We start from the raw sequence: 44,459 nt of genomic DNA, 5'->3' as shown, positions 1-44,459 counted from the left end.
CGCAGTCCCGTCGACTACGAACGGCAGCACGCCAGAAGCGTCACTAACCTGGAACTAGTCGCATAGCAGGCGAGTGTCTACGAAATAGGGCAAAGCCCGACCTTCGTCCGCCTCTACCTGGACGAGCACCAGTCCCTTAACCAGATCGCCGCCCTCACAGGGTTCTCCCGCAGCGTGCTCACCGGCCTCGCGCGCGAGTACGGCATCCCGCTCCGCGACGGCCCAAAGGACTACAAGCTCCGAGGAACCATCGAACGGGACTGGCTGATCGAGCAGTACGTCAACCATCGCCGGACCCTTGCAGACCTCGCACGCGAGAAGGGCATGAGCACCGCGAACATGGCGCGCTGGGCCAAGACCCACGACGTCCCGCTGCGATCACGCGGAGGAGCCAGCCACAGCCAGGCACTTCGCGCTGCCGACCAGGTCCACCGAGCGCCGCACGTCCTCCGACCGGCACTCAGCGGTCAGGGAGCCAGCGAACGCCTGAGCCGCTTCGCGGCCGCATCCGCCTACCCCAGCCTGAGCGCGGCGGCGAGCGGCCTCGATCTCAACACGTTCACCCTCGTCGCGCAGATCAACCGAATCGAACGAGAGCTTGGCGGGCCGCTGCTGGTCAGAGCCGAACGCGGCCGGCCCATGACGCTGACCCCCCTGGGAAGGAGGGTGCTCAGGGCAATCCGGATCTTCCGATGCGACGCACAGTCATGAACCAAGACTGTCAGTCGTGGCTCTGCCGAGATGCCTCGTACGGGTGTGCTACGTGCCATCCTGGTCAATGGCGATGGGGCGCCGGTTATGTCCCGGCAGCCCCACTCGCCCATGAGGAGCCGATACGACTCCATATCGCCGGTGTACTCCGGCGCAGGCGGACCGCTGCAACGGCCACGCCCATCCCCTTGTGCTGAGCAACCGACAAGCCAGGGAAGCCAGTCGACGGATCCCACGATCCGGACCGAGGCCCCAGCGTAGCAAGACAAGGTGGGACACCTGTCGCCAACTCTGAATTAATTGATCAAGATCAAAATGGGTCCCACCTGCAGAAATAGAGGAACTCCGACTGGCCAGAGCCGGGTATCTCTGTGCGTAAAAGTGGGACGGATTGAATTAATTGAATTCTGGAACTTGCGATATGGGTCACCCGTTGAGAGCATCGTGAGTGTCCGTCAGGTCGCGGCCTGCAAGCCGCTGGACACGTGCTGAGTGATCGACAAGTGCAAAAGGGAAAGGGCGTTCCATTTGTCCAGGAGCATCTCGCGCCCGCGTTCGCGCGGCAGCGTCCCCATCGGGGTTGTTGGGGTCCTGATCGTGATCGTCTTGATCGCGATCTTGAACCTCGTTAGGCCGACCGCGCTGGAGGGGCCGTCCGCCTCGGCCGCCGCCACCGCGGTTGTTACCGCCGGGGTCGGCTACCTCGCTAAGCGGGCTCTGCGTAGCCGTGTCCGGTTGAACTGGCAGCTGCGCCGGATCTGAGCTGATGGCTGGCCGTAGAAAGGCCGTGGTCCAGACCGGGCCGGCGGAGGAACTCGCGCAGTTCCTCCGCCGGCTCCGTCGGCGACCTGACGGCACTGACATCACGTACATGGAGATGGCGGCGAAGCTCGGTGGCTTGCGCTACTGCTCGGCCGCCACGCTCTCTCGGGCTGACCGAGGAGATCACCTGCCACGGGTGGAAACCGTTGAGGGATACCTCACTGCGTGTGAGGCGAGCCCCTACAAGGTTGCGCACGCCCGCCGGCTTTTGCAGGCTGCTCGCCAGCGGCAGCGGACGCAGCAGACCCTTGCTAGCCAGGGCCAGGCGCCGCCCATAGCCTCAGTTTCCACCCCGCGTCGGCACCTGCCTGCTGTTGCTCCCCATCCCGATTACATGCAGACACGTGGCGAGTTCATGAGGGGCCTGCGTGCCTACTACCGAGAGGCTGGCCACCCGTCAGTGCGGGCGATCGCGAGTAACTCAGCCACCTGTCCGCTGCCTATCACCAAGAGCAAGGCTCACCGGATGCTCTCGCCTGAGGCTCGGTTTCCCGCTGATTGGGGCCAGGTACGAGCATTCCTTGTTGGGTGCAATCCTGGCAAAAGGTCCGATCTTGATACTTGGTACGCCGCGTGGCGGCGGATTGCCAGCCCTCGCGATGATTGGAGGTCGGACCGGGTTCTGAGTACTTCCCTGAGCAGCCGTGTGGCGGAGTCGACGTCTGACTCGGCGGCTGGTTTCGTGGCGCACTTGCTAGAGCGGCAACAGGCAGAGGAGAATCCTCGACCCGCGCCCCCGCTGGAGCCGGTTTCAACGGAGCGATCGGAATCACAGCCCGAGGCTCCGGCTACACAAACTATGGACGGAGCGGCGCGTAGCGAACGGAATCGGACGTTTTGGGACCGCTGGAGAAGGCAGGATAGTCAACCGGCGTCGACGGCTCTGCCCACGGCAGCGCTTGACCTCCTCAGGGATGCTCAGCGCACCCTAGCCCGGGCGCGTGGCATGTCTGATCCGCTTGATATCTACTCTGTAGGGCACCTCGCTGCACTGCGTGCCACGGCAGCCGTACTCGCGGTTCGGCCAGCCAACAGGGGACGTTCGCGGCCCGCCATCCGCAGCGCATGGGAGATCCTGCCGTCTGCGGCACCTGAGCTGACGGAGTGGGCGGCGTACTTTGCTGCACACAGTCGAAAAAGGGCTGCTGCTGAGGCTGGCATCCGTGGTTCTGTCACCCCGCGGGAAGCCGGTGACATGATTCGGAACGTAACGGTATTCGTACGCGTCGTCGAGCGGCTGCTGCGTACGAACCCAAAGGGTGACCAAGGCGCCGTATGACAGCTCGATCCTGCGTTGAGGCACGATGTTTGGGCGCGAGGACGAGGGTGATCAGTACGTCCTCGCACCGGGCTATGCTCCGGAGTCCGGCCGCTCGACCTCGTCCATCGCAACCACGTTGTTGGTGGCCACTTCCATCACCCACCCGAGCGGATCACGGTGTCGTACCGGACGGCACAATCGGCGTATGCCTGAGATCTTCATTGACCTGGGATCCGTCGATGCGCCGTCCGGCGTGCTGGTGCTCGGCATGGCCGGGTGGATCGACTACTGGCGGGAGCTCGGGCAGCCCTTGTCCGGGCGCGCCAGGGCGGCGGCGTCGTCGGGAGGAGGCCATCTTCGCGAGTGGTTGTGCGAGGCGGTCGCGGTCCCGGCCGTCGCCGATCGGCCGTTGAGGGTGAGGGCGAGCACCTCGCCGTCCCCGTTCGATGAGGGGCCGACAATCGCGACTCTGGAGATCAGCCTCGGTCACAAGTGGCCCGAGGCCGCGGACCGGTCGGCGCCGATTCCGCTTGGGGACCTGCCCGTCGACCGGTGCGGCATGGTCATTGGCGACGCTGCGGGGCTGGACGCCTGGACGGGGATGAACGACGAGCCGGCCGACGGGCTCGCCGATGTCACCTATTGGGGCCGGTACGCGGACGACGCACACGCCGAGTTCGGTGGCGAGCGGATCGCGCAGTACGGCGTCGACGGACCGCACGGGTGGCTCGACCTCCCGCTGGCCGAGGCAGCCGCGCGCGCGGCCGAACTCACCGCCTGGCGCGACCGCCTTCACGGCAAGGGCCTCATGGTCTCGATCGACAAGCACACCGACTTCTACCGCTTCCGGCGAGCCGGGTGGCACCATCCGCTCCGCGCTGGAGCGATCAAGGTCGGTGGCTGCCAGGTGCTCGGCATCGAATGGGACCAGGGCGACCACTCGATGAGGCACCGCGGTGAGCGGGACGCCGACCAGGTATATCCGGTCACGCTCGAAGCCGACGAGGCGGGCGAGATGGTGATGCGATGGACCATCCCGCCCTACAACTTCGACGACGAGGACGAGTAACGAGCTTGGCCTTGGGGATCCGCCACCGTGGTGAGACTGATCAACCCCAACAGCTGGTGAGACAGATCCGGGAACCGCAGGTCACAGCGGTGGTCTCTGACACGAGCCGCGAGATCCTACAGCCACGTCGGGCCGGGCCGGGCCCTGCGGTCGGCGGGGCCCGGCGGGGCCGGAAGGTCAGAACCAGTGCAGGCAGTGCGGGGGGCGCTCGGTGCGGAAGAGGGCGTCGGCGCGGGCGGCCGCGTCCGGGCGGTGGGCCCGGATGTGGCCGGCGCGCACGAGGGTGCTCGGGGCGGTGCCGCCGAGGTAGACCGCGCCCAGGTCGCGCACGTCCAGGGACAGGTCGGGCTCCCGGTCCGTCGGGACGCACTCGGCCTTGCCGTCCCGGACGGTCAGCAGGTGGCGGCCGTGCTCGCCGAGGAACGGGTCGTCGACGTCGAGGACGAGCTCGCCGTCGGTGAGCCAGCCGCGCGTGGTGAGGGCGCGTGGGACGTCCAGCAGCCGCACCCAGAGCCAGTCGCCGTGGTTGCTCAGTGAGCCGGCGTGGAAGTCCTCGAACTGCCAGCGCAGCGGGTGCTCGGGCGGGAAGTGCTTGAAGACGATCTGGGTGACCAGGTCGTGGCCGAGCGCGAACCGGGCCAGGGCGGTGTGGACCGTGTCGTCGACGGCGATGATCTCGTCGACCGTCAGGGTGTCGTCGGCGCGCGAGTAGCAGGCGTACCCGTCCGGGACGCCGTCCGCGTCCCGGTGGACGGCGATGTAGCGCGGCGCCGGGGCGACCGGGGGCTGCCCCGCACCCAGGGCCCACCAGCGGCGCGGCCGGGACAGCGCGCCGGGCTGGGCGCGGCGGTACCGGTCGTAGACCTCCTCCAGGATCTCGCCGCAGTCGGCACGCTTCAGCACCTCGACCGAGCCGGTCGCCCGGGCGTCGGCCGCTCCGTGCGCCCGGGGGAGGGCGAGGCCGGCCTGGTGGCGCTGCACCGTCAGCCGCTGGGTGTACGTCGCCGGTCCGTAGCCGAACCTGCCGTAGATCCCGGCCTCGGAGGCCAGCAGGACGGAGAGGAACTCGCCGCGGGCCCGCAGCTCGGTGAGCTGGTGCCGCTTCATCGCGCTGAGCACGCCCTGGCGCCGGTGCGAGGGCAGGACGCCGACGTTGCTCACCGCGGCGGCCGGGACGACGACCTCACCGGGCAGGGTGAGTTCGAGGGAGTGCGCGCTGGCGGTGCCGACGGGCCGTCCGTCCGCCGTGACGGCGAGCAGGCTGCGGTCCAGCTCGGTCGCCGCCCACCAGACCCCGCCGCCGTCCTCGTTCGGCGTCCCCGGGAAGAGCCCGAACGCGGCGTGGAGGGTGTCGACGAAGACATCCCGGTCCTGATCGGTCGTCGGACGGATTTCCATTGCTGCCGCAGCCTCCCCTGGATCACGGCACCACGGACCGCGGTGCCCCGCCACAGTGCAGTCGCGAACCGTGGCGGGGTCAACCGAATTACGGCCCGCCCTGCGCGGCCTGAGTGCTGGTCAGGCCGGGCCCCGGCCGCGGGTCAGACGGTGACGGTGGCGCGGAAGAGCGTGGTGCCGGTGCCGGAGAGGCGGGTCGGAGCGCCGGTGGCGGGGAGGAAGGCGGACTGGCCGCGGGCGAGGTCCAGGACGGTGCCGTCGGCGGCGGTCAGCCGGGCGGCGCCCTCCGTGCAGAGCAGGATCTGCGGAGTGCGGCCGTCGATCTCGCGCTCGACGCCGTCCAGCGCGAAGCGGGACAGCCGGAACTCGTCGATCGGGACGGGGTAGAGCTCCTCGCCCGGAGTGGCCTCGACCCGCACGGGGGCCACCAGCTCGGGGGAGCCGGCCTCGAAGACCACGACCTTCAGCAGCTCCGGCACGTCGATGTGCTTCGGGGTGAGGCCGGCCCGCAGCACGTTGTCGGAGTTGGCCTGCAGCTCGACGCAGACGCCGGACAGGTAGGCGTGCGGCACCCCGGCGCCCAGGTACAGCGCCTCGCCGGCCCGCAGCCGGAAGTGGTTGAGCAGCATGCCGGCGATCACGCCGCGGTCGTCCGGGAAGTCCTTGGCGATCCGGGCGTACGGGGCGTAGTACCAGTCCGGATCGCCGGTGTCGTGCTCCGCCAGCGCCGCGGCGGTCTCCCCGATGGTCTTCCGGGCGGTCTCGTCGTCCATGGTGAGGATGGCGGCCAGGGTGCCGCGCAGCGCCTCGGTCTCGTCCTCGACGCCCAGCAGGTCGATCAGCGGGTCCAGCTCGGGCAGCCCGAGCCGGGCCATCAGCTCGGCCGCCTCGGCGGGCCGGCGGAAGCCGCAGAGCCCCTCGAACTCGCCCAGCGCGCAGACCATCTCGGGCTTGTGGTTGGCGTCCCGGTAGCTGCGCTCGGGGGCGTCCAGCGGGATGCCGAGGGCGTTCTCGGCGGCGAAGCCGGCCCGGGCCTGGTCGAGCGTGGGGTGGGCCTGGATCGACAGCGGGATGCCCGCGGTGAGGACCTTGAACAGGAACGGCAGGGCCGGGCCGAACCTGGCCACCGACGGGGCGCCCAGTTCGCCCTCGGGGTCGGCCGCGATCAGGTCGTCCAGTCGGCGCGGGCCGTCCCCGCGGTCGGCGCGGGACGGGTCGCCCGGGTGGGCGCCCATCCACAGTTCGGCCTGCGGTTCACCGGTCGGCTGCTGTCCGAGCAGCTCGGGCAGGGCCGTGAGCGACCCCCAGGCGTACGGGCGGACGGTGTTGACGAGCCTGTCCATGCGCGCGGTCCTACTCCTTCGCTGACTGGGCGGGTGTGCCGGATCGCCGGGGGCGGGCCCGGCGGTGCTGGCGGTCCGGGCACAGGCAAGGGCATCGACCCTAGCCGAACGGCGTCACACACGGGGAAACGGTGGGCATCCGGTGGGAGTGCCATGGGCGGACCGGTGGTTCCCGGGCGCGGTAGTAGGATGCCAGGACGCAGAAGTGTCCGCCCTGTGCGCAGTTCTCCACCGTGGTCACCCCGTCGGAGGGCTGCCGGTGGAGCCGCGTTCCGAGTGCGGGCGACGGTGTTCTGAGATTCCCCGCCATCGGCCGAGAGGTGTACGTGACCGTGAACCAGCAGAGTTTTGCTGATCTCGGCAGGGTCCTCGTGATCATCCCGACCTACAACGAGGCGGAGAACGTCGAGCGGATCGTCGGCCGGGTCCGCGCCGCGGTGCCCGAGGCCCACGTGCTGGTCGCCGACGACAACAGCCCCGACGGCACCGGCGAGCTGGCCGACAAGCTGGCCGTCGAGGACCCGAACGTGCACGTCATGCACCGCAAGGGCAAGGAAGGCCTGGGCGCCGCCTACCTCGCGGGCTTCCGCTGGGGCATCGACAACGGCTACGACGTCCTGGTCGAGATGGACGCGGACGGCTCGCACCAGCCCGAGGAGCTGGACCGGCTGCTGGGCGCGCTGCGCGGCGCCGACCTGGTGCTGGGCTCGCGCTGGGTGCCCGGCGGCCGGGTCGTGAACTGGCCGAAGTCGCGACTGCTGCTCTCCCGCGGCGGCTCGACCTACTCCCGGCTGATGCTGGGCGTGCCGATCAGGGACGTCACCGGCGGCTACCGCGCGTTCCGCAAGGAGACCCTGCTCGGCCTGGGCATGGACGAGGTCGCCTCCGCCGGGTACTGCTTCCAGGTCGACCTGGCCTGGCGCACCGTGAAGGCGGGCTTCAAGGTCGCCGAGGTGCCGATCACCTTCGTCGAGCGCGAGCTGGGCGCCTCCAAGATGAGCCGCAACATCGTGGTCGAGGCGCTCTGGCGGGTCACCTCCTGGGGTCTGGCCGACCGGCTGGCCCGGCTGGCCCGGCTGCGCGGCGCGAAGCGCTGACAGCCTGCCGCCGAGCCGCGGTGTGACGTGAGTCCGAAGGCGCGCCCCGCCGGGCGCGCCTTCCGTGCGATCGGGCACCGCTGCTCCCATGCTGTAGGGCGCAGGAGATCCGATCGCCGACCAGAGGGAGCAGCCCGTGAAGTCGTCCCCGCCCGAGGAGAGCGCCGGCGCAGAGCGTGCGGACGCCGGAGCCGCCCCGTTCCCGGACGCCGAGCGCCCGGCCCGGCCGCTGGAGGTCGCCGTGTTCACCGGCCCCGAGTCGGCCGTCTTCGCCACCTCCGCGCTGATCCTGGGCGAGCGGACCGCCATCCTGGTCGACGCCCAGCTGACCCGCAGCGCCGGGCGGGAACTGGCCGAGTGGGTCGCGGGCAAGGGCCGCCGGCTGCTCGCCATCGTGGTCACCCACCATCACCCGGACCACTACTTCGGCGCCGAGGAGGTGCTGAAGCTCTTCCCGGACGCGCAGCTGCTGGCCGCGCCGGCGGTCATCGAGGGCATCGAGCGTACCGCCGCCGCCAAGGTCGCGCAGTGGAAGCCGGTGTACGGCGACGACATCCCGGACCACCCGCTGATCCCCGCCCCGCTGCTGCCCCAGCCGCTGATGCTGGACGGCCAGGTGATCCCCGTCCTGCTGCTCGGCCAGGGCGACTGCGAGAACTCCACGGTCGTCCACGTGCCGAGCATCCGCACCGTGATCGCCGGGGACTTCGCCTACAACGGCACCCACGTCTGGACCGCCGACACCACCCCGGCCCAGCGCGCCACCTGGGGGCACAACCTCGGCCGGATCGCCGACCTCGGCGTGGACCGGGTGATCGCCGGGCACCGGGCCCCCGACCACGGCGACGACGCCGCCCAGGTGCTCGCCTTCACCGGCGAGTACCTGCGGGACTTCGACCGGCTGCTGGCCGAGCACCCGGACGACCCGGAAGCCCTGGTCACGGCCGTGAACGAGCGGTACGGGGAGCTGACGCTGCCGGTCATCCTGGAGCTGGGCGCGGCGGCCAACACCGCCCGCGCGGCGGCCGACACCGCCCGGGCCACGGCGGAGGACGGGATCATCGACGCGGAGATCGTCGAGGACGACGACCCGGCCGAGTAAAGCTCGGCACGGCCGGGCGGATACTGGCCCCATGACGCCGTACGACGTGATCGTCCCGGCCGGCGGGGCCGCGCGGCGCCTCGGCGGGGCCGACAAACCCGGGCTGACCGTCGGCGAGACCACCCTGCTCGACCGGGTGCTCGCCGCCTGCACCGGAGCCCGCACCACCGTCGTGGTCGGCCCGGCCCGGCCGACCGGGCACACCGGCGTCCGCTGGACCAGGGAGCAGCCGCCCGGCGGCGGGCCGGTCGCCGCCGTCGCCGCCGGCCTCGACCTGGTCACCGCGGACACCGTGCTGCTGCTCGCCGCCGACCTGCCGTTCCTGGACCGGCGGACGGTGGAACGGCTGGCCGCCGCCCTGGACGACGCCGGGCCGGCCGTCGATGCCGCCGTACTGGTCGACGCCGGCGGGCGCGACCAGCCGCTCGCCGCCGCGTACCGCACCGCCCCGCTGCGCGCCGCGCTCGCCGTCCTCGGCGACCCGGCGAGCCAGCCGCTGCGCCGCCTGGTCGGCGGCCTGGCCCGGCTGCTGGTCGCCGACACCGACAACGTCGCGTACGACTGCGACACCTGGGAGGACCTGGAGCAGGCCAGGGAGCGCGACCGGGGTTGAACCTCACTGTGCCCGGCACCGGGCTGTGAGGGAAACGACGCGCCCCGCACACGGGGTGAACACCCCCGGGAAACCGCCGATCAGGCAGCATGGGCGCATGGAGCGCACGCTGGATGACTGGATCACCGAGGTCAAGGCCGACCTGGGCATCGACCTGGACGTGGACGTCCGAGGTCTGCTCGACATGGCCCGGGTGGTCGCGCACGGAGTGGCCCGGCCGGCCGCGCCGCTGACCGCCTTCCTGATCGGCTACGCGGCCGCCCAGCGGGGCGGCGGTGCGCAGGCCGTCGCCGAGGCCGCCCGACGGACCGAGGCACTCGCCGAGAGGTGGGGCGCCGGCGGGCCGGCCGCTGCGGACGCGCAGCAGCAGCCGGGCGAGCGGTGAGCGCGGTCGGGCAGACCACCGTGGCCGCCCCGCCGACCGGCCCCGGCTTGCTGAGCTGGCCCCGGGCCCGCGAGGCCGCGCGCCGGGCCGGGCTGCGCCCGCTGCCCGGGGTCGAGCTGCCGCCGGCCGAGGCACTGGGCCACACCCTCGCCGAGCCGCTCGGCGCGCTGACCGACCTGCCCGCCTTCGACACCTCCGCGATGGACGGCTGGGCGGTCGCCGGGCCCGGCCCGTGGCGGGTCAGCGGGCGGCTGCTGGCCGGACCGGCCGCGCCGGCGCCGCTGGCCGACGGCACCGCCGTGGAGATCGCCACCGGTGCCCAACTGCCGCCCGGTGCCACCGCCGTACTGCGCCGCGAGCACGGGCGGGCGGACGGCACGCTGCTGCACGACCGCGGACCGTGCCCGCTGACCACCGGCCAGGACGTCCGTCCACGCGGCCAGGAGTGCCGCCGGGGCGAGGAGTTGCTGCCGGCGGGCGTCCCGGTCGGGCCGGCCGTGCTCGGCCTGGCCGCCGCCTGCGGTCACGACCGGCTGCTGGTCCACCGCCGCCCGGTCGTCCAACTGCTCGTCCTGGGCGATGAGTTGCTGGCTGCCGGGATCCCCGGACCGGGCCTGGTGCGGGACGCGCTCGGGCCGCTGCTGCCGCCCTGGCTGCGGGCCGCCGGCGCCGAGGTCGCCGAAGTGCGGTACGTCCGCGACGACTTCGGGCTGCTCCGGGACGCGCTGCGACACTCCACCGCCGACGTCGTGGTCACCACCGGTGGAACGGCCGCCGGGCCGGTCGACTTCCTGCACCGGGCGCTCGCCGAGGCCGGTGCCCGGCTGGTCGTGGACGGCGTCGCCGTCCGGCCCGGGCACCCCATGCTGCTGGCCGAAATCCCCGGCGGGCGCCACCTGGTCGGCCTGCCGGGCAACCCGCTGGCCGCCGTCGCCGGGACGGTCACGCTCGCCCTGCCGCTGCTGCACGCCCGCAGCGGACGGACCGTCGGCGCCCCCGCCCTCGCACCCGCCGCGGCGGCACTGCCCGGGCACCCGGCGGACACCCGGCTGCAGCCCGTCCGGCGGACGGCCGCGGGCGTCGTCCCGCTCGCCTTCGACGGACCCGCGATGCTGCGCGGACTCGCCCGGGCCGAGGCGCTGGCCGTGGTCCCGCCCGGCGGGGTGGCACCGGGGGAGACGGTCGAGCTGCTGGAGCTGCCGTGACCGGGCAGCCGGGGGAGCGGTGGAGCGGTGGAGCATGAGTCGGCTGCGACGCACCGTCGCGCCGGGGACCGAGCCGTGGGCGGACGCCGGGATCGTGCTGCCCGCCCGCCGGGCCGAGCCCGCCGTGCGCCAGGTCGGCTCGCGGCTGCTGCTGGCGCTCGCCGTCCTGGCCGCCACCACGCTGATCGTCTACCTCGACCGGGACGGCTACAACGACAACGCCGGGGGTGGGCTCAGCCTCCTGGACGCGGCGTACTACGCCACCGTGACGCTCTCCACCACCGGGTACGGGGACATCACCCCGTACAGCGACAGCGCCCGGCTCGGCAACATCTTCCTGATCACCCCGCTGCGCGTGGTGTTCCTGATCATCACCGCCACCGTGGTCGCCGCCGTGCGGGAGGACGAGAACGCTCCGCTGCTGCGGCAGAGCGGCGCCGACGTCGTGGTCACCAGCTCCAGTTCGGCCGGGCGGCTGCTCGGGCTGTCGATGCTCAGCCCGCACGCGGGGGCGGTGATGGAGGACCTGCTGACCTACGGGAACGGGCTGGACGTGGTGGAACGCCCGGTCACCCGGGCCGAGGCCGGGCACAGCCCGCGCGCCTGCGAGGACCTGGTGGTCGCCGTGGTCCGGGGCCGACGGGTGCTCAACTACACCGAGCCGGAGGCCGCCGTGCTGCAGCTCACCGACCGGGTGATCGTCATCAAGTCGACCGGCTGACGCGGGCCCTGCCGCTCGAACCGCCCTGACGGGCAGTAGGTTCGGAGCCATGCATGCGATGACGATTCCCGTACCCGGCGGCCCCGAGGCACTGGTGTGGGCCGAGGTGCCCGACCCGGTGCCCGGCGAGGGCGAGGTCCTGGTGGAGGTGGCGGCCACCGCCGTCAACCGTGCCGACCTGCTCCAGCGGCAGGGCTTCTACAACCCGCCGCCCGGCTCCTCGCCGTACCCGGGGCTGGAGTGCGCCGGGCGGATCGTCGCCCTCGGGCCGGCCGTGTCCGGCTGGGCGGTCGGCGACGAGGTGTGCGCCCTGCTGGCCGGCGGCGGCTATGCGCAGCTGGTCGCGGTGCCGACCGGGCAGTTGCTGCCGGTGCCCAAGGGGCTGTCCTTCGAGCAGGCCGCGGCGCTGCCGGAGGTCGCCTGCACGGTGTGGTCCAACGTCTTCCTCACCGCGCACCTGCGGCCCGGCGAGACCGTGCTGCTGCACGGCGGCGCGAGCGGCATCGGGACCATGGCGATCCAGCTGGCCAAGGCCGTCGGGGCGCGGGTCGCGGTCACCGCGGGCAGTGCCGAGAAGCTCGCCAGGTGCACCGAGCTGGGCGCGGACATCACGATCGACTACCGGCAGCAGGACTTCGTCGAGGCGCTCAAGGAGGCCACCGGCGGGGCCGGGGCGGACGTGATCCTGGACATCATGGGCGCCAAGTACCTGCAGCGGAACGTGGACGCGCTGGCGGTCAACGGGCGGCTGGTGATCATCGGGCTGCAGGGCGGGGTGAAGGGCGAGCTCGACCTCAACGCGCTGCTGCGCAAGCGCGCCGCGGTGATCGCCACCAATCTGCGCGGGCGGCCGCTCGCGGAGAAGGCGGCGATCGTGGCGGCGGTGCGGGAGCACGTGTGGCCGCTGGTGGAGTCCGGGGTGGTGAAGCCGGTGGTGGACCGGGTGCTGCCGCTGACCGACGCGGGCGAGGGGCACCGGGTGCTGGAGGCCGGGGAGCAGGTCGGGAAGGTCGTGCTGACGGCCTGAGCCGGCGGCCTCGGCGGCCGCCTGTGACCGGTGTGGCGGTGTCCGAAATGACTGGATTGTCGGATCGTGCGAGGCTGATCCGGAGCTGTCCCGCCGCCGACCCCGCCCCCGGGCGAGGTCGGCCGTCGGAAGGACTCCGACCGTGGCCGCATCACCGCACGCACTCCTCGGACCGCTGCCCGCGGCGCCGCACCGCCGTTGCACCCGATGCCGCCCGGCCGGGGGCCGCGCCCAGCGGCTGTTCGCGGCGGCAGTGCTGGGGCTCACGCTCCCGCTGGCCGCCGCGACGGCGGCGGCGGCGCTGCCGGGGCCCTCGGCGGGGGTGTCTCCGCCGCCTTCCCCCGCGCCGACCGCGCCGACCGCGCCGTCCTCGGTCCCGTCGTCCGCTGCTCCGGCGGGGGCGGGCGCGTCCGCCACGCCGAGTGCCGGGGCGAGTGCGGAGGCGAGCGACGCGGCGGGTGTCGAGCCCGGGGCGGGGCCGACGGCCGCGACCTCCTCGGCCGTGCACGCACCCGCGGCCGCGCCGCCGCGGCACCCGGTGCCCCGCCCGTACGCGGACGGCGACTTCCCGCAGCCCCACCGGCACCGCCCGGCGTCGCTGCCGGAGCGCTCCGACGCCGCCGTGGAGCAGGCCCCCGACCAGGCCGTCGACCAGGCCCCCGAGCAGGCTCCTGACCAGCCTCCCGAGCAGGCCGCGGACCAGAGCGTCGAGGCCGACCAGCCGCAGGCCGACCCGTCCGCCCCGGATCCGGCGGCCGCCGGTGACGCCGTCGCCGTCGGCGTCGCCCCGGACGCCGTCGCAGCGGCCGCCGTGCCCCTGGTCCTCCCCGCCCGCTGGCAGGACGCCTCCACGACCCAGCTGCCGCTGGGCGTCGGCCTGGGGCTGATCGGCTGCGGCCTGGGGCTGGTGGGCCTGCGGCTGCGGAAGGGCTGAGCCGCGGACGGTGCCCGGTGGGGCGGGCGGGCACGGTGCGGGAGTGGAGGTTCGGTGCGGGTTGTGGGGCCGTACCGGCCGGGAGCGGTGCGGGCGACCGCCGGCGGGCGGGCGGTCCGCGGGGCGCGGGATCTGAGTACCCGTACGGATTCCCGCGCCGCGCGCGGAGGCGTACCTTCGTCACGGGTGGCGCAGGCCGGCGGGACGAACGGGGGCTTCCGCCCGACCAACCCCAGTGAGAGAGAATGTTGTTCATGACGAATCCGATGAACGAGCGCTCGTCGCAGGAGCCGTACCAGGCCGCCGGCGGGCAGTCGCACGACGGCCAGAAGGTGCTGATCGTCGGACCGGACGGGCTGCCCGTGGGCCAGGGCTTCGCCGGTCCGATGGGTGACGGGGACGACGAGGTCGACGCGCCGCGTGAGCTCCCGGTGACCGAGATGGTCGAGCAGCCCGCCAAGGTCATGCGCATCGGCAGCATGATCAAGCAGCTGCTGGAGGAGGTCCGGGCGGCGCCCCTCGACGAGGCGAGCCGGGTGCGGCTGAAGGACATCCACGCGAGCTCGATCAAGGAACTCGAACTCGGCCTGGCGCCGGAGCTGGTCGCCGAGCTGGAGCGGCTCTCGCTGCCGTTCACCGAGGACACCATTCCGACCGAGGCCGAGCTGCGGATCGCCCAGGCCCAGCTGGTCGGCTGGCTGGAGGGGCTGTTCCACGGCATCCAGACCGCGCTGTTCGCCCAGCAGATGGCGGCGCGGGCCCAGCTGGAGCAGATGCGGCGGGCGCTGCCGCCCGGCCTGCACGGCGGCGACCAGGACGAGGACGAGCCCGGCCAGGGCCGCGGAATCCGCTCCGGCCCGTACCTCTAGGGTCTGTCGAGGACCGGCCCTGAGCCGGCACCCGCCAGGCGGGGACGGGCGGGCGCCCGACCGGACGTACCACGACGATCCGCCCCCGGGCCGCGCCGCCGGGATCCGGTGCCGACGGCCCGGGCCCAGGATCGGCCCTGGGCCGATCACCGTCGGCGCGAGCCGATACCCTGACCCCTGTCGCAGGCCGGTCGAGCCGCCGCGACAGGGGTCCGCCAGGCCCGCGGGCCGGGCCCACCACGCACGGACGAGACCGAACGTCACGGTGGCGGCAGCACGGCCGCGCCGAGGGGGAGCAGAGGACCATGAGCGAGCACGGCAACGCGGCGGTCGAGGGCTTCTCCCTGGGCAACGGCCGCTATGTGCTGCAGCGGCTGCTGGGTGAGGGCGGCATGGCGTCCGTGCACCTCGCCTACGACAGCGTGCTGGACCGGCAGGTCGCGCTGAAGAGCATGCACAGCGAGCTGGGCCGGGACGACTCGTTCAAGGAGCGGTTCCGCCGCGAGGCCCAGGCGGTGGCCCGGCTGGAGCACCCGAACATCGTCACGGTGTACGACAGCGGCGAGGACATCGCGCCGGACGGCTCCAGCACGCCGTACATCGTCATGCAGCTGATCGACGGGCAGGGCCTGCGCGAGGCGATCAACGAGGCGATCGGCCAGTACGGCGCGATGCCGACCGAGGCGGCCCTGCGGGTCACCGTCGGCGTGCTGAACGCGCTGGAGGCCTCGCACGACATGGGCCTGGTGCACCGCGACATCAAGCCCGGCAACGTCATGTTCGACCGCAAGGGCAATGTCAAGGTCATGGACTTCGGCATCGCCCGCGCGCTGGAATCCGGCGTCACGTCGATGACGCAGACCGGCATGGTGGTCGGCACCCCGCAGTACCTCTCGCCCGAGCAGGCGCTCGGCAAGCCGGTGGACGCCCGCTCCGACCTCTACTCGGTCGGCGTGATGCTCTTCGAGATGCTCACCGGCCAGCTCGTCTTCGACGGCGACTCGGCGTTCTCGATCGCCTACAAGCACGTCCAGGAGGAGCCGCCGGCGCCCTCCACGGTCAACCGCTCGATCACCCCCGAGGTCGACGCCTTCGTCGCCCAGGCGCTGCGCAAGGACCCGGCGCACCGGTTCCAGAGCGCGGCGGCGATGCGGGACGAGGCGGAGCGGCTGATCGAGGCCGCCAAGGGCGGCGGCAACGGGCACAAGCTCCAGGCCAGCACCCCGCTGGTGATCAACGAGGGCCCGCGCTCGGTGCACGCCGCCCCGCCGGCTCAGCAGGCCCCGCACACGCCGCAGCCGCAGTACCTGCAGCAGGGCGGGCAGCCGCAGTACCAGACCCCGCCGCCGGCCTACCGGACGCCGCCGCCGGCCCCGCACACGCCGCAGCCGCAGTACCTGCAGCAGGGCGGGCAGCCGCAGTACCAGACCCCGCCGCCGGCCTACCAGACGCCGCGTCCGCAGGCCCCGCACACGCCGCACCCGCAGTTCCTCCAGCAAGGGGGGCCGCAGCAGCCGATGCCGCAGCCGATGCCGCCGTACCAGCAGCCGAAGGCGCCCAGCGGCGGCGGCTGTTCGACCGCGGTGGTCGTGGTCGGGATCATCATCGGCGTGCTGGTGCTGGCCGGAATCATCATCGCGATCGTGGTCAACAACGCGGACAAGAAGACCAGCGGCAAGTACAGCCACGCCGGCGGCGAGCGCCCCGCCGACGTGCTGGTACTGGACCTCCCGGCCGACCGGAACGGCCTGCTCTGACGGCTTCCGGCCGGTTCGCGGGTGCCACGGTCGCGTCCGGGAAGCGGTAGCGTTCGGGGATACGTAAGCGACAGGGCACCGCGATCCGAGCGAACGCCCGGGGCGAGGAGCGATGGCACAGACGCAGCAGCCGGACGACGACGCGGGTGCCCGAGCGGCCGGCCGGACCGGCGGAACGCCGAGGATCCCCGAGCCCGGCAGCCAGGCCGCGACCTCGGGGCTGCCGCCGTTCACCGGGGCCGGTGGCCCGCACACCCCCGGCCGCGGCACCGCCGCGCCGCTGAGCACCGTCGGCGACGGCCGCTACCGGCTGACCCACCGGCTCGGCCGCGGCGGCATGGCCGAGGTGTTCGCGGCCGAGGACGTGCGGCTGGGCCGCACCGTCGCGGTCAAGCTGCTGCGTGGCGAGCTGGCCCAGGACGACGTCGCCCGGCTGCGGTTCACCCGCGAGGCACACGCCGTCGCGGCCCTCAACCACCACTCGATCGTCTCGGTCTACGACACCGGCGAGGAGTACGTCGGGGACGAGTCCACGCCGTACATCGTGATGGAGCTGGTCGAGGGCCGGACCGTCCGCGAGCTGCTGGCGGACGAGGAGGCGCCGCCGGTCGACCAGGCGCTGATCATCATCGCCGGGGTGCTGGAGGCGCTCGCCTACAGTCACCGGAACGGCATCGTCCACCGCGACATCAAGCCCGCCAACGTGATCATCACGACCACCGGCGCGGTCAAGGTGATGGACTTCGGCATCGCCCGCGCGCTGACCGGCGGAGCCACCACGATGACCCAGACCGGCATGGTCATGGGCACCCCGCAGTACCTCTCGCCCGAGCAGGCGCTCGGCAAGCCGGTCGACCACCGCTCCGACCTGTACGCGGCCGGCTGCATGCTCTACGAACTGCTCACGCTGCGCCCGCCGTTCACCGGCGACACCCCGCTCTCGGTGGTCTACCAGCACGTCCAGGACCCGCCGGTGCCGCCCTCGCAGGCCAACAGCCGGGTGCCGGTCGGCCTCGACCCGCTGGTGCTGCGCTCGCTCGCCAAGAACCCGGACGACCGCTTCCAGGACGCCGACGAGTTCCGCGCCCACGTGCAGCACGCGCTGCGCGAGATGCACGGCGCGGGCGGGGCGGGCTGGGCCGGCGTCCCGGGCGACAGCGGCGCCACCCAGGTGCTCCGGCCGGACCAGACGGCGGCCACCGCCGCCTTCGGTGCCGTCGGGGCGAGCGACCAGACCTCCGTGCTGCCCTACTCGACGGGCGGCCCGCACACCCCCTTCACGCCCTACCCGGCGTCCGGCGGCCCGTACGGCGGTGGCGGCGACGGCGGTGACGGGGACGACCACGACCACGACCACGACCACGGCCGGCGGCGCGGGCCGTGGGCCTGGGTGGCCGGCGGGATCGCGGTGCTGGTCGCGGCCGGTGCCGGGATCGCGTTCGCGCTCAGCGGCGACGGCGGCAACAAGGACCACGTCGTGCCCCCGACGCCCGCCCCGGTGGTCAGCACGACCGAGACGACGGCGCCCTCGCAGAGCGGCCTGCCCAGCCCGCCGGCGACGGTCTCCGGCAGTAAGAAGCCGCAGCAGCCGACCGAAACCGGCAACAGCGGGAACAACAGCGGGAACACCGGCAACAACCTGTCGCCGTCGCCGAGTTCGAGCAAGCACACGCCGACCCCGACGCCGACGGCGAGCGCCACCCACACGCAGACGGGCAGCGCGTCGGCGACCCCGACGGGCGGGTCGACGGGCGGGTCGACGCCGACCTCGGGCGGCGGGGGCAGCACGCCCACCAACCCGCCGCCGAAGCCGGACCCGAAGCCGACGGGGACGCTGCCCGCCGGGACCTGACGCGGTCGGCCGGCGGCGCGGTCAGTTGGCGAAGGCGTCCAGGACCTGCTCGTACTCCTGGCACCACCACGCCAACTGGCCCGCCGAGGCGGGGTAGAGCGGGTCGGCCCGGTGGTCGGCCCGCTGGTAGCGCCACTGCAGCATCCAGAAGTCGTTCAGCCGCTCCCACCAGACCCGGTGGGCGGCGGCGGCCAGGTGCTCGGCGGTGGCTGCGCCGCAGGCCCGGTAGGCCTGGGAGTAGCGGCGCACCCGGACCAGGTCGAGGGTGCCGGACACCCGGTCGTTGAAGAGCAGCGTGGCGGCGCGGACGGCCTCCTCGGCGCGCGGCTGCGGGCCGAGCTTGTCCCAGTCCAGGACGGCCGCGACCCGGCCGTCCTCCGGGCCCTCGCCGTACAGCAGGTTGAGGCCGTGGAAGTCGCCGTGGGTCCAGCCGGTGGGCGGGGCGGCCTGCGGGGCGGGGCGGCGGTGGGCGTGGTCGGCGAGCAGTTCCAGCCGTTCCGTGAGCCGTTGCTCGACGAGTGCGTCGAGTTCGCCGTACGGGCGGTGCTCGCGGGCGCTGCGCCGCAGGTCGCGGGCGAGTCCGGCGCTGTCGGCGGGGTCGGCGCTGAGGTAGCCGGCGGGCTGTTCGAAGGGGGCGCAGACGTCGTCGAGCGCGCCGTGCAGTCGGCCGAGCAGCGCGCCGAGCGCCTCGCACTGCGACGGGTCGAGCTCGGTGCCGTGCCGGTGCCGGCCGTCGACCCAGGGGAAGAGGGCGAACATCCGGCCGCTCCAGGAGGCCACCGTGCCCGAGCGTCCGGCGCAGGCCAGCGGGGGTGCGACGGGCAGTCCGAGGGTGTTCAGCGCGGCCATCGCGCGGTGGTGGGCGAGGATCTTCGGACGGCTGGCGGTGGCGGTGTCGACGTAGCACTTCAGGAAGTACTCGCCGGCCTCGGTGGTGACCCGGTACCCCCGGTTCAGCAGGCCTTCGGCGACCGGTTCGGCGGTCAGCAGGCGCCCCACCCGGTAGCGGGCCAGGACCTCGGTGAGAGCGTTGTGCGGGACGGGCGGGCTGAGGGTCCCTATCGGTGGTGCGGAGAGGTCGGGGCGGGCCGGGGCGCAGGCGAGGGTCTGGCTGAAAGTCACAGCCAGAGGTTATGGCCCCCTGGCGGGGGTCCTTGACAAACCGTCAGGTCTGTGAAACTGCCCGGTCAGTACTGGTGATCGGCCTGGTGTCGCGCCACGAAGGCGGCCGCTTGGGTGCGTCGCTCCATGCCCATCTTGGCGAGCAGGCTGGAGACGTAGTTCTTCACCGTCTTCTCGGCCAGGTGCAACTCGTTGCCGATCTGGCGGTTGGTCATCCCCTCGCCGATCAGATCGAGGATCCGCCGCTCCTGCTTGGTGAGTTGGGACAGCCGCTCGTCCTCCTTCTCGCCGCCGTCGCGCAGCCGGGCGAGCACCCGGCTGGTGGCGACCGGGTCGAGCAGCGAGCGGCCGGCCGCGACGTCGCGGACGGCGGTGATCAGGTCGGTGCCGCGGATCGCCTTCAGGACGTAGCCGGAGGCGCCCGCCATGATCGAGTCGAACAGCGCCTCGTCGTCCGAGAACGAGGTCAGCATCAGGCACTTGATCTCCGGCAGCCGGGACCGGATCTCGCGGCAGACCTCGACCCCGTTGCCGTCCGGCAGTCGGACGTCGAGGACCGCGACGTCGGGGTGGACCGCCGGGATCCGGGTGAGCGCCTCGGCGGCGGTGCCGGCCTCGCCGACCACCTCGATGTCGTCCTCGACCGAGAGCAGGTCGTGCACGCCCCTCCGGACGACCTCGTGATCATCGAGCAGGAATACCCGGATTTGTCCGTTATCAGTCACGACCAAAGCCTCCCATATCACCGTAGGAAAGACCTATCGCGCGCATCGTCGTAAAGATGTGATCCGGCCAGGCCCCGCCCAAACCGATACCGGGAACCCCCTTACGTACGGGCGTCCGCCCGGATAGCGTGCGCTGGTGTCCTGAAGGCGCTCGAATTGAGAGCTGCGTCACGCCGTCCGTCACCCCCACCCTTCCGACGACGACCCGAACGCGGCACCCTCGGGGTTGTAGGCCCTGAACAAGTAGGACGTCCTAGCGCAAGCGCGCCAAGGGCGGACGCTGGGTAACGTTCTCGTGAGGGACGCCGTCGGAACAGGATCACCACCTGCCCCGCAGTAGGTGCGCACACCCACGCGCGCCCCGCGAGGCGGTGACCGGACCGGTCACCGGCGACCCCGGGCGGCCGGACAGACCGAGGAGTGAACGTGACCGTCAAAAGCACGGCGAGGGCTCGCAAGAAGGCGGCCCCCGCTGTCCCTGACACCCTCCGCGCCACGGGTACGGACGCCCAGCCGGAGCTCGTCCAGCTGCTCACGCCGGAAGGCGAGCGGGTCGAGCACCCGGACTACCCCCTCACCACCACTCCGGAGGAGCTGCGCTCCCTCTACCGCGACCTGGTGCTGGTGCGCCGGTTCGACGGCGAGGCCACCGCGCTGCAGCGCCAGGGCGAGCTGGGCCTGTGGGCCTCGCTGCTCGGCCAGGAAGCCGCCCAGGTCGGCTCCGGACGCGCCATGCGCACCGGCGACTACGCCTTCCCCACCTACCGCGAGCACGGCGTGGCCTGGTGCCGCGACGTCGACCCGCTCAACCTGCTCGGCATGTTCCGCGGCGTGAACCACGGCGGCTGGGACCCGAACGAGAAGAACTTCCACCTGTACACCATCGTGATCGGTGCGCAGACCCTGCACGCCACCGGGTACGCGATGGGCATCACCAAGGACGGCACCGACGACGCGGTGATCGCGTACTTCGGCGACGGCGCCTCCAGCCAGGGCGACGTCAACGAGGCCTTCACCTTCGCCTCCGTCTACAACGCGCCGGTGGTGTTCTTCTGCCAGAACAACCAGTGGGCGATCTCCGAGCCCACCACCACCCAGACCAAGATCCCGCTGTACCGCCGCGCCTCCGGCTTCGGCTTCCCCGGCGTGCGGGTCGACGGCAACGACGTGCTGGCCTGCCTCGCGGTCACCCGCTGGGCGCTCGATCACGCCCGCAGCGGCAACGGCCCGGTGCTGATCGAGGCGTTCACCTACCGGATGGGCGCCCACACCACCTCCGACGACCCCACCCGCTACCGGCACACCGAGGAGACCGAGGCCTGGAAGGCCAAGGACCCGATCTCCCGGCTCCGCGCCCACCTGGAGAAGGAGGGCCTGGCCGACGAGGAGTTCTTCGCCGCCGTCGACGCCGAGAGCGAGAAGCTGGGGCTGCGGGTGCGCGAGGGCGTGCGCAGCATGCCCGACCCGGACCCGACCCTGATCTTCGACCACGTGTACAGCGAGCCGCACGCGTTGGTCGATGAGGAACGGGCCGAGTACGTCGAGTACGCGGCGTCCTTCGAGGCGGGGGAGAAGCACTGATGGCCGGTCAGCTGAGCATCGCCAAGGCGCTGAACGGAGCGCTGCGCAAGGCGCTGGAGAACGACCCGAAGACCCTCCTCATGGGCGAGGACATCGGCAAGCTCGGTGGCGTCTTCCGGATCACCGACGGCCTGCAGAAGGACTTCGGCGAGGGCCGGGTGATCGACTCCCCGCTCGCCGAGTCCGGCATCGTCGGCACCGCGATCGGCCTGGCGCTGCGCGGCTACCGCCCGGTGGTGGAGATCCAGTTCGACGGCTTCGTCTACCCGGCCTTCGACCAGATCGTCTCCCAGCTGGCGAAGATGCACGCCCGCGCACTCGGCCACGTCAAGATGCCGGTCACCATCCGCATCCCGTACGCGGGCGGCATCGGCGCGGTCGAGCACCACAGCGAGTCGCACGAGGCGTACTTCGCGCACACCGCCGGTCTGCGCGTCGTCACCCCGTCCAGCGCGCACGACGCGCACTGGATGCTGCGGCAGGCGATCGAGTCGGACGACCCGGTCATCTTCCTGGAGCCCAAGCGCCGTTACTGGGACAAGGGCGAGGTCGGCGACACCGCCGACCTGGGCCTGCACGAGGCCCGCGTCGTCCGGCCCGGCACCGACGCGACGCTGATCGCGTACGGCCCGATGGTCAAGGTCTGCCTGGAGGCCGCCGCGGCCGCCGAGGAGGACGGCCGCCGGCTGGAGGTCGTCGACCTGCGCTCGCTCTCCCCGGTGGACTTCACCACCCTGGAGGAGTCGGTCAGGCGCACCGGGCGGGCCGTCGTGGTGCACGAGGCACCGGTCTTCCTGGGCATGGGCGCCGAACTGGCCGCCCGGCTCACGGAGAAGTGCTTCTACCACCTGGAGGCACCCGTCCTTCGGGTCGGCGGCTACTACGCGCCGTACCCGCCGTCCCGCGTCGAGGAGGCCTTCCTCCCCGACCTGGACCGCGTGCTCGACGCCGTCGACCGCGCGCTCGCGTACTGATCCCGGGGAGCGAAGATGACCACCGAAGTTCGCTCGCTCCGCGAGTTCAAGATGCCCGATGTGGGCGAGGGCCTCACCGAGGCCGAGATCCTCAGCTGGTACGTCAAGCCCGGTGACACCGTCACCGACGGGCAGGTCGTCTGCGAGGTGGAGACCGCCAAGGCGGCCGTGGAACTGCCCATCCCGTTCAACGGGGTGGTCGAGCAGCTGTACTTCCCCGAGGGCGCGACGGTCGACGTCGGCACCGTGATCATCTCCGTCGCGGTCGCCGGGGAGGCGGGGGCCGCGGCTCCCGCCGCCCCTGCTGCCCCGGCCCCTGCCGCGGCTCCGGCTGCGGCCGCGGAGGAGGAGGCCGTGCCGGAGCGCCGCGAGGTGCTGGTCGGGTACGGCCCGCGCACCGGCGTCACCCAGCGCCGGGCGCGGCGGACGACCACCAAGGTCGCCGCGACGACGCCGGCTCCGGCCGCGCCCGCCCCGGCGGCGGTCGCTCCGGTCGCTCCGGTGGTCCCGGCTGCTCCGGTGGCCGAAGTGCCTGCCGGGGAGCGGCCGTTGGCGAAGCCGCCGGTGCGCAAGCTGGCGAAGGACCTCGGCGTCGACCTGCGCACGGTGACCCCGACCGGCCGGGACGGCGTGATCACCCGCGAGGACGTGCACGCGTACGCCGCGGCCCAGGCCGCTCCGGTGGCCCCGGCGACTCCGGCGACTCCGGCGGCTCCGGCGGCTCCGGCGGCCCCGGTGGCCGGGACCGTCGCGGCCGAGCCGGTCGTGGCGCCGGTGCTCGTGCCCACCGCGGGCGACGTCCGGGTGCCGATCAAGGGCGTCCGCAAGGCGACCGCGCAGGCGATGGTGGCCTCGGCCTTCACCGCCCCGCACGTCACCGAGTTCGTCCAGGTCGACGTGACCCGCACGATGAAGTTCGTCCGCCGGCTCAAGGAGAGCGGCGAGCTGGGCCGGGACGTCCGGGTCAGCCCGCTGCTGATCGTCGCCAAGGCGCTGCTCACCGCGATCAAGCGGCACCCCGAGATCAACGCGCAGTGGGACGAGGCGGCCCAGGAGATCGTCATCAAGGGCCAGGTGAACCTCGGCATCGCCGCGGCCACCCCGCGCGGCCTGATCGTCCCGAACATCAAGGACGCCGGGTCCAAGACCCTGACGGGGCTGGCCACTTCGCTCGGCGAGCTGGTCGAGACCGCCCGCCAGGGCAAGACCTCGCCGGCCGACATGCAGGGCGGGACGGTCACCATCACCAACGTCGGCGTCTTCGGCGTCGACACCGGCACCCCGATCCTCAACCCGGGCGAGGCCGCCATCCTGGCCTTCGGCGCGGTCCGGGAACTGCCGTGGGTGCACAAGGGCAAGGTCGTCCCGCGCCAGGTGACCACGCTGGCGCTCTCCTTCGACCACCGCCTGGTGGACGGGGAGTTGGGCTCCAGGGTGCTGGCCGACGTGGCCGCTCTGCTGGAGCAGCCGAAGCGCCTGATCACCTGGGGCTGACGGCCCGTCCGGCCTGAGACGGAAGGAGGGGCCCTCCACCGCACCGCCGTGCGGAGGAGGGCCCCTCCTTCGTGTGCCCGCCCTTCGACTACCGCTGGGGACGGAGTCGACGGACGACGATCAGGACGCCGGCCCCGAGGGCGAGGAGCGCGGCGGAGGACAGGGCGAGGAAGGTGGTGGTGGAGGAGGAGCCGGTCTGCGCCAGCTCGGGGGTGCCGGCGGGCGCGGTGGTGGCCGGTGCGGCGGACGGGGTGGTGGCCGGTGCGGCGGCGGGGGCCTTGGCGGGCTCGGCGGCCTTGGCGGCCGGGGCCTTGGTCCGGTCGCTGGCCGGCTCGGCCTCCTTGGTCGGCGCGGGCTTGGGCTTGGCCGGGGTGGTCGGCTTGGTGGTCTCGGCGGCTGCCTGACGGACGACCTTGACCGTCGTCATGGCACCCGGGAAGCTGCCGCTGCCGCCGTAGACCTGGAGCTCCTTGACGTCCTTGGGGGCGTCGGCCGAGATCGAGACCCGGAACAGGTAGCGGCGGGCGTGGCCGACCGTGAGCGGCTCGGCGAGGGACTCCAGCCCGGTGGCGTGGATCGCCGGGTCGCAGCTGCCCTTCATGGTCAGGTGCTTCCACTGGCCATGGTTCATGACGTCCACGCTGACCTGGGACGGCCTGGGGGTGGCGCCGCTCGGGTTGAACAGCCCGAAGCCGGCAACGGCCTTGTGGAAGTCGGCCTTGCTGAAGTTCGCGATCTCCACCCCGAACTCGACCTTGGGGCCGCCGATGGTGATCGTGGTCGGGGTGGGGCTGATGAAGGCGGAGTTCGCACCGGGGCCGTGCAGGTCGAAGTCGTTGTCCTGGGTGACCTCCTGGGAGACCGGCGCGGTGTCGGCGGCGTCGACGCCGTCCCCGCAGGCCCAGGCGGTGTCGGTGGCGAGGAGCTGGATGCCGCCGGCGAGGACGGTGGCGGCGGCGAGGGTGGCGATGCGGCGGCGGCCGGAGAAGGCGCGGTCGTTCTTCGCAAAACGGGTGATAACGGACGTGCGCATGACGTGACTCCCCAGGGTCATGTGACTGACGGTGTGTTGGTGAAGACGACCGGCCCCGCTCCTCGTGAGCGGAAGCGCCCCCCGGCTCTGCCGGTCTCGCTCTCCGTGCCTTCATCCGTAAAGACGCGCATCCCCGGGAGGGGTTGCAGGTGAGTTCAAAAGATTTTTTCGGGAGTCTTCCGACGGGCTTCGGGATACTGCCGGAATGACGGATGAGCTGACAGTCCGACCGGAGACGCCGCCGGTCGGGAGTGGGGATCGCCGGTCGCTGCGGCGGGACGTGTCGGGGCCGGCGCTGCTGGCGGGGCTGGTGTGTGTCGCGGTGTCGTTCTCGGGGCCGCTGGTGGTGGTGCTCGCGGCGGCGGCCGCCGGACGGCTGGACGCGGCGCACACGGCGTCCTGGATCTGGGCGGTGGCGATAGGCAGCGGGGTGAGCGGCTTCGCGCTGAGCTGGTGGACCCGGACGCCGGTGATCACCGCCTGGTCCACCCCGGGAGCCGCGCTGCTGGTGACCAGCCTGGGCGACTACCCGTACCGGGACGCGATCGGGGCGTTCCTGGTGAGCGCGGCGGTGGTCGCCCTGTTCGGGGTGACCGGCTGGTTCGGCCGGCTGATCGCGGCGGTGCCGGTGGGGATCGTGAACGCGATGCTGGCGGGCATCCTGTTCTCCTTCGGCGCCGGGATCTTCGGCGCCGTGCACAGCGCGCCGGTGCTGGTGGTCGGCAGCTTCGCGGCCTTCCTGCTGGCCAAGCGGTTCGCGCCGCGGTACGCCGTACCGGTCGCGCTGGCGGTCGGCGGGGTGCTGGCGGCGCTCACCGTCGGCCTGCCGCTGCACCTGGGCTCGGGCGGGCCGACCGTACCGGTGCTGACGGTGCCGACGTTCTCCTGGGCGGCCCTGGTGGGGTTGGCGCTGCCGCTCACGATCGTCACCCTGGCCTCGCAGAACGCGCCGGGCCTCGGGGTGATGCGGGCCTTCGGCTACCGGGCGGACGACCGGCTGCTGATCGGCTCGACGGGTGTGGTGTCGATGCTGATGGCGCCGTTCGGCTCGCCCGGGGTGAACCTGGCGGCGATCACGGCGGCGATCTGCTCGGGCCCCGACGCCCACCCGGACCCGCGCCGCCGGTACGTCGCGGGGATGTCCTCGGGTCTGCTCTACGTGCTGGTGGGCAGCTTCGGCGGGGTGCTGGTGAGCCTGTTCACCGGGCTGCCGAAGGAGCTGATCGCGGTGATCGCCGGGGTCGCGCTGCTCGCCTCGCTGCAGGGCAGCCTGGCCGCGGCGGTCGCGGCGGAGCGCGGGCGGGACGCGGCGGTGGTGACCTTCCTGGCGAGTGCGTCGGGGATGAGCCTGTTCGGCATCGGCTCGGCCTTCTGGGGGCTGCTCTTCGGGCTGGGCACCCACCTGCTGCTGGACTTCCGGAGGAGCTGAGAGGGAAAGGTTGTTGGTATGACACGCATGATCTGGATGGCCCGTATGGCCGGGAGGATGCGGATCGTTCGGCCAGGTCGGTGACATTTGCGTCCGCCGGTGGGGGCGACACGCCGGTCCGGGTACGTCTCCGCTCCACCACCCGGGCGACGCCGGGTGACCGGAGCCCCGAGGACGCACCCGTATGCCGCCTGGCAACCCTGGCCGTCTCGTTCGGAGTCTGGCCGCCTTCGTGCTGGTGTCCACCGCCGTACTCCCCGCCGCCCTGGAGCTGGTCGGCCCCTCGCCGTTCGGCGTGATCGGGCCGGGGGCCCCGGCCGACCGGGCGGTGCCGCCGCACACCGCGCTCCGCGCCGACCAGCGGATACCCGTCGCCGCCCCCACCGTCGACATACGCCGCACCGGGGACCCGGCCAACCGGATCACCCTGGTCCTGCTCGGCGACGGCTACACGGCAGGGGAACAGGACCTGTTCCGGCAGCAGGCCGACAAGGCCTGGCACGCACTCATGGACATCGAGCCCTTCCGCACCTACCAGGGCTTCTTCAACATAAGGCGGGTCGAGGTGGTCTCCCCGGCTTCCGGGATAGCCGAGACCGAGAGCCGCGGCCGCAACCCGGCCACCCCGCTCGGCATGCACTTCTGGTGCGAGGGCACCGCCCGGCTGCTCTGCGCCGACGAGGCCGCCACCGCCCGCTACGCGGGGGAGGGCACCGGGCCGCAGTACCTGATCGCGCTGGCCAACTCCACGGAGTACGGCGGCGCCGGCGGCACCGGAGTGACCACCCTGGCGGGCGGCAGCCCGGACGCCGGGCGGATCATCCAGCACGAGATCGGGCACACCGTGGGGGACCTCGGCGACGAGTACGACAGTGCCCCGGACGACGCCGACTACCCGAACCTCTCCACCCTCAACGCCGACGACATGCGCAAGAAGCAGACCAAGTGGTGGCGCTGGCTGGGCGCCGACTCCCCGGACGGCGCCGGGACCGTCGGGGCGTACCGCAGCGCCAACGGCCTCTACCGGCCCACGCCCGACTCCGTGATGCGCACCCTGGGCAGCACGTACAACCTGCCCTCGCGCGAGGCGATCGTCGAGGAGCTGTACCGCAGGGTCCGCCCGACCGACGCCCCGCTGCCGGCCCCCGGCGAGGTCACCGGGCGGCCCCGGCTCGACGTCCGGCCGCTGCCGCTGACCGGCCCGCGGCAGTTGAAGGTGGAGTGGAAGGTGAACGGCGTCGCGGTGGCGCCGCAGTCCGCCGACGGCTCCTGGCTGGACACCGCACAGCTCGACCTGGCCCCCGGCCGGACGGCCACCGTGACGGCGACCGTCCGGGACACCACGGACTGGGTGCGGGACGAGGGCTTCCGGGACCGCTACATGACCCGGTCGGTGTCCTGGACGCTGGCCGGCTGAGACCGGGGAGCACCGCTGCGAACCCCGCCCTGAGCGTCCAATCATGGGATGACTAATCTGGGTCGCACTATGCCCGTGGAGCCCGCCCGTTCAGCCCCGCCCCTGTCCGTCCCCGCTCCCCGATCCACCGCCGAGCCCGTTCCCGCGCCCCCGTCGCCGCCCGGCGGCCGCGCGGCCTGGCTGGCCTGGTCCATCGGCGTCAGCGTCTACATCCTGGCCGTCATCCACCGCACCAGCCTCGGCGTGGCCGGCCTGGACGCCGCGGACCGCTTCGGCATCGGAGCCTCGGCGCTCTCCACCTTCTCGATCCTCCAGGTGCTGGTCTACGCGGCCATGCAGATCCCGGTCGGCCTGCTGGTGGACCGCTTCGGGCCGCGCCGGGTCCTGCTGCTCGGCGTCGTCCTGCTCAGCACCGGCCAACTGGCCTTCGCGTTCAGCTCCTCCTTCGCCCCCGCGCTGGCCTCCCGGGCGGTGCTCGGCTGCGGCGACGCGATGACCTTCATCAGCGTGCTGCGGATCGCCGCCCGCTGGTTCCCGGCCGCGAAGAACCCGTTCGTGGCGCAGCTGACCGGCCTCGCCGGCATGGGCGGCAACCTGATCACCACCGTGGTGCTCGCCCAGGCCCTGCACAGCGAGGGCTGGACGCCCACCTTCACCGCGATCGCGGTGCTCGGCGTCGCGGTGTTCGCGCTGGTCGCGCTCTTCCTCAAGGAGGCGCCGACGGCTGCGGTACGGACGGTGGAACAGGCGGCGGGCCCGTCTGCGGTCCTGTCTGCGGCCCCGACGGCGGCCCGGCCGAAGATCGGGCGGCAGGTCCTCGCCTGCTGGCGGGAGCCGGGCACCCGGCTGGGCCTCTGGGTGCACTTCACCACCCAGTTCCCCGGCAACGCCTTCGGCCTGCTCTGGGGCCTGCCGTACCTCGTCCAGGCGCAGGGCATGTCCCGGGCCGGAGCCGGCGGGATGCTGACCCTGCTGGTGCTCAGCAACATGACCTTCGGCTTCGTCTTCGGCCGACTGCTCTCCGCCTCGGCCCGCGCCCGGATGCCGATCGTGCTCACCGCCATCGCCGCCACCGCCCTCGGCTGGGCCCTGGTGCTGGCCTGGCCCGGCGGGCACCCGCCGATCTGGCTGCTCGTCGGGATCATCCTGGTCATGGGCAGCAACGGCCCGGCCTCCCTGGTCGGCCTGGACTACGCCCGCTCCCGGAACCCGGCGGAACGCCTCGGCACCGCCTCCGGAATCGTCAACATGGGCGGCTTCATCGGCACGATGATCACACTGCTCGGCATCGGCGTCCTGCTCGACGCCCTCTCCCCGGCCGGCGCCGGCGGCTACTCGGCCGACGCCTTCCGCTGGGCGTTCTGCTGGCAGTACGTCCCGCTGGCGGTGGGGACGGCGATGATCCTGCGGCTTCGGCGGAAGGTCGCGGCGGCGGGGGCGTAGGGTTTCCGACCTGCGGAAACGATGGAGACCCTCGTTCGGAACAAGGGTTTCCCGCTCCTACAGCCCGATGCCTCGGAGAACCTCGGTGATCTCCGGAGGTCGCCCGTAGAGCTGGACCCGGTCGATCACGCAGAGCACAGTGCCCTCCGGGGGCATTGCCGGTGCTGGAGCCGAAGACGTCGTTGGTCGCGTCGGTTGCACTGCTGCCGCGTTCCGCAGGCGAACCAGGTCCACCAGCTTCAGCTTCGGGCAGCCCGGGACGACCCGGCTGCCCCGGATGCCGACCCGCTCCCCGCCCGGACAGGCGAAGTACGCACCGAACGGTGGCCCGCTGTCCTCCTCCCGGCTCGGCAGGTGGAGGACCATCTCGCCGTGCCGGCAGTGGACCGTCCCGTCCGAGTGGACGGTCAGCCCGGGCCAGTCCTCGTGGTCGATCTCCGCGACGATCTGCACCTGCTGCCCGATCGCCTCGGCCAGGGTCTCCGCCATCCGCCGCTGCTGGGTGGGGATGTCGGCGTCCCCGCGGCGAATGGAGGGGAGGAGGTTGCTCGTGACCCATTCTTGGAACGGCTGGGCACTGGGTTTCCTCGACCTCATGACGAGAAGGTAGAGCCCTGCCTCACTCACGAGGCTCAGCAATGGATTTCCACGGACGGATCCATTCCCACCTGCGGAAACGTCGTATGAGTGAGTTGAACTCACCCATACCGAGCGCATGTCGACGGTTCGCTTGTCGTCGGGGCCGACCATCTTGATGGCCCAGCCCGGGCTGCCGCGGTCAAGCACGGCGCAAACGTCTTTGGTCGCGAACCACGGCTCCCCGTCGATCATCACGACTCTGATCGGCTGCCCCGTGACCGGGAAGCTCGACCGCACCAGCACCATCGTCTTCTGTTCGTCGTCCATGGGGATGCCCCTCGCTCTTCCGGGTGATGGCTGGACCGCCCGGAACAACGAGGCCGAACAGGTGAGGTGACTGGTGCTGTGTTGACGCATGGATGCACGAGTGGTGCCGACCCGGCGCGCGTTGGTGCGTGTACGCCGGGTGGTGTGCGCCGCGGGTGTCAGATGGTCACGGCGAAGTTGGCCAGTACCCGTTCGGCCAGCTCCTTGTCGCCCTCGATGGTCACCGGGCCGGGCCGGCCGCGGCCGCAGGCGAGCCGCAGGTACGTCTCCCAGTCCATGGCGAGCTGGACGTCGGGGGCCAGGCTGATCGACTCGTCCACGGTGCAGTGGCCGGTGGAGTCCACCCGGACGGTGCGCAGGAACTCGACCGGGCCGGTGACGTCCAGGACCAGGGTCGTTCCGGCCGGAGCGCCCGCCTTGTTGGCGACGGCCTTGGGCAGCAGTTCCAGCAGGAGGTCCCGGGCGATCAGGGCGGCCGGGGCGTCGAGGTTGCCGGGGGTGTCCAGGGCCCGGCGCAGGTCCTGCTCGTGCGCCCAGACGTCGAAGGCCCGCATCCGCAGTAGCTGGTGGTACGGGACGTCCCTGGCGAGCGGGCCGGCGGGCCAGCGCACCGGCTCGTCGGGCGTCTGCTTGGCGTTCCGCAGCGCGCGGGAGCGGCGGATGATCGTGTACTCCAGTTCGCTGGTCATCTCCAGCGCGGTGTGGCAGCGGCGCTTGTCGACGGGCAGTTCGACGTAGCGGGCGAATTCGGTGGCCACGTGGCGAAGGTCACGCGGCAGCGAGTGGATCGGGCGCGGGTCGCCGAGCAGCTCGGACTCGACGGCGATGACGTGCGAGACGACGTCCCGGACGGACCAGCCGGGGCACTCGGTGGCCCGGTTCCAGGAGTTCTCGGGGAGGGGGGCGACCAGCTCCGATATGGACTCGATGCTCTGGGTCCACGCCTCGGTGTAAGCCTGCACGGTCTGGTTGTCCGTCACGGGAATCTCCGGCCCTCCGTCAGCTTCCTTGCCCGTCCGCGCCCCGCTGTCACGGCCGGCCGAGATGGTCCGGCTTCCGGGCGCGCACGCTAACCGCACGTTACGCTGCCCGGAGACAGCTGGGCAGCGCTTTCGGGTGACGATCGTAGGACTCTTGCCGTGGACGGTGGTACTGTGCGCGCTTCATTGATCCAACTCGCGGTCTCCGACGCCGAGCCGCCCGCCGAGCGGCGGGCCAGGGCGGCGGCGTTGGTACGGGCGCAGCAGGGCGCCGATCTGGTGGTGCTGCCGGAGTTGTGGCCGCTCGGCGGCTTCGCGTACGACCTCTGGTCGGACGGCGCGGAGACGCTGGACGGGCCCACCTCGGACGCGATGGCGGCCGCCGCCCGGGCCGCCGGGGTCTGGCTGCACGCAGGGTCGATCGTCGAGCGGGATCCGGACGGGCCGATCTACAACACGTCGATGCTGTTCGCCCCGGACGGCGAGCTGGTGCACACCTACCGCAAGATCCACCGCTTCGGCTTCGACAGCGGTGAGGCGGTGGTGATGGGCGCCGGTCAGGAGATCGTCACCGCGCCGACCGACTTCGCCACGCTGGGCCTGGCCACCTGCTACGACCTGCGCTTCCCGGAGCTGTTCCGGGCGCTGCTGGATGCCGGGGCGCAGCTGCTGGTGGTCCCGGCGGCGTGGCCGGCCCGGCGGCGGGAGCACTGGACGCTGCTGGCCCGGGCGCGGGCGGTGGAGGAGCAGGCGTTCGTGCTGGCCTGCAACACCGCCGGGACGCACGCCGGGGTCGAGCAGGCCGGGCACAGCGTCGTGGTGGACCCGTGGGGCCGGGTGCTGGCCGAGGCGGGGGCGGAGGAGGAGGTGCTGACGGTGGAGTTCGACCCGGCCGAGGTGGCCAGGGCGCGCGAGGACTTCCCGGTGCTGCGGGACCGCCTGCTGGGGATTCCGGCGCCGGTCCAGCGCTAGGTGTACTGACCACGGAGGGTTGGTTCGTACCTGGCACGGGCGGGTTTGAGAAGATGAGCACTCGTCGTGTTCCCGCCGGTCCGTGAGGGCCGGCCCGGTCGGCCCGCCCGAGGAGGTCGCGCCCATGCCTGGCGACGGTGCAGGCGATACCCCCCGCCCCGTCATCCACCGCAACAGCCTGCGCGAGCAGATCGCCGGCGCGCTGCGCGAGGAGATGATGGCCGGCCGGCTCGCAGCCGGCCGCAACTTCACCGTCAAGGAGATCGCCGAGCTGTACGGCGTCTCCGCGACCCCGGCCCGGGAGGCGCTGGTCGACCTCGGCGCGCAGGGGCTGCTGCGGACCGAGCACCACCGCGGCTTCACGGTGCCCGAGCTGTGCTGGGACGACTTCCTGGAGATCTTCGAGTCCCGGGTGCTGCTCACCGACAGCTTCCACCGACAGTTCTCCACCCGCCGGGCCCTGCCCGACCTCAGCCGGCTGCCCTCGCTGCACCGCCGGGCCGACGCGGCCGTCCGGGCCGCCCGGGCCGGGAACCTGGACGTGATGGTGGGCTGCGACCGCCGCTTCTGGCAGGAGGTCGCCAGGCTGCTCGGCAACCGCCGGATCGCCGACTACCTGGACTGGCTGCGGGTGCAGTCCTGGATGTTCGCCGCCCCCTACCTGCGGGAGACGTCCAGCCTGGCCGGGGTCTGCTGGGACCGCCACCTGGACCTGGTCGGGGCGATCGAGGCGCACGACCTGGCCGGCGCGCACCGGATCATCTGCGAGTACAACCTGTACACGGCCCGGCTGCTGGCCGATCTGGCCGGGCAGCCGCTGGAGTCGGTGACGGTTCTGGGCCTGCTCACCGAGACGACCGGGACGACTGAGACGACCGAGGCGAAGCAGCCGCCCGTCCCGGTCGAGCCGTCGGCCTCGCAGCCGTCCTCGGAGCCGGCCCCGGAGACTACGTCCGCGACGGAGCCCGTGCCGGAGTCCGCCCCCGGGCCCGGTGCGGCCGGCGGCGGGCGGGCCCGGCGGGGCGACGAGGTCGGCCGGGAGCTGGGCCGGGAGCTGGGCCGGGAGCTGGGACTCGGCCTCGGCCTGGTGCCGCAGCCCCGCTCGCTGTCGTACGGCCGGTTCGGCCGCCGGCTGCCCGAACCGGCCCCCGAGGCTCCGCGGGGACGGCCCGACCCGCACGCGGCCCCGGGCCGGTAGGGTGAGCGGGCGTCGAACCGGGCGCTCCGCAAAAGGGACATCCGGGTACCGACCCCGCCCCCCGTCGTCGCCCCGCCCCGCGGGCGATCCCCGCCGCCCGGAGAGGAACTGCCGGCCATGGCCTGCGACCTCTGGCTCGTCCCGCTGGTGGACGTGCTGAGCCACAGCCCCGACAACCCCTTCCGGGACGATCTCGCCCTCTACAACGCGGTCTTGACCTCACGCGGGCTGCCCGAGGTGCCGGTCTACGAGTACGTCCCGGGCATCAGCGGCGCGGTCGAGCCGATAGCCGCCTTCGACTACGACTCGCTGCACTTCCTGCGCCGCGCCTACCTGCTGGGCCTCACCGGCCTGGACATCACCCCGGTCGATGCGCTCGGCGGGGACTACGAGCAGCTGCTGGAGATGTTCGAGAGCAGCGCCGAACAGTCACACCTGGTCTGGCACTTCGACCACGCCGGCGCGTACGTGCCGATCGAGTTCCAGGTGCCGCTGGTGGACGACGCGCTGCTCGCCTCCGGCGGCCCGCTCGGCTCCAGCCACGGGCTGCTGCGCGAACTCCAGGCCGTGGCGCCGGCACTGGGCATCGACCCGCTCAACCCGCCGGACCCGACCCGGCCGCTCGGCCCGACCGGCCTGGAGCAGCCGTTCGGGCCGCCGATCGACGACGTGCACCCGTTCGCCCGCGAGCGGCACGCCTGGTCGGGCCTGTACGCGGCGGCCACCAGGAGCGTCACCCAGGGTTCGATGATCGTCTTCGCCTGAGGCCCTGAGGCCCTGAGGCCCTGAGGCCCTGAGCTCGGACGGGCGCCCGGGCCCGCAATCACCGCAACGGCCCCTCCGGCGGCCGCTGGCGCGGCATCGTGGGCCGGGTGCCCGGCGGCGGCAGCACCCGCACCTGGGCGCCCACCCCCGGCTCGGAGCGCCCGCCCCAGCTCCCGGGGGCCTGGGTGGGCAGCTGGGTCATCGAGGCGCGGAACTCCAGCATCCACTCCGCGGTCTCGGTGCGGACCATGTCCGAGATGTCCTCGCAGAACCGGCGCAGCACGCCCAGGCAGCGCTCGGCGGCCTCGCCCGCGGTGCCCTCGGTCGGGCCGAGCACCTCGCGCACGCACTCCGACGCCCAGTCGAACTGGAAGGCCTCCAGGCGGCGTTGCAGCGCCTGGCCGGTGGAGACGTCCCGCATCCAGCCGGAGGTCAGGCCGAAGGCCCGGTCGGCGCCGTGGCAGGCGGCGGCGAGCGCCAGGCCGACGTAGCCCCAGCCCGTGCCGTGCGCGAAGCTGCCGGCCAGGTCGACCAGCGGGGCGGTGACCCCGGCCAGCACGAAGCCGGCCGTGCCGAACCGCAGCAGGCGCGCCCAGCGGCGCTTCCGGACCCGGTCCCGGCGGTACCACTCGATCGCCTCGACCGCCCGCTCCTCGGACCAGCGGTAGAGCTCCTCCAGCCGCTCGGCGGGCTCGCCCCAGTCCCCGAGCGGGAACTGGCGGGTGCTCAGATCGGTCCGGTGGCGGGTGGAGGCCCGCCGGACCACGGCGGTGGCGGGCGGGTCCTCCTCGCCGATCTCCTTGCCCCAGGCACTCTCCTCGGGCTGCATTTCCGGCTGGCTCACCTGTGGGGCTCCCTGTGGCGGGCGGGCGGCTGGTTCTGGCGGCGCATCGACTGACGTGACGTCTGCCGATGGTTGTCCAACAGCACTTCTTACCGCCAAATGGCTGACCATGGGGGAGCTTCGAGGTTGATCGTTACCGGTTTCGGCCATCGGAACCCGAGGTGAGCGGGTTGCGGGGGTCGGCGGGATTTCACCCGTCCGAGCGAGGGGCCGGTGACCCGTGGTCGTGACCCGGGCACCCACCGCCCACCGGACCCCTCCCGGCTTGGAGGATCCTCCGGCATCGTCGGCGTACGGAGGTCTTCTCCTGGAGGATCCGACGGGACCGGAGAGCGACCTGAACAGGCCACCGACTACGCTGCCAGGCGTGAAGGTCCTCGTCATCGGCGGCGGCGCCCGCGAACACGCCCTGTGCCGCTCTCTGTCCCAAGATCCCGCCGTGACCGAGCTGCACTGTGCCCCGGGCAATGCCGGGATCGCACAGGTGGCGACGGTCCACCCGGTCGACCAGCTGGACGGTGCGCAGGTCACCGCGCTGGCCGTGCGGCTCGACGCCACCCTGGTGGTGGTCGGCCCGGAGGCCCCGCTGGTCGCCGGCGTCGCCGACGCCGTGCGCGCGGCCGGCATCCCGGTGTTCGGCCCCTCCGGCGCCGCCGCGCAGCTGGAGGGCTCCAAGGCCTTCGCCAAGGACGTGATGGCCGGGGCCGGCGTCCCCACCGCCCGCTCCTACGTCTGCACCACCGCCGCCGAGGCCGCCGAGGCGCTGGACGCCTTCGGCGCCCCGTACGTGGTCAAGGACGACGGGCTGGCCGCCGGCAAGGGCGTCGTGGTCACCTCCGACCGCGAGGCCGCGCTGGCCCACGCCGCCTCCTGCGAGCGCGTGGTCATCGAGGAGTACCTGGACGGCCCCGAGGTCTCGCTGTTCGCGATCACCGACGGCACCACCGTCGTCCCGCTGCAGCCCGCGCAGGACTTCAAGCGCGCGCTGGACGGCGACGAGGGCCCCAACACCGGCGGCATGGGCGCCTACTCCCCGCTGCCGTGGGCGCCCTCCGGGCTGGTCGAGGAGGTCCTGGAGACCGTCCTGCAGCCGACCGTGGACGAGCTGCGCCGCCGCGGCACCGAGTTCTCCGGCCTGCTCTACGCGGGCCTCGCGCTCACCTCGCGCGGCACCCGGGTGATCGAGTTCAACGCCCGCTTCGGCGACCCGGAGACCCAGGTCGTGCTGGCCCGGCTGCGCACCCCGCTGGCCGGGGTGCTGCTGGCCGCCGCCACCGGCACCCTGGACCAGCTGGAGCCGCTGCGCTGGGACGAGGGCGCGGCCGTCACCGTGGTCGTCGCCTCCGAGGGCTACCCGGCCGCGCCGCGCACCGGCGACCCGATCGAGGGCCTGGCCGAGGCCGAGGCGGACGGCACCGCGTTCGTGCTGCACGCCGGGACGAAGGCCGGTGAGGACGGGCAGGTGCTGAGCGCCGGCGGCCGCGTCCTGTCGGTCACCGCGACCGGCGCCGACCTGGCGCAGGCCCGCGACCGCGCGTACGCGGCCGTGGACCGGATCAGCCTCAAGGGCGGCCAGCACCGCACCGACATCGCGCTGAAGGCGGCCACCGCGTAGGGCAGTTCGGCCGCTCCGAAGCCGCTCCGAAGCCTCTCCGAGGGCGCTGCGGGCCGTGGGAATCAACCCCATGGGCGCAGCGCCCCCGGCGTTTCGGGGCCGGAGTGGCTCCGGGGACGGACGTACCGTTCGGCCGTCGTATTCCAGCCCATCGGGTGACAGCACCCGCATCCGGCTGACGTAACCGGCTGCCCGGCCTTATGGTGCGCTGGATCGCAGCGCGCGGGGCCCGCGCGCCGGGGTCGCCGCCGGGTAGCGGCGCCTCCGCGGAGGGATGCTGGACGGCGTCCGGCCGGGCGGTCGCCCGGGTGCTTCGCACCGGACCGGTCGAGGGCGTCCGGAATCCGGACGGTGTCACCGGGACGAGTGGAAACCGGGGCGATCCGGAACGACCACCCGACCGGGCGTCGAAAATGGCAGTAGCGCCACGCAGCATGCACTACCGGGATCGGACACCTCCGCTTCCCGGTCGGAACTGATCGTTTCGAGTCGGCTCAGGGCCCGTTTCCGGGCGCCCGAGGGCTCCGAAGGGGGTGCCGCACCGTATGGCCGCTGTCGACACCGCGCGCGCTCATGCCCAGGCGGTCCTGCGGGTCCGAGGTCTCGCGCTGGCCGCCGCCGTCCTGCCCGCCGCCGTGGCGGTGGTCCTGCTCGCGGGCCGGTTCACCGGCCGGATCGGCGCGCCCGGCGCGGCCGACGCCGCCGGCTGGGACGCCGCCCGCTGGGTGGTCTGCGCGGTCGCCGGGCTGACCGTGCTGGTCGCCGGACTGACCGCCCGCGCCCTGCGGCGGGCCGAGCCGCCCAGGACCCCGGCCGTCCAGCTGGACCGCGCCGAGGCCCCCGAGCTGTACCGGCTGATCGACGAACTGGCGGACCGGCTGGACGTCCCCGCGCCCTCCGCCGTCGCCCTCACCCCGGACTGCGACAGCTGGCTGGAGGACGTCCCGCCGCCGCGCCGGCCGGGCCCGCTCCGGCCGCACTCCGAGCCGCCGGCCCCGGTGCTGGTGATCGGCTCGCCCTTCCTCTGGTGGATGCGGGCCGGCGAGCTGCGGGCCCTGCTCGCCCCCGTGGTGGCCGGCACCGCCGCCTCCGCCGACCCGGAGATCGCCGCCGCCCGCCGGTTCCTGCGCAGCCTGGACGCCTGTCTGGACTCCGGCGCGGGCGCGGCCACCGGCCTCGGCGGCGGCACCCTGGCCGCCCCGCCCCGGCCGCCCCGGCGGGGCCCGGCCGCGCTCGCCGACCGGGTCACCCGCCGGATCACCCGCCGGCTGCTCGGCGCCTGCCGCGGCCACTCCGCCGAGCTGGAGCACTCCGTCGCGGGCTGGGCCTCCGAGCAGGCCAGGACGGTCGACTACGGTCTGCGGATCGCTGCTCAGGAGCAGGTCGGCCTCGCCTACGCAGGCTGGGACCGTCTCCTCACCCGGGTCGCGCTGCCCGCCTGGCGGCTCGGCCGCCACCCCGCCCACCTCAACGCCGGCGTGGCCGAGGCGCTCGCCGAGTTGTCCCGCCGCGACCGGCTGGCCGACGGGTACGGCACCCGGCTCGGCGACCGCCCCGCCTGCGACCTGCTGGAGGAGCCCGGCACCGTCGACCGGGCGGTCTCCCGGCTCGCCGCCGAGCTGTTCTTCGGCCGCCCGGCGGCTGGCGCCTGGCACGAGCTGGAGTGGGCCGAATACCCGGCCGAGGTGGTGGACGCCGGCTGGCGGTCGGGCGCCGCCGCCCTGCAGTCCGCCCTGGACCGGCTCGCCCCGCAGTCCCGCCCCGGCTCCCCGACCCTCACCCGGCTGCTGGTCCGGCTCGCCGAGGGCGACGGCGAGCAGCTGGCCGCCGCCCTCGCCGCCCAGCTGGCCCGCACCACCGCCCCGGCCCCGCTGCTCGAACCCGACCGCACCGGCCGCGACCTGCTGGTCGACCACGTCACCGCGATGGTCTGCTGCGCGGCCGTGGACACCGCCGGCGGCGCCCCCGGCCTGGACTGGCTGGACGGCCCGGTGCTGCTGCTCGGCGGCGTCCGCCGCACCGACCTGGCCGGCCCGGTGGCGCAGGCCGTCGAGCAGGGCCAGGACGGCCCGCTGCGCGCCTGGCTGGACGCCGCCGACGTCCGCCTGGAGAAGCCCGTCCGTCTCTAGGCCCTGCCCGGCGCCCGGGGCCCGACGGTCCCGAGCCCGACGGCGCTCGGGACCGTCGTACGCGCCCCCGGACGATTCGGCCGCCGGTCGTCTTCGCAGGCCGGAGGCCGTCTCCGGGAGGCGCGTGAGATTCCCCGCACCAATTGCCACCGGAGGGTGACGGAGCACCTGCACTCTGTGGTGTATTAGACCGCACGCACATCCGGGGGGCACGTGCCAACCGGGCGGAAGTGCACCTGGAGGGGCGCGTGGGCACCGAACTCAACCGCCGCTGGGAGTCCGGAACGCACGCCTACAGCGTCTCCGACCCCTTCGGCCAGGGCCCGCTGCCCTGGCTGCGCAGCCCGGACCAGTACCTGGCCGGCGCGGAGGGCGCCGTCCCCTGGTACGTCTCGGTGGACGCGCCCGGCCAGCAGCCGCTGACCGCCGGCGCACGCCCCAAGCCGCCGGTCGGCACCCCGCAGAGCTCCAACGACGTGGACCAGCAGATCAAGGGATTCGCCTCGGCAGGAGTGGTCCGCCCCGGCGGCTCGGTGGACTTCCGGGTCACCGTCAACCCGCCCCGCGAGTTCACCGTGGACGTCTACCGGATCGGCCACTACGGCGGCGACGGCGCCCGCCACATGACGTCCAGCCCGGCGATCGCCGGCCTCGCCCAGCCCGCCCCGCTGGTGGTCGACCGGACGGTCTCCTGCCACCACTGGTGGCACTCCTGGCGGCTGCAGGTCCCGGTGCACTGGAAGCCCGGCGCGTACGTCGCCGTGCTGACCACCGCGGACATGCTGCACCGCAGCCACATCCCGTTCACCGTCCGGGACTTCGACGACCGGGGGCACACCGCCGAGCTGCTCCTGGTGCTCCCGGACGTGACCTGGCAGGCGTACAACCTGTTCCCCGAGGACGGCCGCACCGGCGCCAGCCTCTACCACGCCTGGGACGGCCGGGGCGGCCTGGTCGGCGAGCCGGAGGCGGCCGTCACCGTCTCCTTCGACCGCCCGCACGCCACCGCCGGGCTGCCGCTGCACGTCGGCCACGCGTACGACTTCATCCGCTGGGCCGAGCGCTACGGCTACGACCTCTCCTACGCCACCGCCACCGACCTGCACGCCGGCCTGGTCGACCCGTCCCGGCACCGGGCGCTGGTCTTCCCCGGCCACGACGAGTACTGGTCCGAGCCGATGCGCCGGGCCGCCGAGCGGGCCAGGGACGGCGGCACCTCGCTGGTGTTCCTCTCCGCCAACACCATGTACTGGCGGGTCGAACTGACCGCCGCCGCCTCCGGCGAGCCCAACCGGCTGCTCAACTGCCGCAAGCGGCAGAAGGTGGGGCCCGGCAGCCCGGCGGCGGGCGCGGCCGGGGCCGCCAGCGCGCTGTGGCGGGACGCCGGGGAGCCCGAGCAGCACCTGCTCGGCGTGCAGTACTCGGGCCGGGTCGCCGCGCCCGTCCCGCTGGTCGCCCGGCACACCGCGCACTGGCTCTGGGACGGCACCGGCCTGCAGGAGGGCGACGAACTGCCCGGCCTGGTCGCCGGCGAGGCCGACCGCTACTACCCCAAGGTGGCGCTGCCCGAGCACACCGAGCGGGTGCTGCTGGCGCACTCCCCGTACCGGGACCTGGCCGGGCGCACCCGCTACCAGGAGACCTCGCTGTACCGGGCGCCCAGCGGCGCGTACGTCTTCGCGGCCGGCACCTTCGCCTGGTCGCCCGCGCTGGGCCGCCCCGGCCTGACCGACGAGCGGATCCAGCGGGCCACCGCCAACCTGCTGGACCGGCTCGGCAAGAACTGAGGCCCGCCGGACGGGGGAGCGATCCGGCGGCCAAGGAAGCGGGTTCCGGCGGTCGTGAAAGACTGCGGGGGCCAGTGACCTCCCCTTTCGCCGTGCCCCACGCCCGCGAACGACCCCTGAGGACTGAACACCTTGAGCGGATTTGTCACCAAGCCCGAGCCGGTCCAGGTACCCGGCCTGGTCCACCTGCACACCGGCAAGGTGCGCGACCTCTACCGCACCGGATCGGGTGAGCTGGTCATGGTGGCCAGCGACCGGATGTCCGCCCACGACTGGGTGCTGCCGAACGAGATCCCCGACAAGGGCCGGGTCCTCACCCAGCTGTCGCTGTGGTGGTTCGAGCGGATCGCCGACATCGTCCCCAACCACGTGATCTCCACCGAGGTCCCGGCCGGCGCCCCCGCCGACTGGAAGGGCCGCACGCTGATCTGCAAGAGCCTGGACATGGTCCCGGTCGAGGCGGTCGCCCGCGGCTACCTGGCCGGCTCCGGCCTGGCCGAGTACCGGGAGAGCCGCACGGTCTGCGGCATCGCCCTGCCCGAGGGCCTGGAGAACAGCTCCGAGCTGCCCGCCCCGATCTACACCCCGGCGCTCAAGGCCGAGGTCGGCGAGCACGACGAGAACGTCCCCTACGAGGAGACCGCCCGCCGGATCGGCGCCGAGCTGGCCGCCCAGCTGCGCCGCACCACCCTGGACGTGTACGCCCGCGCCCGGGACATCGCCCGGGACCGCGGCATCATCCTGGCCGACACCAAGTTCGAGTTCGGCCTGCTGGACGGCGAGCTGGTGATCGGCGACGAGGTCCTCACCCCGGACTCCTCCCGCTACTGGCCGGCCGACCAGTGGCAGCCTGGCCGCTCGCAGCCGTCCTTCGACAAGCAGCTGATCCGCGACTGGCTGGTCTCCCCGGCCTCCGGCTGGGACCGCTACAGCGAGCAGCCGCCGCCGGAGCTGCCGGCCGAGGTGGTCGAGCAGACCCGGGCCAAGTACATCGAGGTCTACGAGCGGCTGACCGGCACCACCTGGGCGTAACGCCCTCGGCGACGCCCGCGAGCACCCCGGCTCAGATCCAGCCGTGCTCGCGGGCGATCCGCACCGCCGCGTGCCGGTTCTCCGCGCCCAGCTTGGTGGCCGCCGAGGACAGGTAGTTGCGGACGGTGCCCTGGGAGAGCGAGGCCCGCTCGGCGATCTCGGCGATCGAGGTGCCGTCGGCGGCCAGCTCCAGGACGTCCGTCTCGCGCGGGGTCAGCGGGGTCTCCCCGGCGCTGATCGCGTCCGCCGCCAGCTCCGGGTCCACGTACCGGCCGCCGGACCGCACGGTGCGGATGATGCCGGCCAGGTCCGCCGCCGAGACGGTCTTCGGCAGGAAGCCGCGCACTCCGACCTCCAGCGCGCGCTTCAGGTAGCCGGGGCGGCCGTGGCCGGTGACGATCATGCAGCGGCAGTCCGGCAGCAGCAGGCGCAGCGCGGCGGCCACCTCGATGCCGTCCTTGCCCGGCATCTGCAGGTCCAGTACCGCGACGTCCGGCCGGTGCGACTGCGCCATCGCCAGCGCCTCCGGGCCGGAGCCGGCCTGGGCGACCACCTCGATGTCGTCCTCCAGCGAGAGCAGCGCGGCGAGCGCGCCCCGGATCAGGTGCTCGTCGTCGGCGAGCAGGACGCGGACGGGCGCGGTGTCGGTCATCGCGGGGCCTCTCCGGGGTGCAGCGGGACGGTGGCGAGCATCCGGAAGGTGCCAGCCTCGGCGGCCGGTACGGTCAGCTCGCCGTCGTGGGCGGCGAGGCGTTCGCGCAGGCCGCGCAGCCCGGTGCCGCTGCCCTGGGAGGGGAGCGGTACGGCGGGCACCCCGTCATTCTCCAGCTCCAGCACCGCCCGTCCGTCCTGCTGCCGCAGCCGGATCAGGCAGTGGGCGGCTTCGCTGTGCCGCAGCACGTTGGTGGTGGCCTCGCGGATCACCCAGCCGAACACCGACTGCACCGGGGGCGGCAGTTCGTCGGCGTGCTCGCCGAGGTCGATCTCGCAGGCGACGTCGGCGGAGCGCAGCACCGCCCGGGCGCCGATCGCCTCGGCGTGCAGGTCGGCGGTGCGGTAGCCGCGGATGACGTCCCGGACCTCGCGCTGCGACTCCTGGGCGATCCTCTGCACCTCGGCCATCTGCTCGGCGGCCTCCGGGCGCCCCCGGCGGGCGAGCTGTACGGCGAGTTCGCTCTTCAGCGCGATGGTGGTGAGGTTGCGGCCCATCACGTCGTGCAGGTCGCGGGAGAAGCGCAGCCGCTCCTCGGCGACGGCCAGCCGGGACTGCGCCTCGCGGGCGCCGTCCAGCTCCCAGACCACCGCCGTCAGCCAGGCGAAGCTGCGGCAGCTCGCCGCGACGAAGGGCATCCCGAGCAGGGTGCCGACCAGCTGCCCGGCGGTGGTGCCGGGGCTCATCCCGGCCAGCACCATCGCCGGGGCGACCAGCAGCGCGAGGACGGCGGCGGCCGGGGCGGACCAGCGCAGCGGGAGGCCGATGGACATCGGGGCGAAGGCGACGACCAGCAGGCCGGTGGTGAGCAGGAGGGTGAGCGGCCGTTCGGCTGGCGCCTCGACTGGCGGGCCGGTCAGCAGCAGCGCCCAGGCGCCGGCGACGGTGACCGCGCCGTTGGCCACGAGCCAGCGGCGGTGGTCGCCCGGTCGGCCCAGGTAGTGGTCGAGCGAGGTGCGGCAGGCCCGGATGCCCACCAGGGTGGTGGCCAGCGAGACGGCGATGGTGACCCGGGCGGAGCCGGCCGAGTACCGCTGGGGGTCGGAGCCGAGGCCGAGCAGGGCCACCGGGAGCACGATCAGCGCCATCAGGTAGATCGACCAGCGGAAGTAGAGCTCGGCGCGCTTGGGCTTTCCGAAGCCCCGCCATCTGCGCAGTGGTGAGCGCATGTCCACCTGCCGTCCCCCCAGTTCGACCACGATCATGCAGCTGCCTTCATATCAGAGGTCTGGCTGGGGGTATTGCCTTGATTTGCTGTCGGCCAATCAGCGACGCGGCTCCCAGCGGAAGTAGCGCACCGCGCCCCAGACCGCCAGGCCCAGCCAGATCGCAGCGGTGACGAGGTGCGGGGCGGCGGTGCCCCAGCTGCCGGCGAAGCCGGTCGCGGCGGCCGAGCCGTCGGTGCCGAACCAGCCGACGCGGATCAGCTGGAAGGCCGGGGTGGTCGGCAGCAGGCGGCAGACGTCGGCCAGCTGGGTGGGCATGACCTCCAGCGGGATGAACAGGCCGGCGCCGAGCTGGATGACCAGCATGACCGGCATGGTGGTGATGCCGGCGCTCTCCACGCTCTTGGTGAAGGCGCTGGACAGCGCGGCCAGGGCGATCATGGTGGCCAGGATCAGCACCAGGCCGACGAGCATCAGCAGCGGGTTGACCGGCACGGACAGGTGCAGTCCGATGCTGCCGCCGATCCCGATCAGGGCGGCCATCAGCAGGCCGAGCGTGAGCGAGGGGACGGCCGTGCCGAGCAGGATCTCGATGTCCCGGGCCTCGCCGGTGCGCAGCCGCTTGAGGACCAGCTCGGTTCGCCGGGCGACGTAGGCGGCGGTCAGGTTGTAGTAGACGACGAAGGCCAGCATCATCCCGAGCGCGCCGTAGACCAGCAGCGAGTCGACGGCCAGCCCGGGGTTGCTCTCGGCCTGCTTGGCGAGCGTGCCCTTCAGGGTGACGACCAGGAACAGCGGCAGCAGCAGGGCGGTGAACAGCGCCGTGCGGTTGCGCAGCAGCAGGGTGGCCTCGGCGCGGCCGAGGGCGAGCAGCCGGCGGCCGGCGGTGCTCTGCGGGCCGGTGGTGCTCTGCGGGCCGGTGGCGGTGGGGGCGGCGGTGGTCATCGGGCGGATCCGATCAGGCGGCGG

General features: G+C 73.1%; 37 protein-coding genes and 1 pseudogene. 26 read left to right on the top strand and 12 right to left on the bottom strand.

What is annotated here, in order from left to right; all coding sequences use genetic code 11:
* Positions 1–174 precede the first annotated feature (174 nt).
* Positions 175–711, top strand: coding sequence for a helix-turn-helix domain-containing protein (locus OP86_RS21850; RefSeq protein WP_030260173.1), 537 nt, complete (start codon positions 175–177; stop codon positions 709–711).
* 455 nt (positions 712–1,166) lie between these two features.
* Here OP86_RS21850 and OP86_RS21845 read toward each other — a convergent pair whose 3' ends face one another.
* Positions 1,167–1,385 (bottom strand): hypothetical protein, encoded by a 219-nt coding sequence (locus OP86_RS21845; protein ID WP_030057779.1) that lies wholly within the window; start codon positions 1,383–1,385, stop codon positions 1,167–1,169.
* A 92-nt stretch (positions 1,386–1,477) separates the two neighbouring features.
* Between OP86_RS21845 and OP86_RS39045 the strand changes: the two genes are divergently transcribed.
* Both OP86_RS39045 and OP86_RS35035 read left to right on the top strand, forming a co-directional pair.
* Positions 1,478–2,812, top strand: coding sequence for an SAV_6107 family HEPN domain-containing protein (locus OP86_RS39045; RefSeq protein WP_078589386.1), 1,335 nt, complete (start codon positions 1,478–1,480; stop codon positions 2,810–2,812).
* 187 nt (positions 2,813–2,999) lie between these two features.
* Positions 3,000–3,863 carry a hypothetical protein gene (locus OP86_RS35035; protein ID WP_030057778.1) on the top strand — a complete coding sequence of 288 codons (864 nt, stop codon included), beginning with the start codon at positions 3,000–3,002 and terminating at the stop codon, positions 3,861–3,863.
* Between the two features lie 177 nt (positions 3,864–4,040).
* Here the strand turns inward: OP86_RS35035 and OP86_RS21830 are convergent, their stop codons facing one another.
* The gene (locus OP86_RS21830; protein WP_030057777.1) at positions 4,041–5,261 is read right to left on the bottom strand and encodes a GNAT family N-acetyltransferase; all 1,221 of its coding nucleotides are present in this window, start codon (positions 5,259–5,261) and stop codon (positions 4,041–4,043) included.
* A gap of 143 nt (positions 5,262–5,404) precedes the next feature.
* Positions 5,405–6,604: a mannose-6-phosphate isomerase, class I gene (gene manA, locus OP86_RS21825; RefSeq protein ID WP_030260169.1), complete on the bottom strand. Its 1,200-nt coding sequence runs from the start codon at positions 6,602–6,604 to the stop codon at positions 5,405–5,407.
* 326 nt (positions 6,605–6,930) lie between these two features.
* Here manA and OP86_RS21820 point away from each other — a divergent pair, with 326 nt between their 5' ends.
* The 10 genes and pseudogenes from OP86_RS21820 to OP86_RS33010 all read left to right on the top strand — a co-directional run bounded on the left by OP86_RS21820 (position 6,931) and on the right by OP86_RS33010 (position 18,166).
* Complete coding sequence (locus tag OP86_RS21820) at positions 6,931–7,701, top strand: polyprenol monophosphomannose synthase (protein ID WP_199815234.1); 771 nt, start codon at positions 6,931–6,933, stop codon at positions 7,699–7,701.
* A 136-nt stretch (positions 7,702–7,837) separates the two neighbouring features.
* A complete protein-coding gene (locus OP86_RS21815) occupies positions 7,838–8,803 on the top strand; it encodes an MBL fold metallo-hydrolase (protein WP_051830391.1) in 966 nt (321 codons plus the stop codon).
* Between the two features lie 31 nt (positions 8,804–8,834).
* Positions 8,835–9,801, top strand: a pseudogene (locus OP86_RS39235) (NTP transferase domain-containing protein).
* Positions 9,798–11,006 carry a molybdopterin molybdotransferase MoeA gene (locus tag OP86_RS21800; RefSeq protein ID WP_234435073.1) on the top strand — a complete coding sequence of 403 codons (1,209 nt, stop codon included), beginning with the start codon at positions 9,798–9,800 and terminating at the stop codon, positions 11,004–11,006. The pseudogene OP86_RS39235 and the gene OP86_RS21800 overlap by 4 nt, the downstream one beginning before the upstream one ends.
* Before the next feature lie 34 nt (positions 11,007–11,040).
* Positions 11,041–11,727: a potassium channel family protein gene (locus OP86_RS21795; RefSeq protein ID WP_051830388.1), complete on the top strand. Its 687-nt coding sequence runs from the start codon at positions 11,041–11,043 to the stop codon at positions 11,725–11,727.
* A gap of 49 nt (positions 11,728–11,776) precedes the next feature.
* On the top strand, positions 11,777–12,754 hold the full coding sequence (locus OP86_RS21790) for an NAD(P)H-quinone oxidoreductase (RefSeq protein ID WP_030057768.1): 978 nt from the start codon (positions 11,777–11,779) through the stop codon (positions 12,752–12,754).
* A 142-nt stretch (positions 12,755–12,896) separates the two neighbouring features.
* Positions 12,897–13,688 carry a hypothetical protein gene (locus tag OP86_RS36780; protein ID WP_157849804.1) on the top strand — a complete coding sequence of 264 codons (792 nt, stop codon included), beginning with the start codon at positions 12,897–12,899 and terminating at the stop codon, positions 13,686–13,688.
* 254 nt (positions 13,689–13,942) lie between these two features.
* Positions 13,943–14,557, top strand: coding sequence for a bacterial proteasome activator family protein (locus tag OP86_RS21780; RefSeq protein ID WP_030057766.1), 615 nt, complete (start codon positions 13,943–13,945; stop codon positions 14,555–14,557).
* 305 nt (positions 14,558–14,862) lie between these two features.
* Complete coding sequence (locus OP86_RS21775; protein ID WP_063832425.1) at positions 14,863–16,314, top strand: protein kinase domain-containing protein; 1,452 nt, start codon at positions 14,863–14,865, stop codon at positions 16,312–16,314.
* 112 nt (positions 16,315–16,426) lie between these two features.
* Positions 16,427–18,166 carry a protein kinase domain-containing protein gene (locus OP86_RS33010; RefSeq protein WP_078589384.1) on the top strand — a complete coding sequence of 580 codons (1,740 nt, stop codon included), beginning with the start codon at positions 16,427–16,429 and terminating at the stop codon, positions 18,164–18,166.
* Between the two features lie 21 nt (positions 18,167–18,187).
* Here the strand turns inward: OP86_RS33010 and OP86_RS21765 are convergent, their stop codons facing one another.
* Positions 18,188–19,288 (bottom strand): phosphotransferase, encoded by a 1,101-nt coding sequence (locus tag OP86_RS21765; RefSeq protein WP_078589382.1) that lies wholly within the window; start codon positions 19,286–19,288, stop codon positions 18,188–18,190.
* A gap of 65 nt (positions 19,289–19,353) precedes the next feature.
* Positions 19,354–20,013 (bottom strand): response regulator, encoded by a 660-nt coding sequence (locus OP86_RS21760; RefSeq protein ID WP_030057761.1) that lies wholly within the window; start codon positions 20,011–20,013, stop codon positions 19,354–19,356.
* Positions 20,014–20,439: 426 nt separating this feature from the next.
* On the opposite strand from OP86_RS21760, the gene pdhA reads away from it, so the two are divergent.
* From pdhA to OP86_RS21745, 3 genes are read left to right on the top strand one after another with little or no spacing between them, the layout of a single operon-like run.
* Positions 20,440–21,594 (top strand): pyruvate dehydrogenase (acetyl-transferring) E1 component subunit alpha, encoded by a 1,155-nt coding sequence (pdhA, locus tag OP86_RS21755; RefSeq protein WP_030057760.1) that lies wholly within the window; start codon positions 20,440–20,442, stop codon positions 21,592–21,594.
* Positions 21,594–22,568, top strand: coding sequence for an alpha-ketoacid dehydrogenase subunit beta (locus OP86_RS21750; RefSeq protein WP_030057759.1), 975 nt, complete (start codon positions 21,594–21,596; stop codon positions 22,566–22,568). The genes pdhA and OP86_RS21750 overlap by 1 nt, the downstream gene beginning before the upstream one ends.
* A 15-nt stretch (positions 22,569–22,583) precedes the next feature.
* A complete protein-coding gene (locus tag OP86_RS21745) occupies positions 22,584–24,062 on the top strand; it encodes a dihydrolipoamide acetyltransferase family protein (RefSeq protein ID WP_030260147.1) in 1,479 nt (492 codons plus the stop codon).
* Positions 24,063–24,150: 88 nt separating this feature from the next.
* Here OP86_RS21745 and OP86_RS21740 read toward each other — a convergent pair whose 3' ends face one another.
* Positions 24,151–25,095 (bottom strand): LAETG motif-containing sortase-dependent surface protein, encoded by a 945-nt coding sequence (locus tag OP86_RS21740; protein ID WP_030057756.1) that lies wholly within the window; start codon positions 25,093–25,095, stop codon positions 24,151–24,153.
* Between the two features lie 205 nt (positions 25,096–25,300).
* Between OP86_RS21740 and OP86_RS21735 the strand changes: the two genes are divergently transcribed.
* The 3 genes from OP86_RS21735 to OP86_RS21725 all read left to right on the top strand — a co-directional run bounded on the left by OP86_RS21735 (position 25,301) and on the right by OP86_RS21725 (position 29,384).
* Positions 25,301–26,524 (top strand): benzoate/H(+) symporter BenE family transporter, encoded by a 1,224-nt coding sequence (locus OP86_RS21735; RefSeq protein ID WP_033332852.1) that lies wholly within the window; start codon positions 25,301–25,303, stop codon positions 26,522–26,524.
* Between the two features lie 184 nt (positions 26,525–26,708).
* Positions 26,709–27,941, top strand: a complete 1,233-nt coding sequence (locus OP86_RS21730) for a M64 family metallopeptidase (protein WP_078589378.1) — start codon at positions 26,709–26,711, stop codon at positions 27,939–27,941.
* A gap of 69 nt (positions 27,942–28,010) precedes the next feature.
* Positions 28,011–29,384, top strand: coding sequence for an MFS transporter (locus OP86_RS21725; protein ID WP_030057753.1), 1,374 nt, complete (start codon positions 28,011–28,013; stop codon positions 29,382–29,384).
* Positions 29,385–29,441: 57 nt separating this feature from the next.
* Here the strand turns inward: OP86_RS21725 and OP86_RS35025 are convergent, their stop codons facing one another.
* Entirely contained in the window at positions 29,442–30,290 is an 849-nt protein-coding gene (locus tag OP86_RS35025) for a BRO-N domain-containing protein (RefSeq protein ID WP_051863688.1), read from the bottom strand.
* A 158-nt stretch (positions 30,291–30,448) separates the two neighbouring features.
* The gene (locus tag OP86_RS21715; protein ID WP_030057751.1) at positions 30,449–31,270 is read right to left on the bottom strand and encodes a maleylpyruvate isomerase family mycothiol-dependent enzyme; all 822 of its coding nucleotides are present in this window, start codon (positions 31,268–31,270) and stop codon (positions 30,449–30,451) included.
* 174 nt (positions 31,271–31,444) lie between these two features.
* Between OP86_RS21715 and OP86_RS21710 the strand changes: the two genes are divergently transcribed.
* The 3 genes from OP86_RS21710 to OP86_RS21700 all read left to right on the top strand — a co-directional run bounded on the left by OP86_RS21710 (position 31,445) and on the right by OP86_RS21700 (position 34,205).
* On the top strand, positions 31,445–32,242 hold the full coding sequence (locus OP86_RS21710) for a carbon-nitrogen family hydrolase (RefSeq protein ID WP_030057750.1): 798 nt from the start codon (positions 31,445–31,447) through the stop codon (positions 32,240–32,242).
* A 124-nt stretch (positions 32,243–32,366) separates the two neighbouring features.
* Positions 32,367–33,440 carry a GntR family transcriptional regulator gene (locus OP86_RS34350; protein ID WP_078589388.1) on the top strand — a complete coding sequence of 358 codons (1,074 nt, stop codon included), beginning with the start codon at positions 32,367–32,369 and terminating at the stop codon, positions 33,438–33,440.
* A gap of 117 nt (positions 33,441–33,557) precedes the next feature.
* Positions 33,558–34,205 (top strand): hypothetical protein, encoded by a 648-nt coding sequence (locus tag OP86_RS21700; RefSeq protein ID WP_030057748.1) that lies wholly within the window; start codon positions 33,558–33,560, stop codon positions 34,203–34,205.
* 58 nt (positions 34,206–34,263) lie between these two features.
* Here OP86_RS21700 and OP86_RS21695 read toward each other — a convergent pair whose 3' ends face one another.
* Positions 34,264–35,049 (bottom strand): SLATT domain-containing protein, encoded by a 786-nt coding sequence (locus OP86_RS21695; RefSeq protein ID WP_030057747.1) that lies wholly within the window; start codon positions 35,047–35,049, stop codon positions 34,264–34,266.
* Between the two features lie 367 nt (positions 35,050–35,416).
* On the opposite strand from OP86_RS21695, the gene purD reads away from it, so the two are divergent.
* The 4 genes from purD to OP86_RS21675 all read left to right on the top strand — a co-directional run bounded on the left by purD (position 35,417) and on the right by OP86_RS21675 (position 41,612).
* Positions 35,417–36,664: a phosphoribosylamine--glycine ligase gene (purD, locus tag OP86_RS21690; protein ID WP_030057746.1), complete on the top strand. Its 1,248-nt coding sequence runs from the start codon at positions 35,417–35,419 to the stop codon at positions 36,662–36,664.
* A 545-nt stretch (positions 36,665–37,209) separates the two neighbouring features.
* Positions 37,210–38,793, top strand: a complete 1,584-nt coding sequence (locus OP86_RS21685; protein WP_030260142.1) for a M48 family metalloprotease — start codon at positions 37,210–37,212, stop codon at positions 38,791–38,793.
* 248 nt (positions 38,794–39,041) lie between these two features.
* On the top strand, positions 39,042–40,580 hold the full coding sequence (locus OP86_RS21680) for a N,N-dimethylformamidase beta subunit family domain-containing protein (RefSeq protein WP_030260140.1): 1,539 nt from the start codon (positions 39,042–39,044) through the stop codon (positions 40,578–40,580).
* 132 nt (positions 40,581–40,712) lie between these two features.
* Positions 40,713–41,612, top strand: a complete 900-nt coding sequence (locus OP86_RS21675) for a phosphoribosylaminoimidazolesuccinocarboxamide synthase (protein WP_030057743.1) — start codon at positions 40,713–40,715, stop codon at positions 41,610–41,612.
* 31 nt (positions 41,613–41,643) lie between these two features.
* Here the strand turns inward: OP86_RS21675 and OP86_RS21670 are convergent, their stop codons facing one another.
* The 3 genes from OP86_RS21670 to OP86_RS21660 all read right to left on the bottom strand — a co-directional run.
* On the bottom strand, positions 41,644–42,264 hold the full coding sequence (locus tag OP86_RS21670) for a response regulator transcription factor (protein WP_030057742.1): 621 nt from the start codon (positions 42,262–42,264) through the stop codon (positions 41,644–41,646).
* Positions 42,261–43,529 carry a sensor histidine kinase gene (locus OP86_RS21665; protein WP_078589375.1) on the bottom strand — a complete coding sequence of 423 codons (1,269 nt, stop codon included), beginning with the start codon at positions 43,527–43,529 and terminating at the stop codon, positions 42,261–42,263. Before OP86_RS21665 ends, OP86_RS21670 begins: the two co-directional genes overlap by 4 nt.
* A gap of 60 nt (positions 43,530–43,589) precedes the next feature.
* A partial coding sequence (locus OP86_RS21660; protein ID WP_342447789.1) for an ABC transporter permease occupies positions 43,590–44,459 on the bottom strand: 870 nt, incomplete at its 5' end.

The organism is Streptomyces novaecaesareae, assembly GCF_000716875.1.
Taxonomy (GTDB): domain Bacteria; phylum Actinomycetota; class Actinomycetes; order Streptomycetales; family Streptomycetaceae; genus Kitasatospora; species Kitasatospora novaecaesareae.
This window is presented reverse-complemented; position numbering and strand designations above follow the sequence as displayed.

Coding starts and splice junctions, on each gene's coding strand:
- OP86_RS39045 (WP_078589386.1), top strand. CDS start 1,478: ATGGCTGGCCGTAGAAAGGCCGTGGTCCAGACCGGGCCGGCGGAGGAA.
- OP86_RS35035 (WP_030057778.1), top strand. CDS start 3,000: ATGCCTGAGATCTTCATTGACCTGGGATCCGTCGATGCGCCGTCCGGC.
- OP86_RS21830 (WP_030057777.1), bottom strand. CDS start 5,261: ATGGAAATCCGTCCGACGACCGATCAGGACCGGGATGTCTTCGTCGAC.
- manA (WP_030260169.1), bottom strand. CDS start 6,604: ATGGACAGGCTCGTCAACACCGTCCGCCCGTACGCCTGGGGGTCGCTC.
- OP86_RS21795 (WP_051830388.1), top strand. CDS start 11,041: ATGAGTCGGCTGCGACGCACCGTCGCGCCGGGGACCGAGCCGTGGGCG.
- OP86_RS21790 (WP_030057768.1), top strand. CDS start 11,777: ATGCATGCGATGACGATTCCCGTACCCGGCGGCCCCGAGGCACTGGTG.
- OP86_RS21780 (WP_030057766.1), top strand. CDS start 13,943: ATGACGAATCCGATGAACGAGCGCTCGTCGCAGGAGCCGTACCAGGCC.
- OP86_RS21775 (WP_063832425.1), top strand. CDS start 14,863: ATGAGCGAGCACGGCAACGCGGCGGTCGAGGGCTTCTCCCTGGGCAAC.
- OP86_RS33010 (WP_078589384.1), top strand. CDS start 16,427: ATGGCACAGACGCAGCAGCCGGACGACGACGCGGGTGCCCGAGCGGCC.
- OP86_RS21750 (WP_030057759.1), top strand. CDS start 21,594: ATGGCCGGTCAGCTGAGCATCGCCAAGGCGCTGAACGGAGCGCTGCGC.
- OP86_RS21745 (WP_030260147.1), top strand. CDS start 22,584: ATGACCACCGAAGTTCGCTCGCTCCGCGAGTTCAAGATGCCCGATGTG.
- OP86_RS21740 (WP_030057756.1), bottom strand. CDS start 25,095: ATGCGCACGTCCGTTATCACCCGTTTTGCGAAGAACGACCGCGCCTTC.
- OP86_RS21735 (WP_033332852.1), top strand. CDS start 25,301: ATGACGGATGAGCTGACAGTCCGACCGGAGACGCCGCCGGTCGGGAGT.
- OP86_RS21730 (WP_078589378.1), top strand. CDS start 26,709: ATGCCGCCTGGCAACCCTGGCCGTCTCGTTCGGAGTCTGGCCGCCTTC.
- OP86_RS21725 (WP_030057753.1), top strand. CDS start 28,011: ATGCCCGTGGAGCCCGCCCGTTCAGCCCCGCCCCTGTCCGTCCCCGCT.
- OP86_RS35025 (WP_051863688.1), bottom strand. CDS start 30,290: ATGGACGACGAACAGAAGACGATGGTGCTGGTGCGGTCGAGCTTCCCG.
- OP86_RS34350 (WP_078589388.1), top strand. CDS start 32,367: ATGCCTGGCGACGGTGCAGGCGATACCCCCCGCCCCGTCATCCACCGC.
- OP86_RS21700 (WP_030057748.1), top strand. CDS start 33,558: ATGGCCTGCGACCTCTGGCTCGTCCCGCTGGTGGACGTGCTGAGCCAC.
- OP86_RS21685 (WP_030260142.1), top strand. CDS start 37,210: ATGGCCGCTGTCGACACCGCGCGCGCTCATGCCCAGGCGGTCCTGCGG.
- OP86_RS21670 (WP_030057742.1), bottom strand. CDS start 42,264: ATGACCGACACCGCGCCCGTCCGCGTCCTGCTCGCCGACGACGAGCAC.
- OP86_RS21665 (WP_078589375.1), bottom strand. CDS start 43,529: ATGATCGTGGTCGAACTGGGGGGACGGCAGGTGGACATGCGCTCACCA.